This is a genomic window from Oceanobacillus alkalisoli (genome assembly GCF_021556485.1).
GTDB lineage: Bacteria > Bacillota > Bacilli > Bacillales > Amphibacillaceae > Oceanobacillus > Oceanobacillus alkalisoli.
The window spans coordinates 284,075-325,231 of the sequence record NZ_JAKGBW010000002.1 but is presented as its reverse complement, the minus strand read 5'-3'; the positions used below and the strand labels follow the sequence as shown (position 1 = coordinate 325,231).

Genomic DNA, 41,157 nt, shown 5'->3' with positions numbered 1-41,157 from the left:
GAACCAAGACAGCATCAGAATGAAGTACAGACGTGCTTTGTTTCAAGAAACAGGTGTTGAATCTTAATTGGGGAAACCTGTTGAGTGTTAATTGTGAAAAACTGCTTAATTCTACTTGACGGTTACATCTAGCAATATAGCTTGATAAACTTTAAACATATGGTGTACCAATTCCTATTGGATTCAAATTGTATAAGACACTTCTTGTAGTTAGAAATTTATTATGCTCTGTCCTGTTATTTTGTAAACTTTGAATACTACTCTCCATTTTTTATACCCCCAAAAAAATAAAAATTGAGTATGAAATTCCTCTCAATTTTTACAGTTCTATTGAATATGTCGCATTGGTAATTCTGTGCCAACACTATCTCTCTCAGGTTTTCTTTTACCTGGAGTTTTATTAATCTTTCTTTCTCTCACTACTTGTTCCTCATTTTTATTTATTCCTAATAGTTCTTTAAGTTTTTCTTTATCTTTATCGCTATCTTTAAATGCTAATTCTCCTTCAATTGCCTCTTTCCCTAATGTTAATAGTTTTCTTGTCTGCAATGCATTTCTTTTTAAATTATCATAAGTTATTGTTTTCTCATCATGTTTAATTGCATCTGAAAGGCATCTTTGCAACCAGTTCTTTAATATACCTGCGCAACCGATAGATCCCTCATATAGATACTCTGAATGTTTATATAAGTTTGGTTCTACTTCGACTGGTAATAGCTTTTGAAATGTAAACAAAAGGGATTTAAACGTTTTTCTATCTTCTTCCTTAGCATAATCGTATCTTGGAAAGTGAATTTCTTTAACTCGCCTAGACAACTGTCCATCTAAATTAAAAACAGCATTTAAATCATAAGTTCCAAATAGAACAATTTTTGTATTACTCATATTAGCAAGTGACTTAATTGAATTAAATTGCCTCTGATTTTTTTCACTGTTCCCTCTACTTTCGGAGTCAATCTTAAAAAAATGTTGGGCTTCATCAATTAAGAGTGCTTTTGTTTTTCTGTAATAAAAGGCATTTTCAATAGATCTACGCAACTCGGCTGCAGTCCCAACATTTCCTGGTCTACTATTTTTTTGATTATTTTTATATTTGTACACATCGATCTTATTATCAATTAAAGGTTCATTTAATGATGAAAGCGCCCTATAATAAAAATCTTTCCAGTTAAACTTTCCCAGATCTGGATTTGGAAGCTCTATGCCAGAAATCGGAATAATGCTTTTATCTTCTTCAAGTTCTTTCTTCATTTCTTTAAACACAGATAACATCGTTGCTATAAAGAGTCTAGATTTCCCTACTCCAGATGGCCCAACTACCATAATAATATTTTGTGACCCGTTATATATCTCATTCTTTAATTCATCTAAAACTTGTTGCATTTTAGGATGACTTACTGTGAAATCATTAAAGTAATCTTCACGTTCCTTTTTAGATTTGGATAATAAATTTTCATCAAATAATCTTTGTTTTTTTGTCATTTATATCAACTCCCCAAAAACCTCAAGCTCATCATCATCTTTATAAATATCCTCTGCATCATTTAAATTCTCATCATCCACATTTTCTGTAATCGGATGAGTACGCTTGTCAACTACCTTCAAATTTGCTTTTGTTGAGGACAATTCTTTTTCGTTAATAAGTTCCTTTTCAATTTCCTCCGATTCAAGTATATAGCTAGCTATCATTCTATCTGTTATTGTATTGTTCTTAGAATATATTTTATTGTTTTGTCTAATCCCTTCCGCAATAAGTTTGATTTGATTTTCCGTCTTACCATCTAGATATTTATATTGTGCCGATTTACACTTAATCCATTGACCCTCAATATGCGCATAAGCTATTGCAATATTGAATGGATCATATTTAACTTGAATATTTGTACTTTCTACTTTGGGATCACGAAACTGTTCACACCAATAATAAGAATAATTTAGTTTTATGCCTTGACCCGGAAAAACTTTCCTTGTATTCACTTTAGGAGAAGGTAATGTCGTTAAAATGAATGTTTCATTATAAGGTATATAGGTATGAAGGCGACTTCCAGAAATTGCGATGGATTCCTCAAATGCTTCCCTAGGCGTTTGATGTAGTGACGGATTTTCAATATGATCATATACAGAGCTAAACCAGTTATCGAGTCGCTCAGTTAATGTTTCCAGTGTCCAAACTGCATGATTTTTTGGATTAACTGATTTAGTTACCTGTCTAACATTCTTCATAATTTGCGTATTACCTTTTAAGTTATGGACAAACAATTTATTAGTTATACCAAATAATCTTTCGACTACGTTACCAAATCTAGCTTTGGCCGGTGGTCTTTCTTTTTTATGAACACCGTAAAGAGCAAGTAATGATTCAAAATAAACACTATTAAATTCTTTTCCTCCATCTACAACTATATAATTTGGTAATCGATTATAATTCTTTACACATTCTCTAATAACCATCATAGCTGATCGGTAGGAGGGGGCTTCAAAAGTTAAATAAAATGCAAGAATTCTCCTTGAATAAGCGTCGATCATTAAAGAAAGCCAAGGTCGGATCGAACCATTACCAATATCCAGTTCAATATCTAACTCCGTATGATCAATATGTGCATATTCAAAAACTCGTTCCCCATGTTTAGGTGTTGTAAATTCTAATTCAGTATAAAATTCTTCGTATTTATAAGAAGCTCTTCTACCTTTTCTTGCCCTTTCAACTTCATATTTCGAACGGTGTTTAATCGCTTTACAAAATGTTGCATATGATGGTGCATAAAGATTTAATTCTTCACACTTTACAAGGAATTCACGATAAACAGCTTTTGCAGTTTTCAATTTAATAGTTTCGTAACTTTCAGATATCATACTATCCATTAAGTTTTTTGTTTCATTAGACAACCTTGACCCTCTATTCCCTCTTTGTTTTGTTTTCGGGAGTAACCCTAAATATCCGCTTCCATAAATTTTCTCTGCATCTTTATACTTTTTAATCCAATTACGTAGCGTTCTCTCTGTTACATTCAATTCAGGTTCTAGCCCATTTAAATACTTAAGGACAATTTCATATTTTTGGTTTGCAACTTTCAAATCCTTTTCTGAAGCCTCTGAAATCATCTTTTTTAATTTGTTATTTTTATCTATTTTCTCGTTATCAATGCCATGTATATACCCTTCGGAGATATACGATTCAAATATTTCAATAGGTAGTTCTACCGTCTTATTATCATTAATAGACAGTAAAAAAACTTTTTTATTACTCTGATCATAATTTAATATTATCCAAGAAGTATCTCCCCATAGAATTCTATTCCCACTTTTTAGTTCAATTTTATTTGTTTTTGTTCTTTTTCTAATTGATTTCTCTATGATTGAAAATCCTTGACACTGTTCTTTATTTAAATAAAGTTTTACATTTTCAGGTTCTGTGATTACGTCATTGTATAAATCAATATAAATTCTGTTTTGGGCAATAAGAGCATATACATTATCCGCGGAAAAATGCGTATCTGCTTGTTGAATTAATTCTAGTAATGTTAAGCCGGGATTTGCTAAGATTAATTCTTCTATTCTTAAAATTCTAGGCCTCGATGGTATATACTCTTTTATAATATAATCTTCTAGAAACTCAAGATTACGCTGAAGTTTCCAATTAATTTCCGCAGATGAGCGTAAAAGAAAATCTAAATTAAATTCTTTCGCATAATTCTTTCCGGGCGAAAACACCCACTGACTATTTTCCTTAAAAAATCTCTCTGGATTTTCTTGTGACTTTCTAATAAGTTCTTCTTCTGTTTTCCACTCAACCCAATATGCTCTATCTTTCTCTATTACAAAATAATCTGCTGTTTTCAAATAAGCCATTTTCTTATTGTTCATTTTACTATGATAGTAATAAATCTTTATTCGTGGTGGTTGATCATAATATTCCAAAACATTATCATTAAATTCCATCATGTAAATGGCAGGTAATTCTACTTTATGACTTTCGAATTGAATAGTAACCCCCATCTTTTTACTGCTATATCTCCCGCTTACGTTATGTCTACCACCTCCAAACCTTCTTGCAGGCGGAGACTTTCTTACTCGTTGTATCTCATTTTTTGCCTCATCTGTCAGATTTAATTTCCTTGCCCATTGTTCAAATTCTTTTTCACTCATCATGAAATAAACTCCCCCTTACTGAATTATCCCCAAATCCATTTTTAATCAATAGCATTTTCCAATAATCTTGTAGTGCCCTCTCTCTTAATAATCCGTTTTTATTTACAAATGTTTCAATTTTCCTACGACTCGGATATATGTTTTCTTTTTTTAAAGAGTTAAATGCATAGTCAATTTCTACTTTTAATGATTTAATTCTTTGTTGAGATTTAGTTTTTAAATAATCGCTATAATTTCGAGAAATATTTTTGCACTGCTGAGGATATTTTTTATACAAAACTCGTCTGTCATGTCCAATTTCTCTTGCAACTTGATACATTGATGTTGGAGGTTGCCTGTTCAAAAGTTCTTCTAACTTTCCCACTATTACTTCATTATTTAACGGATTGCGAATTGTTTTCTTATAGCTCCTTTCAATATGGTGATCGACTTTAAATATATTAGTATCGGTACTAAAACAACTTAATTGCAAATCAGAAATATTTTTGTTTAATTTAAAGCAAATTATTAATAAATTAACTAATGAAGGAAAATTATCCCCATTTATCCAGGAATGTACTGTGCTTTTGCTGAATCCTAGATAATTAGAGAATTTAGAAATACTTCCCTCAAATAATTCTTCCTTACTTAAATTTAATTGACCTCTTATACGTTTTCTAAAATCTATTGGTAATTTATTTATTAATAAATCCTCTAGATTCTTTGTGACATATGTTTGCCATTTTAATTCTTGAGCATTTGGTGTCTTCCTATTAAAATCTACTTCTAATGAATTTAAGCAATATGGACAGTACCCCACTATCATTTTTCTCCTTAGTATATCTATCTTTGATCCACAAGTATGACATTTATCAGTTAAAAAATACTTGTGCTCAATACAAACTGTTACTACTTTTAAATACCACAAAAGAGGAAAGTATACTCTTTGTTCATTATTATTCATATACCTCAAACATTCTGGACACCAAGAAAGGGATTCTTTAAATAACTTTCGTAAGGGAATATAGTCTTTCCATTTTAATAAAGTAATACTTGATAAGTCATTCCTAGTGGTTAGTTCTTCCATCACATTCACCAGATTAATAGAATTATCCATGTAGCCATTTATTGTTTTTGCTCCTTCATAAAAACGATTACCCCCGAACTTACTGCTCCGTATTAAATATTTTATCCCTATTGAAGGGACTACCAATTTACTTATCAAATCTCCAACATTCAAATTATGCTCATATGACACTCTCATTATATAGCTTGTTAGACTTTCTACATTTTTTGTTCCAATGCCTACAGGTTCTATGTTGTATAAGACGCTTCTCTTAACCTTGTTTATCAATCTCTATAACCCCTTATAAATGACTTATTGTTATTATCCGCATTTTTTAACTTTTTATGCCTCTTTTTTATTTATTATTAAAAACGAGTAATATGAACTAGTTAAAAAGAACTGCTTTGTACAATTTAAAGTTAAAATTCAAAGAATAAGTAATCAAATATTGATATCCTGGAATGGAATGAATAAACTAATTATGACTCTTATAATTAATTTAAAATCAGCAACAAATGTTTAATCAGCTTATCTCTAATTTACAACTGATGTATCTTGTGTACATAATGATAGATACTATAGATATAAAAGACGAAGCATTAAAAATTATTAGGGGTTAGTAGAATTAAGTAATTTTACAATTTTCGATTTTGAGAATGACAATTAGATGAAATTATTATTGATACAGCACAGAAAGGATAGTGGGTATGATAAACAAAGTATTAATTTATCTCGATTTTGATGGCGTGTTAACAACTAAATTTTCAAATCCATCTAAATTTCATTTAGGATTAGAATTTGATCCGGTTTGTATTGAAAATTTAAAGAAATTATTAAAAGAATTAAAGGACAAATATGATAAAATTATCATCGTTATTATAAGTAATTGGCGTTATGATTTATCTGAAGATCAGTTGGTACAATTATTATGTAAAGTGTATGGATTAGAGCCTTATTTTAGTGAAATTGAATTCGCTGATAAAAAAGGAAATCGGGAGGAAGAAATAAAAGAACATCTTGCTATGAATACGGAAGTAGAAGCGTTTTTTATTTTAGATGATATGAACTATAGGGACGAAATCTTACGCAGGCACTTGATAAGAACTAGATCGGAAGATGGAATACGAGCATTCGAGGACATTAAAGCATATGCTCTGGAGATAATAGACTATTAGTCAATTTGCTTGGAATTATGAAACACATTTTTCAATGTAATGCCATAATCGAGGAGAATTAATTTATGAACAAAAAAACAATCTATGCGATAGTTGGAATTATCATCATAGGAGTAATAGTACTTTCATTCTTGGGAAATGATGATGGGATGGTGGTACTCCCCAAGTAAACGAGAATCAAGATATAAAGGAATTAGTTCAAGATTACAGTTTACGTAATATAGAAAATGAAACAGCTTCGATTAACATCCCATGAGCTCATTGTTACCGACAGTGAAGAGAATAAGTTAACCTATGAATTACCTGAAGATGAATTCTTTGTTTCCATCGCTCCATTCATCAATCAAACACACTCTTGTGATATTCATAGCTTAACTGGCTGTCAAGGTGAGATGGTGAATGAAGAATTTGATGTCTATATAGAAGACTCGAAGGGTAACGTAATCATTGATCAAACAATGTCTACATACGGAAATGGATTTATTGACTTGTGGGTTCCTCGCGAGGAAACTTATCAAGTAACTATTAGTCAAGACGGTAAAATAGCAGAATCAGAGTTCTCCACCTTCAAAAAGGATAAAACTTGCATTACAACCATGCAACTGATGGATAATAATGAAGCTTAATTTATTATAGAATGTGATAGTATACTCCAAAATAGGGCATCCAAGGTTATTATTGGATGCTCTATTTGTATTAAAAACTATGCTGATGATATTTAAACAGATCTAATTTATTGGAGAGCATTTTTATAAACTCTAGCTATTTCATCATTCTAATAATATTTTTAGTTCTCTTCACTACCCCAAGTAAACCAAGTCCTTTTACAGCATCTTTTGTTAACTTCTTCTCCGAAATTTTTATGATTTTTTCACTGGTCTTAGAGTAATCCCCTGAGTCATATAAGGGTTGGGGATCATATTCAATTGTGAGTTGAATCGCTTTCGTTTCATCTTCGCCCACAAGTTTGTTTGCTAAGTATAAAGACATATCAATACCCGCAGATACCCCGGCAGCTGTAATATACTTCCCTTGTTCAACGATTCTTTCACGAGTTGGAATAATTCCATACTTACGTAACAAAGTTATTGCCTTCCAATGGGATGTTGCTTTTAATCCTTCAAGTAAGCCGGCTGAAGCTAGTAAAATGGATCCTGTGCAAACCGAGGTCGTCCACTTTGTCGTTTCATCAACTCCCCTAATCCACTCCAACACATTTTCCTTCTCCATTTCTTTCAAAAAGGCTATCGTTGAACCTGGTATTAGTAATATGTCTGCATCTTTTATTTCATTAATACTATATTTCACATCAATATCGATTAAACCGGAATCCGTTGTTATTTTCCCCTTCTTTTCAGCAACAAAATACAGTTCTGCTCCGGACATATTTCTTAAAACCTCATAAGGACCGACAGCATCAAGCATCGTTATTCCATTATACAAGTAAATTATTATTTTCATTTCTCTCTCCTTCATTGTAGAGACCCTTGGAAAGGTTATTAAAATATGAGTTAATCCTAAAAAAGCTGGTCTCCACCAGGAAACCAGCTTCTGTCATGTATTTTTATGCTACGTCATAGCCTTGATCTTCAACTGCTTCTTTCATGTTGTCCAAGGATACTTTAGATTCGTCGTAGGAAACTTCTACTTTTCCAGTGTTTAGATCTACCTCTACAGTAGATACGCCATCTAATTTTTCAAGTGCGCCTTCTACCGACATTTTGCAGTGGCCGCAAGTCATTCCTTTAACATTTAGCGTTTTCGTTTGCATCGTTTCTCACCTCCTTTAAAGGAAAAATATAAATTATATCTTAACTCTCTTTAAACGAAGGGAGTTCGAAACAACACTCACAGAACTGAGCGCCATAGCAGCACCTGCAACCCATGGTGCAAGGAGTCCGATTGCCGCAATTGGAATTCCTGCCGTATTATAGCCAAATGCCCAGAAGAGGTTTTGCCTGATATTTTTAATCGTTGCACGGCTGATTTTGATTGCTTTCGGAATGAGTAATAACTCTCCTCCAAGAATCGTGACGTCAGCTGCTTCGATTGCTACTTCTGTCCCTGTACCAATCGCAATTCCAATATCAGCGATAGCTAAGGCAGGAGCATCATTCACTCCATCTCCAACCATACCGACCTTTTGACCTTTTAACTGAATTTCTTTTACTTTGTCCGCTTTTTCTTCAGGTAAAACTTCAGCAATCACTTCCGTAATTCCTACTTGTTTCGCAATGGCCTGTGCGGTTCGTTCGTTATCTCCTGTTAGCATAATCACATCTAATCCTTGATCTTTTAACTCTTGGATTGCTTGTGGAGCTGTATCTTTGATTGTATCTGCGACCGCAACAATTCCTTTATATTCTCCGTCGACAGCGATTAGCATCGCCGTTTTCCCGTCTAATTCATAATCAACTAATGCTTGCTCTGCATTGCCAACTTCAATTTGGTGATCCTGCATGAGTTTTCGATTACCGACGAGAATATTTTTTTCAGAAATGGTAGCTTCAATACCATGTCCGGGTATAGCACTGAAATCATCAACTTCTACCAAGTTCATATCCAGCTCTGTTGCATAAGCGACAATCGCTTCTGCAAGTGGATGCTCGGATCCTTTTTCAGCACTTGCGAGTAGCTTTAATGTTTCCGCGTCACCAGTAAAATCGGTCACTTCTGGTTTACCCTTTGTAATCGTACCTGTCTTATCAAGGATAATCGTGTTTAGCTCATGGGTACGCTCAAGATGTTCGCCACCTTTGAAAAGAATGCCAGTTTCGGCAGCTTTTCCTGTACCAACCATAATCGAGGTTGGTGTCGCAAGTCCCAATGCACACGGACAAGCAATAACAAGTACGGCAACAGATGCAAGCATGGCATTTTCCATTTGCCCTGGCTGCACAAAGGCAATCCACACAATAAATGTCAGGATCGCAATCCCTACAACAATCGGTACGAAATAGCTGGAAATCACGTCAGCTAATCGTTGAATCGGTGCCTTCGATCCTTGAGCTTCCTCCACAACTTTGACAATGGATGCAAGGGCAGTATCTTTACCAACCTTGGTCGCTTCCATTTCAATAACACCATTTTTATTAATCGTCGAACCGATGACGGTTGCATCGATGTCTTTTTCAATCGGTATCGACTCACCCGTAAGCATGGATTCATCGACAGAGGTGCGTCCTTTCACGACAATACCGTCTACAGGGATTTTCTCTCCTGGTTTCACAACTAAAATGTCTCCAACGGCTACTTCTTCGACTGGAATCATCGTTTCTTCGCCGTTTCTGATTACCCGTGCTTCTTTCGCTTGTAAATTAAGTAAAGAAGATAGCGCACTTGACGTCTGACTTTTCGCTCTTACTTCTAAATACTTACCAACTAGAATTAATGTAATGATTACGGCACTTGTTTCAAAATATAAGTGCGGTTCGTATGCAGGATTTCCAATCGTCATAAATGCTTCATATAAACTGTAGAAATACGCAGCACTCGTACCTAAGGCGACAAGGACGTCCATGTTCGCCCCGCCATTCCGAAGACTCTTATAGGCACCGGTATAGAATTGCCAGCCGATAATAAATTGTACTGGTGTTGCTAGAGCAAACTGGAACCATGGATTCATGAAAATAGCCGGGATGGTCATATTAAATAAATGAACAAGCATGGTTACTAACAATGGAGCAGTTAATATAGCTGAAATAAGAATTTTCGTCTTCATACTTTTTAATTCTTTTTCTTTATGAGTTTGCTTTTCTCCATTTTCTGCTTTTGATTTGGCATCGTAACCCATGTTTTGAATTTTGTCTATCATGGCATCGATATCGATTAATCCAGGATTGTATTCAACGGATGCACTTTCAGTTGCAAGGTTAACGGTTGCTAATGTAACTCCATCCTGCTTATTCAGTATCTTTTCAATCCGAGTTGAACATGCAGAACAGGTCATGCCGAAAACATCCAGATTGGCTTGCTCTGTAACCACACCATACCCGACATGTTCAATTTTTTCCGTAATATCATCTAGGGAAACGACTTCCGAATCATAATCAATCGTTGCTTTTTCCGTTGTCAGATTGACTTGTGCTTTTACGCCGTCCATCTTATTTAACGTTTTCTCCACACGACTGGAGCATGAAGCACAAGTCATTCCAGTAATACCTAACGTTGCATGATTTGTTTCGCTCATGACAGGTTCCTCCTTATTTAGAAATTTGCTTTAAAACATCCATCAATTCATCAATTACCGGTTCGCCTTCACCAGACTTCACTGCATCACTTACACAGTGTTTGATATGTCTCTCGGTGACCTCATGACCGACTTTCTTCAGCGCAGCATTTATTGCACTAATTTGTACCAATATATCTACACAATAGCGGTCTTCTTCCACCATTTTTTGAATGCCGCGAACCTGTCCTTCAATTCGCTTTAATCTATTCGTTATTGCGGTTTTCTCTGTATCCGTTCTTGGAGTTACTGGTTGATCACGTAAGAATTTTTCCAAGACAATCACTTTCCTTTCTTGTTCTCTCTATATATACTATACCCCCCTAATGTATTTTTGTCAAGAGGAAAATGGGGCAAAACATTTATAGCCTTGCCCTTTCCCCTATTTAGTTAATCAATCTTCAATAATTGAGCATTAATTGCAACAATTATCGTACTTAATGACATGACAGCAGCTCCAATTGCTGGTGTCACAAGGATACCAAAATTGATTAATACACCCGCTGCTAATGGAATTGCTAGTATGTTATATCCCGATGCCCATCCTAGATTCTGGATCATTTTTCTGTAGCTTGCTTTGGAGAGCTTTACAATATTCAGGATATCAACCGGGTTACTGTTTACTAAAACAACATCTGCCGTTTCGATGGCAACGTCTGTACCCGCTCCTATTGCAATGCCCAAATCTGCTTCGGCCAAAGCGGGTGCATCGTTTATTCCATCACCAATCATCGCAACTTTATTATTATCTTCTTTTAATTGTTTCACATTACTGGCCTTCTCATGTGGAAGTACTTCTGCAATAATCGTTGACATGCCGAGTTGTTTACCGACATAGTTTGCGACACGGCTGTTATCTCCAGTCATCATAACCGTTTCAATGCCACGGTTATTCAGTTCTTTGATGACGTCATAAGAGGATTCTCGAATAATATCTGCTAATGCAATCATGCCTTGTAATTCATTATCTTTTAATATAAAAATTACTGTTTTGCCTTGTTGTGCTAACTTATCATATATTTCTTCATCAAAGTCAATTTGATTCTCCCGCATTGCTCCTGGGCTGATCGCTGCAATTTCCGAACCATTCACGTCAGCAGTCAATCCTTTACCAGTTAAGTTTTTATAATTTGTAACGTCGTATAACTCTAAATTGCGCTCTTTCCCTTCCTTTACAATCCCTTTGGCAATTGGATGGTCGGACTGCGTCTCAACCGAATAGGCCAATTTCAATAATTCCTCTTCACTTACATTATTGCTTGGGTGAATATCCGTAACACCGAAGTTTCCTTCTGTAAGTGTACCTGTCTTGTCAAAAACAACACGATCCAATTTCCAAGCACTCTCAAATGGAATACGGTTACGAATTAACAAACCTTTCTGAGCAGCAATCGATGTTGAGCGTGAAGTAACTAGTGGCATTGCCAGACCAAGTGCGTGTGGACAAGCAATGATCAGAACGGTAACCATTCGTTCTAATGCAAATTCAAAATCACCTGTTGTGGCCCAATATGCAAGCGTAATAATTCCCGACACTACAGCTACATAGAACAACCATTTTGCCGCAGTATCTGCAAATCCTTGTGCTCTTGACTTCGTACTTTCTGCATCACTTACTAATTGGATGACTTGAGCTAAATACGTATCGTTGCCCGTTTTATTTACTTTAATTTTTAATACACCTGAACCATTAACGGCTCCACCGATTGCCTCCATTCCAGGTCCTTTTTCAACTGGAACAGACTCACCTGTTAACATGGACTCGTCGACAGTTGATTCTCCTTCAAAGATTTCTCCATCAAGCGGGATTTTTTCGCCAGATTTCACAAGAATCTCATCTCCAGGGTGTAACTCCTCAACAGATACCTCGACAATGTTTCCGGACTCATCAATCTTATGTGCTTCTTTTGGCATCAGTTTAATCAATTCCTCCAGTGCCTTGGAAGCACCCATAACTGATCTCATTTCTACCCAGTGACCTAACAGCATAATAACGATTAGCGTAGCGACCTCAAAGTAAAAGTCGCTTCCTGCAATAAAGAATGCTGTTAACGTACTATAAACGTAGGCAGTTACAATCGCTAGGGAGATTAACAGCATCATTCCAGGTGTTTTTGCTTTTATTTCATCCCAGGCTCCAACTAAAAACGGTTTACCTCCATAGAAGAAGACGATCGTTGAAAGGAGGAATAATAATACCATGTTCCCAGTAAAGGTTACTTCGTAGTTGAGTAGCATTTGAATCATCGGTGATAGATAGGTTATCGGTATTGCTAAAACTAAGGATACCCAGAATCTTTTCTTAAAATCCTCAATCATGTGTTCATGGTGATCCGCATGACCACCATGTCCGCCGTGACCGTGGCCATGGTGTCCGTGATCATTGTGTGCAGTGTGGCCGTGGTTCTCATGTTCTTCATGCGAACGATGTTCATGATGGTGTTTGTTTATTCCATTACCTTGCTTTTCCATTGTTTTCACTCCTTATGTATCGTAGTATTTGGAGACTTTATGCAACTTATTCCATCTCCTTTATCTCAATCATAACATACGATACCCCCCTTTGGTATATAGTAAACTAAAATAAATATTACAAAACTGTGCAGAATGTGTGCATTTTTGTTTTGTAGAAAAAATACCGCTTATGAAAATTAGTTATGAACCCACTTATAACCAATGCCCCAAACAGTTATAAAATAGTCATCGATTGGAAAACCTGCCCGGCGGATTTTTTCCCTTACATTCCTTACATGCGAATCAATCGTCCTTCCTTCTGTTTCAGACTCATAGCCCCAAATTAAGTCTATTAATTGGTCCCTAGCAAAAACACGATTCGGATTTTTCATTAAGTGTCCAATCATCAAAAATTCCTTCGGCGTTAATTTTATAGGATTGTTATGATAAGACAGTTCAAACCGTTCTTCATTCCATAAGAGACCGTGAACGTAAATTTGGCTAGATGGTTTTATTCTACGTAGGAGCGCATCCATTCTTGCTAATAATTCCTCTTCATTAATAGGTTTTGTAATATAATCATCTGCACCGAGTTTCAGCCCCTTCACGATATCTTCCTTCTGTTCACGTGCAGTAACCATTATAATTGGCACCTCAGAGAAACGTCTTATTTCCTTACAAAGCTCCCATCCATTCATTTCTGGCATCATGATATCAAGCAGAATAATGTCAAAAGTTTCTTCTTTTATATACGATAAGGCTTCTTTAGCCCCCAACGCCTTAGTAGGTAAATAATTATGCGGCTTCAAGTACAATGCTAATAAGTCTAACATCCTTTTTTCATCATCAACTAATAAGACTTTATTCAATATGTTCACCTCTCTGCAGTATTATTTCAAAGCTAGTCCCTTCTCCTATCTTACTATTAACCTCAATGCTGCCACCATGAGACTCCACAATTTCTTTCGCGATGGCCAACCCTAATCCCGTTCCGCCACTTAGTCTAGATCTAGACTTTTCCACGCGGTACAAACGTTCAAATATATAAGGCAGATCTTCTTCTGGAATACCTTCACCTTCGTCTGAGATTATCGTTTTAATGTTATGTTTATTTTGATAGACTTCTACTGAGATACGTTTCCCTTCAGAAGTATGTTTTTTTGCATTGTCCAATATATTCAATAGCACTTGCTGCATTCTATCCGGATCAATATTTGCGATAATATTACTTGGACAAGAGACTAAAAATATAATATTTTTTTCTTCCAGAGCAGGTCGAATACGCTCCGTAATCGTATAAATTAATTTCCCAAATTCTATATTCTGTCTATTTATACCGAATGTATTCTGATCCATTTTTGCCAGATTAAATAGATTTCTCACTAATACTGTCAATTGTTCCGTTTCTTCCCGAATGATTTCGAGGTATTCACTTTTCTCATCATCCGTAATGTCATCTCGGCTAATTATATCTGCATATCCTTTTATATAGGTTAAAGGTGTTCGCAGTTCATGAGAGATACTAGCTAAAAATTCATTTCTTTCCTTTTTCATGTGTTCTAAATCATTCGATAATGTTGTAATTGAATTCGCCAATTCACCGAGTTCATCACTTCGATCCGTTTGTAGTTCTACCCTATTCCTGCCTTTGCTTAACTGTTCTGTTGCTTTCGTTATTTCAATTAAAGGTTTTGTAATTAATCTAGAAAGGATAAAAACTGTAATAATTGTCAGTATGATAGTTATAAATCCAATGATTAAAAATTGATCGCTTAAATGATCCACAATTCGTTTGATATTATCCGTATCAGCGAACATAAATACATGTCCCTGATGTTCTTCATTTATTGTAATCGGACTGTCGGTTGCAATATAATCTTTCTCCATCCAGCGTTCTTCTATCACTTTTCCATCTGTTGGTATTTGGTGGGTATCCGTATGTTTAATAACTTCTAGCATCTCTTCATCAATTGGATCTGAATGAACAATTACAAATCCTGATGCATCTGTAATTACTACAGCAAAATCTGATTCAGACTCCATGATAGCAACGTGTTCTAATGTAGTTTGATTAAAATGTTCCTCTAACACATCGCTATGTGTGTTTCCGCGAGCCAATAGGTTATCCATCACTTCTTCAATCCGTTCATTTGCCAGATTAGTATACAGAATGGAATAAAGGAAAGTTTCAATGATCAAAATAAAAACAAAAAACAACATTCCAATTTTTAAGGACAGTTTATTAAACATGATCGTCTCCTATACTACCAATAGGTTAATGTGTCTAGTATGCCAATGAGAAGAAGTAAAACTCCTGCAACCTTTTGAGTTATTGCACCTATCTTCCTGCTCTTCTTTAAGATTACTCCACTTGCTCCAAAATACCAAATCAAAAAGATAACGATCAGTAAAGGAAGAGATGTCCCTATCCCAAATACAGAAGGCAGAATAAATCCATTCGAAGTCTCCAAAACGATTGGCATCAATGTGACGATAAATAGGATAAACATGGTTGGACAAAAAGCTAATGTAAAGCTTACTCCCATTAAAAAACTACCCAAATAACTATCTTTTAACTTATTGAAAGGAAATTCTAAAATCGCCCACGTTTTACCCCAGCGAAATACTCCCATCATATATAATCCGATGAATATAAGTACCGGTCCGATAACTTTTCGTAAAAGAGGAAACATTTGTGTTAATGTACTATGCACTTCTTTTCCTAACAGCCAGATTACAATGCCAATTATTGAAAAGACAACAATTTTACCTAAAACAAACATAAACACATATAACCAAGGCACCTTGTCAACTAATGACCTGTTCCCATATATAGTTATTGCACTTATATTACTAGTGAGCTGGCATGGAGCCACAGCTCCGACTAATCCTAGGAAGAATGCAAATAATATTGGGAGATGTTGAAAACCAAATGCCAATTGTTGCAGTTGTCCAAGTAATGTACTACTGATTTGATAAAATACATCAACCATATTTTCGTTCAACTCACTATCTTTATCAACTATTTTTCTTAACCTTAGTAGATGGGTTCAATAAATCACCCATTCATATTAGTTTATTAAAAAAGTATCCATTTATTGTGCAGATGTTTTCGTAGTAATCTCAATCCTTTTGAACTGATTTTATACGTTCGAATTCTTCTTTATCTATTTCACCTTTTGCAAATCTTTCCTTTAAGATTTTATAGGTGTTAGGTTTCCCCTTGGTGAAATTTCTAATTAAAAGAACCCCTATAAATATTAAACCCAACCAAGCTATTATCATACAGATCATCGGCCATATTGAACCATAACCATACATGAAGTGCATTTTATCACCTTCTTATTATTATAAGGATAATTATATAGAGAATTAGTCAAGAAAATTTGCAGAAAAAGGTCATCTAATGACTTGTAAAAGAATCTGCACATAAAATGCAAATTTACGGGGTAGATTAATCAAGACTAAAAAAATGGAGGGATAAAAGTGAGCAGAAATATAATAATGGTACTTTTTTCTATCTCTACAGTGTTTCTATTAGCTGCTTGTACTGGTGGAACAGAAGAAACGGATCCGGAAGAAAATACGGGTAACGAGACAGAATCAAACACAGAAGAAGACACGGAATCGGAAGCTGACTCACATGAAGGTATGGATCATTCTGAAATGGATATGTCTAGCTCTGGAGAAGTCCCCGAGAATTTGAAAGAAGCTGAAAATCCAACATATGAAGTTGGTAGTCAAGCAATCATAGAGACAGATCATATGGAAGGAATGAATGGTGCCGAAGCGACAATTGCAGGAGCCTATGAGACAACGGTCTATACTGTTTCCTACACTCCTACAACTGGCGGTGAGGAAGTAACGAACCATAAATGGATCATCCATGAGGAATTGGAAAATCCGGGAGCAGCTCCTCTAGAACCAGGTACTGAAGTAACAATGAATGCAGACCATATGAATGGTATGGATGGGGCTGTAGCTGAAATTGATTCCGCTGAAGAAACAACGGTCTACATGGTTGATTTCATTCCAACTACAGGTGGAGAAGAAGTAACAAACCATAAATGGGTAACGGAAAATGAATTATCCCCTGCCGAGTAAATATTTATAGATAGTTGGACATAAATATCTAAGTATAATTTTAAAATGGTTCCTATCATTGATTTGATGATAGGAACCATTTTTCGCTGGATTAATTTAATGAACACGAACAGCCCAGTGCTTAATACTGCAAATATAGATATCCCAAATTCTTACATATCTAACATGCATCTTAGAAAAACTTCTTTACTGAGCATTGACTTCAATTGCACCATCGTAAAGTTCTTTAAAAACTTCTGAAAACGCATCAATCGTATTACTTAATTCATCTTTATCGTTATCTATTCCACCTACTTCTACTAAAATTGATTTACTGGAAATATCCTGATTATATACTCCATTACCTTCCGCCCTCGTTTTTAAGTAAATCCCTTTACTCAAACCATGATATTTCTCTTCAAGCTTTTCATGAATCTCCTTTGCAAACATTAAATTCTCTTGATAATTCTCATGTTCTTGTCCCACCACAAAGTATAGCCTTGCGTAATTCTTACCATTTATCGTTGTAGTAGTACTTTCTTTTCTAGCTGAATCCCTATGAATGTCAATATAGTAAGAGATACTTTTACTTTGTGATGATACAGTCTGAACAAGTTCACGCGAGAGGGTATACGAATTGTTATAATCCCATCCCTTGTCGTGTAATGCTTGTGCCATATTCGTTTCTTCATGCTGGGCTGTTATTCCGTATTCTTTCAATTTATTACTTAACATTGTTCCAACCAGAACTACATTTTCCTCGTTATTTATACTGGAAGCTTCACTTGGCTTAACATCCTTATTAATTAGAGGCAAGTATCCTTCCCAACTATGGGAATGATAAATAAAAACAGAGGGATCATTTATTTTTTTGATACTACTCTCTTCATTACTTTTATTTTCACTGTTCTGAGCTTGTTCCTTGTTTGAATCTTCCTTTTTAAGCAATTCATCAAAATTAGGTGGGGGAGATTCATTAGGCAGATTGGAGTAGTCAGATCCCTCTCCCGCAATATAAATTTTAGTTGTAGCACGGTTAAACCCTGGTATTTCATGCAAAAGTAATGTTGATATATTATCGGTTTTAATACCCGTAATCGACTCAAATGCTACCTCCGTTATAGAAGGTATTTCCACTTCTTTCTCAAGAAAGTCTTTGAACTGTGGAACTCCTTCCCCTATCATTAGAAGAAGTGCATTGGTAATAGTTTCTGAGTTGATAATTTCTATATAGTCTTGATTTTTGAAGATATTGATTTTTAAATTTGATGGACTACTAACTAATAGTATGATAGAAAATATAAATAAAAGGAATGGAAGTACTAAAACCGTTGCATTTTTTTCTTTCATTTGCCTTTTTGCCATTAATAATCACCTCTAGTAATACTATGAGGCTGATAAGTAATTTAGAAGTTTCATATTTTAAATGATATTGTGCCAAAATTAAAGACATGGCATTGAAATAAAACGCATTTCATGCCATGTCTTTATCTAGGTTTAAATGAATTTTCTTCATATCTCCATAATAATACTAACGATTTTTATCCGAGTACCACATCTAAAATCATCATTATTGTAAAACCTATCATTAAACTCATAGAAGCAAGAAATTGCAGAATAAATTTTCATGACACGATTTCAATAACCCCAGTCATTCCTAACTCTTCATGACCTGGTATGGTACAGACATAACGGTAGGTACCTGTGGTGATAACAGTGAATGTTATTTCCTGTTTCTCTCCTGGAAAGCTGTGCAGATGTAATTGATCATTACCCTGCCCATGATCGTGCGATGAGGCTTGTTCCTCTATTTCCGCTTCCATTCCTATTATTTCGATATCATGTTCCACTTCACCGATATTGTCTAAAGTAATTGTCACCATTTCACCAGCTTTTATCTCTGTATGGCTTGGAGTGAAAGAATAATCGTCAGCTTGTATAACCACGCTATTTATCCCGATACTGTGATGATGGTTACTATTATTTGATGAATGTGAAGGTGTAATCAATGGACCCACCTGATTATATCCAACAGTAAAAAGAACAAATAACACAATCATGGTGACAGGATGATTGACAATTGCTTTGCTTTTTATGAATTCCTGCTGCATCATTTGATACAAAATTACAATAATTCCTATGAATAACAAAAACATGACCCTTATTATGGTTTCCTGGTACTCAGGAGCAATCATTTCACCTAACATCGCTCCCATCATACCGCCCATAATACCCGCTAACGTTCCGTCTATAACTGGCATTAAACCTATAGGAAGACCCGCTAGGAACCCGGCTAATACTCCAATCAACATTGCTAAAATAGTAGAGGAAAACAAATCTCCTAAGAGTAAAATACCTAGTATGACACCAACTGTGAGCCCACCTATCATTCCAAGGGACATAGAGATCATCATTCCAGCCATGTTCGTTATTTTTCCCCTGTAACGAATCGTTTCCCATATAATAAAGAGCTTTAGTATAAATATGAACGCCAAAGTTACACTTAAAGCAAATGTCATTTTTCATTCCCCCTTTTCAATACTTGTCCTTCACGCCTATTATATGAACGTTGTATTGATTCATTCTTATGAGTGATTATTATTAAAATTAAAGATATACTTTTTCACAAGTTAGACATAATTTCTACACAGAAACTCCATTAATTCCAGATAAATTTATAAAGAAAGAATAAATTTATCATGATATTGCGATGAAGAATTCCTTTTCAATCTATTTTAAGCGGATATAATAACTTAAACGAGGAGAATTATGTATGAAAAAAAGCCTAATCTTTACAATAGTTGGGATAGTCATATTAGGAATAGTAGTACTTTCATTCTTGGGAAATGATGCTGGTACTGCCCCAAAAGCGAATGAAACTCAGGATATAAAGGAATTAGTTCTAGATTACAGTGTAGGTAATATTGAAAATGAAACAGCCTCGATTTCCTCGCATGAACTTATTGTTACTGATGCTGAGGAAAATCAATTGATTTATGACTTACCTGAAGATGAATTCTTTGTTTCTATCGCTCCGTTCATCAACCAGACACACCCTTGTGATATTCATAGCTTGACTGGCTGTCAAGGTGAGATGGTGAATGAAGAGTTTGATGTATATATTGAGGATTCGAACGGTAACGTAATCATTGATCAAACAATGAAATCAGAAGCAAATGGATTTATTGACTTATGGGTTCCGAGGGAAGAAACTTATCAGGTTACTATTACACAGGAAGGTAAAATAGCTGAATCAGAGTTCTCTACCTTCAAAAATGATAATACGTGCATTACAACTATGCAGTTGATGTAAAATAATGAAGCTTAATTTACTTTAATAATGGCAAACAAATAACAGAGCATCCGATAATATTATTGGACGCTCTGTTATTCAGAATAAGAACAAGATGGAATCTTTTAAAGGGTTTAAAGGTAATTCATCTTTACGCATTTCAAAAAAAGCTGGTCCCAATTCCAGAAACCAGCTTTTATCATCTATTTTTATGCTACGTCATAACCTTGATTCCCAACAGTTTCTTTCATGTTTTCCAAGGAATCTTGCAGAGGTTAACAAATAATATTTACTACAGTAGCTCCTTTGGATAGGGTGTTTTTGGAGATTGGTGCAGTTACAATTTATTGGTATGACATTATTATTGCTACAGCGGCTGCATTAGGTTTTTGGCTTACAGTAAAAGAAGCAGAGCGGCTTGGTTTAGAAAAAGATTTACTTGTAGATTTAACATTAAAAGGCACTGTAGAAGTAGACATAAACTCCGGTAAAGTGAAAGTTACCTATGATGAATCATTCTATGATTTTCATGTAATTTTGAATTACCGAATATGCAATAAATTAAATTAAAACAGAACTACCAATGTATGATAGTTCTGTTTTATATATAATTAGACTAGATATGGGGGATTAGTCTAACACACACTACTTATATTTTGGTGCCCATCAGTGCCTTGTCATCACTCGAACCGTGACACTTTTGATACATCTCCTTCATTTTCTGTTTATCCATCTCTGGATGCATTTCCTTCATGAAAGGGAGCATTTCTTGAAAATTCCATCCACTGTCTGAACCACCGTGGGCATATACTACATTACCTATACCCAAAGCCAGAACAATAACAAGACCTCCTGATATTAACTTCTTTTTCATTTAAAAACCTCCTTTAAATTAGTTGGTATAAGGTTTAAAAACGTCTTTCACAATTTAACTTTATATAAAAACTTTCAAGAATTTATCCAGAAAAGGTTAACATTTTGCGTCACGTCAGTAAACTCCCATCTAACTGTCCCAAATTCGCCACGTTTTCTGCATCAAATGTGGACATGTAAGGATTACTATTATTTTGGAGTAGTTACAACACAGCTACCAATAAATTAAATCAAGTGGGAGGAAACTATATTGAAAAGAAGCATATTAGTAACTTTAATCCTGAGTCTCATTTTAGTGCTGGCAGCCTGTGGTGGGGATGATAACAGCAGTACGACGGATAACGATGGTGACAATTCAACGGAGGAGACAGAGAGCACCAGCTCTTCAGAAGAAACCACTTTTAACGAAATTGAAATCCAAGCATCTAACTTTGAGTTAGATCTATCCGAAACTACGGTAACTGCTGGAGAAGAAGTAAAGCTAAGCCTGACAAACGTTGAAGGAATGCATGGAATCTCTATCGATGAGCTAGATGTAAGCGTTGAAGGAGATGGGGAGGCAGTATTTACACCGGAGGAGCCGGGTGAATATACTATCTATTGCAATATCCCTTGCGGTCAAGGCCATAGCGATATGGTCGCTAAATTGATTGTACAGTAAGTTCGATTAAATATATAACCAACTGATTTTTTCACTTAATTTCACATTTAATAAATCTATTTTTAGGCGCCTAATTCCTTGCGTAATCGGATTTAGGTGCCATTTTAGTTTTCCTTTTAAGCAGTACTTTAGAAATACTGCTTTATAAATATAAAGGATCAAATAAGACGTATATTCTAAGCCTTATATTTCAACACAAAATTTGCATATTTTCTTCATAATCTCTTGTTACACTAAATAGGAAATAATCTAAAAAGAGAAAGGAAACATAAGATGGGAACAAAACTTAAGATTCTAGTATTGATAATTAGTATATGGGTTATCAGTGCTTGCAGTAATGATAACACGCAGCCTGAAGAAGAAATGGATGACATGGACCATTCAACCATGGATCACGACACCATGGACGAGCATATGAGCCACGATGAGGTAGTAAGTTTAAACAACTCTACCGGGGAAAATGAATTGAACGTCCCTCCTATATTAGAGCCTGATAATGATGATGACAATCAAGTTAAATACACCGTTCGGGCACAAACCGGAGAAACTGAAATTTTCGATGGTACTAAAACGAAAACGTACGGGTATAATGGTTCCTTTTTAGGACCAATGCTTCGGCTTGAAGAAGGTAAAGCAGTAAAAATTAGAACGATTAATGAGTTAGATGAGGAAACAACCTTTCATTGGCATGGATTGGAAGTAACCGGGGATGCTGATGGTGGACCACATGAATTCCTGGAACCCGGAGAAGAAGAAATAATTGAATTTGATGTGACTCAAGAAGCTTCAACACTATGGTTTCACCCCCATCCTGAAGGGAAAACTGCTGAACAAGTATACAATGGACTCGCAGGCCTGATTTATATCGAAGATGATCATTCAAAAAGTCTTGGATTGCCAAATACGTATGGAGAGAATGACATCCCACTGATTTTTCAAGATAAAACATTCGATGATAAAGGTCAATTAAATTTTAGCGCTGCAATGAATGATGACGGAACAATCGGTGAGACGTTGCTAATTAATGGGACATTGAATCCAAAGTTAACTGTTAATAAAGAGAAAGTACGTCTCCGCTTATTGAACGGATCAAATGCAAGAAATTACACATTTAAATTGAATACTGGGGATTCATTCGAGCAAATCGCAACGGATGGAGGATTTTTAAACAAACCGGTGACACTGGATGAAATTACACTAACACCATCCGAACGGGCGGAAATCATTATTGATTTCTCACAGCTCGACACGGAGAATGACTTGACGTTAGTAAATGAAGATGGCTCTATCCTTCTTCCCTTTAATGTTTCTGAAGAAGGTGGAGAAGAAAGCAGTATTCCTGAGAAGATGAATGATGTTTCAGTATCAGAAGAAGAGCTAAGCATGCCAGTTACAAAGCAAGTGGAACTCTTCGGAATGATGGATCAGGTTACGATTAATGGGAAGAAATTTGATCCAGAACGAATTGATTTCACGCAAGAACAAGGTGTTACTGAAGTATGGGAAATTTACAATAAGCCAGACGAGATGGGTGGGATGATCCATCCATTCCACATACACGGGGCCCAATTTAAAATACTATCCAGAGATGGAGAAGAACCCCCGGAGAATGAGCGAGGATGGAAAGACAGTATTTCTGTTCAACCAGATGAAACGGTAAAAATAGCAATACAATTTAAGCACAAGGGTATATATATGTTCCATTGTCACATTCTTGAACATGAGGACAACGGCATGATGGGACAGGTAAAGGTAGAATAGGATCAGTAAAATAAAAAAATGGTTCCAACCCCCTATTTCAGATGGTTGGAACCATTTTTATGTCTAGTTGTCTAAGCCCTCTAAATTGATATCTAGCATATAATCTCGACAATAAACATCATTTAATTTAGGTAGTCCATCGGATTCTGCAAAGCACCATTCTTATATACTTCAAAATGTAAATGGATCCCTGTATAATTTCCAGTATTATCCATTATCCCGATTACCGTGCCTGTACTAACTTCTTGTCCAACCGTTACATTAATTGACGATAAATGCGCATAAAGCGTTTTTAAGCCATTACTATGTTCAATCTCTATTCTGTTCCCAAAGCCACCAGTATGACCCGCTTTCGTCACTACTCCATCTGCAGCAGCTAAAATATTATAATTGCTTGAGCGCGCGATATCAATTCCGTTATGCTGTCTTCCCCAGCGTGGTCCAACATAACTGGAATTATACCCACCTACCGCTGGCTAGGCAAGATAGCCACCGCTTGATTGGTTACTTAGCGTTGAAAGATCGCCATTTGAGCCAGCACTAGCGGATGCAATTTGAGTAGCCCGGGCTGGCTGAGTTAACGCTGTCATATTACCCTTAACTTTCTTCTCAAGTGCCGCCAGTTTACTGTCTTCAAGTTTTAACCCTTCCACCTTAGCAACAAGCTTTTCTTCTTTTTCCTTTAAACTAGCTTACTTTATCTTCGTTTCTTTTTTTGATCCTCGATTAATGCTTGCATTCCTTCTAGTTCTAGTCTCAAATCTTTTAATTCCGCAAGTTTAATAACGACCTCTTCCTGCTTCTCTTCCACTTTTACTTTATCTGCTTCAATTTGTTCCATCAAATCGCCATTATTTACCAGCTTAAAATCGATTTCTTAACTTTTTCCTTACCAAAAAAAAGATAGACCTTTTAGTAAATTGTCTATATTTCATTAGTATTATAAATTAACTTTATGTAGAAATTGTGAAGTTTGAATACGTCAAATAAAGCAAAAAATACTAGATTTCTTATTTCATCTTCTAAAAAATCCCAAGAGCTAGATGTAACGTTAGCTCTTGGGGAGTTTGGTAAAATCCATTATTCTTTTACTCTCATGAGTCGCAAACTATTCAATGCTACGAGAATAGTAGCTCCCATATCTGAAAGAATAGCAATCCAAAGGGTTAGCCAACCCGGAATAACTAATAGTAAGGCAATCAACTTAATTCCAATCGCAAAAGTAATATTCGCTTTAATAATATTCAATGTTTTTCGACTCAACCTCACTGCAAATGGCAGCTTTGTTAAGTCACCTCCCATTAAAGCAATATCTGCTGTTTCGATGGCCGTATCCGTCCCAGCCCCACCCATTGCTACTCCAACAGTAGATGCAGCTAAAGCCGGGGCATCATTGACGCCATCGCCGATCATGGCTACCTTGCCATAATCTGATTTCATTTTTTTGATGTATTCCAACTTATCCTGGGGCATTAACTCGGCTTGAATATCGGTTACGCCTACATGTGTACCTATGGCACTTGCAGTACCTTTATTATCACCTGTCAGCATCGTTGTTTGCTTAATCCCTAACTGGTGAATTTTTTGAACCACGTCTTTACTTGTTTCACGGACTTCATCCGCAACAGCTATCACGCCAAGGATCGTTTGTTCCGTCCCAATGATCATGGCCGTTTTACCTTCATTTTGTAAGGCTTTTACCTCGTTTTCAAACTCCAGACTCAAGTCGGATACATTCAATTCCTTGAAAAGCCTTGGGCTGCCAATATAATAGGTCGTTCCGTTTACAATCCCTTTAATCCCACGCCCCGTAATGGAAGTGAAATCCTCCACTTGAATATCTTTAAAAGCGATATTTTCTTGTTCTGCCTTCTTCGTAATTGCTGAAGCAAGTGGATGTTGTGAACGGTATTCTAATGCTGTAATGATGGAAAGTAGCTCTTTTTCTTTAATCTGTTCATTTCGTACTTTATAATCCGTTACTACCGGTACACCTTTTGTTAGTGTTCCGGTCTTATCAAAGGCAATTGCCTTGATCGTACCCAATTCTTCTAAATAAACACCACCTTTGATTAAGACACCTTTTTTGGCAGCATTTCCGATTGCGGAAACAATCGAGATTGGTGTGGAAATAACTAATGCACAAGGACAACCGACCACAAGTACCGCTAATCCCTGGTATACCCATGTTCCCCAGTTTCCTCCAAAGAATAGTGGTGGAACAATGGCAACTAGGGCTGCAATAATCATAATAATGGGCGTATAATATTTTGCGAATTTATCTACAAACGCTTGAGCTGGAGCACGTTCCCCTTGCGCTTCTTCAACTAAGTGAATAATCTTAGCAATTGTTGTATCTTCTACATATTTAGTGATTTTTACTTCAAGTAATCCCTCTTCGTTAAGTGTACCTGCAAATACTTCATCATTTACCGTTTTGGCAACAGGGACAGATTCTCCTGTTATAGCTGCCTGGTTGACAGCTGAGAAGCCATTCACAACTAGCCCATCCATGGCGATTTTTTCTCCTGGTTTGACAATCATAATATCACCTACAGCGATATCATCCACATGGATCATTATTTCCTGACCATTCCGTCTAACAAGGGCTTCTTTTGGAGCAATATCCATCAATGAACGAATGGATTGTCTTGCTCTATCCATAGAGAAACGTTCAAGTGCTTCACTGATTGCAAAGAGAATGACAACAATAGACGCCTCTGCCCATTCACCGATGATGGCGGCTCCAATAACGGCAACTGTCATCAGGGTTTTCATGTCGAAATCGAAGCGTATCAAATTTTGAAAACCAACTTTAAATAGTGAATATCCTCCAATTACAATTGAACCTATAAATAACATTGAAGTTACCAGGTTATCTTCTCCATTTACAAAGTGAGAAAGGTAACCAAAGGCAATTAGTAATGAGGCAAATAGTAATGTACTGTGTTTTTTATAAAATGGCATTTTCTCTTCTTTATAAGCCTTATTATCTTCTTTAACTTCTCGTATCGATTGATTCGCTAGTTTTTCAGGAAATACTTTAAGATTCTCGAAGGCACCTGCTTTTTCAAGTTCATCGATTGTTGTGCTTCCATACACATTAATTTTAGAAGCTCCAAAATTTACTTTTGCATCTTGAATTCCCGGTATTTCTTTTACATTCTTTTCAAATTTCCCGGCACAGTTTGCACAGGAAAAGCCTTCAACACGGTATACATTTTTTTCTTCAATTACGACCGGCTCGACCCGTCTTCTTGTTTTCTCTGGTGCCACTTTAAGATTCTCGAAAGCACCAGCCTTTTCTAGCTCTTCAAGGCTTGCATTACCGATTACATCAATTTTAGAAGCTCCAAAATTGACCTTAGCATCCTGTACTCCTGGTAGTTGTTTTACATTTTTTTCGAACTTCCCTGCACAACTTGCACATGAGAAACCCTCAACACGATAAACATTTTTATCTTCTGTTAAGGTTTTTGCTGTATTATCCAACTTTCATAGCCTCCCTCTGATGCACGAAGGCTTTTTCCACGAGCTGTTTAACATGCTCATCATCTAGTGAATAATAGACTAACTTTCCTTCTTTGCGATATGTTGCTATCCCTAAATTTTTCAATAATCTTAAATGATGGGATGCTGTAGCAGTTGAAGATTCAATAATGTTCGCCACATCACAAACACACAACTCCCCCTCTAGGGACAAAACATAAGCAATTTTAATTCTTGTATCATCTGACAGAGCCTTAAAAACCTTAGCTACTTCCATAGGATTTTGTTTAGCAAGGTCATTTTTAGCTCTGTTTACTTTATCCTCGTGAATACAGGTAACTTCACAAATATCTTTTGTCATAATATTCCCCCCACATTCAAATAGTTGTTTGGATATTAAATATACTTTTATTATATTCAATTATAAACTAATAGTCAAATGAACATTTGAATATATATCATTTTTAAAAAATGAGATTTTCCTTCTCAACTATTCAGTAATATGAATGGGCTGCCTTCCCATTTGGCAAACCGATCAGGACTGAACACATAGCGATAGCCACAATAGGTCTCAAGATATTGATCACTTCCACAGCAGCAGTCTTGGAATCCAGAAGATTCCCTTCCAAATCGCGATGCCAGGCAAATCTATGTAAGGTTGTATCTTCTTGAGGATTTATTCCCCCATTACGCACCTTATCAACCAACTCACCAATCCAATTTTCTACTTTATTCCGTGCATTTCTCCCTAGCCAATCGTTTGGACCAACTGCAGCTGGAGACTCGAACATCGCTGCCAAGTCTTTTGTCAATTCCTTAACATCGTCTTCTTCCAACGGGACGCCTGCCCACTGGCAGGCTGTTCTACACAGGACTTCTTTTACTTCTTCATAAAGAACAACTTCATCCATCTGTTCCCATTTATTTAGCGCTGTTTTCCACTGTTTTTTTGTAATATCTGTTAGTTTTTGAAGCCCTTGGGAGACATGATGGACATAAACATTTCCTTCCGATGTTTGTGATCTTGTCCATCCAACGCCTGAACACCATTCTTCCCGAACAATGTTTGAACCGCCCGGTTCGGTGCTGCATCTTTCCTTTTGAATTTCTCAGTGTTATAAAAAACTTCGGCAGCTTCCTTTCCTACCATGCAGATCGCTTTCTTCCCAAGCAATCTGGTCTCAAATATATTAGAATTAAAACTGTGACGTCTGTTCAAAATGTACATATAACCTTCTCTCATAAGACTCAAGCCATGATCTATTCCTTCTTCCCGAGGCATTTGATTTGTATCTGACATATCATTCACCTCCATTTTCATTAGTGATAATTTTATGTTACTTTTCCCTATTTCCTCTTCCTTTAGTCATTGTTATGACGTTTGTCTAAAAGAAGTATAAGAAGAAATTGAATTTAAAATACATTTTTCTTTGACTTAGGTAAATAATAGGACGGATTAGGTTATTCTAATAGATACCTTTCGGCCTTGATGTTTTAAGTATCGATAAATTGCTAAAGCAATCATTAAGTTTCTTGCTGAGACTTGTCTTCAATGTGCTACTGACTGAATGTCAAAATAGCAAGTTAATTATTTAAAGGTATATACGGATAAACAGGAGCCCGTTCAGGAAAACTCCAGTTTTCATTGATTATTTAATTCCATAACTTAAAAATATTCGTTATTGGCATAAACGGGTATATTGGGAAACAAAAATAAAAAAACTATGAAGTAAGAGGTAAAATGAATGATGAATTATATGATGACGGATAATATGATGAATGGTTCAATGATAATAATGTGCATCATTATGGTGATTGGGTTAATTATCTTTGTAATGATTATAGGAGCTACGATTTACGTTGTTGCACGGTTACTAATGAGGAAAAGCAAAATTGAAGATCGACCGTTAATGATGTTAAAAGAACGTTATGTTAAAGGCGAAATTAATGATGATGAATATAAGCAAAAGAGAAAATTAATCAATGAATTGATATAGGGGTAGTGACACAGGAAACCTGCTACTACCCTATAAATTGGCTTTCAAAAATATCGGGAAGCCAAAAGTTTATTTGCTCGTTGTTACTTTTGCAGTCTATGACACGAACCCTATCACTAGGTCCACTAGAATGAAAAAACGTAAATATTGTTTAATTTCCAAATGCGTGGTCTAACTCCACCGTCTTTAGACGGTATCCGCTTTTAGCCTTATCTTTTGATTTGCATACTAAAGACAAGAGGTGAAAAGTATGGACGGATATAAGAAGAATAGCCATGCAGTATATGATATCAAGTACCATGTAACCTGGGTAACAAAATATCGATATAAAGTATTACATGGTTGTTTTGATGATTAGATGCAACATTTTCACCTCACCGTAATTATTTTTCTTTACCCTGCACAACAAGATAATTTCGAAACATCTTTATCAAATGTAAGAGCAGCTAACCTTAGACCTTCAGCCATTGTTAAATATGGTGCAAGGCTATCTTTTAAATCGTCCACGGTTAAGTCATGCTTTACTACTAGCGAAGCTGCATAAATTACATCTCCTGCATTTTCAGATACAATATGAACCCCAAGAACTTTTAATGTTTTAGCATCAGCAACAATCTTAAATACACCAATCGTTTCATGATTTACTAATGCCCTTGGAACGGCGTCTAAAGATAATACCGATGTTTTTACTTCATAGCCTTTTTCATTTGCTTGTTCTTCAGTTAACCCAACTGTTGCAATCGATGGATTTATAAACGTGACAGCTGGTATAACCGATAAATTTAATCTTTTATTTAACCCACCTATCGCATTATCACCAACAATTCCACCTTCATAGGCTGCTACATAGACAATTTGAGGTCCCAAAGTTACATCTCCTGCTGCATAAATCTTCTCATTACTTGTTCTAGCATAATCATCTATCAGGATTTCGTTTCGTTTTCCAACTTCAACCCCTGCTGCACTTAAATTTAAAGAATCCGTATTTGGCTTTCTTCCTGTTGCAACAAGTAAATGCTCTGATTCCACGACTTTTTTCTTACCTTCTACCGTTATATAAACCTTTTTTAGCTCTCCAATTTGTTCTACACGCTCATAAGTTGCCTCTTTAATAAGGTTTATACCCTGTTCGATTAAGACTCTTTCTACAGCTTCTGAAATTTCTAGGTCATACTCTTTTAAAAGGCGATCACTTCTTTGAATGAGCGTGACTTCTGCACCTAAATTATGAAACAGTTGCCCCAGTTCCAATCCGATATAGCCTGTACCAATAACTGTTAATCGTCTAGGCACCTTTTTTAATGCAAGTAGTGTTGTACTTGTTAGATAATCCACTTCTTCAAGTCCTGAAATCGTTGGTATAGATGGCGAAGCACCTGTTGCAATTAAAAATCGTTTTGCAGAAAGTTTCTCCCCATTTACTTCAACTGTATTTTCATCAACAAACTTAGCTTTACCCTTTATTAAATCAATGCCATATTCATCTATTAAATCTATATATTTTTGGTTTCGAAGTTCGCTAACTAATTCATCCTTTTGATTCACCAAAGAGGCTAAATCGACTACCCCAGTGGATGTTTGTAAACCTGTGAACGGATTTGCTTTTGCTAAATGATTGATTTCTCCTGCTCTAAGAAGTGTTTTCGATGGAACACAGCCAATATTTACACAAGTGCCTCCCACTATCCCACGTTCAATCATTCCAACTTTTGCACCGTATTCAATTGATTTAATAGCTGCAGAAAAAGCTGCCCCTCCTGAACCAATGATGAGTAAATCGTAATCACTTTTATTATCTATTTCGATATTTTTCAGCTTCTGTACTGAAATTTCTTCTATGTCTTCTATTTGATAATTAGCTTGTTTAATTGCCTGCCCTAAATTTTCAGCATTAACATCCTCTGGTATTTCAAATACCGATTCACCACGTTGAAAACTGGTTTCGATATTTGTAGCACCTATACGAGTTAATGCAGCATCAATATGTTGTTCACACCCCGTACAGGTCATTCCGTTGATTTTAACACGATATTTTCTCATCATTTAATTCTCCTTCATTTGAAATGGATAATATATTTAATCAATTACTAACCATTCAATAATTGGACATTGATTTATTGCTTTTTGATCAGGACATCGTTTTTTTAAATCTTGTAGCATGGACTCTGTCCTTATTAAATCTGCAATTTGCTTCTGAATCTCTTTTTGCTTATTAGATACAAATTCATACATACCTTGGCAACGCACATTATCATTATCAACAACACCAAGTAATTTATAAATTTCACTCAATGAAAATCCCAGATCTTGCAATCTTTTTATAAATTTTACACGTTTAACATCATCATCCGAATATATCCTATAACCTGCATCCGTTCGATTAGGCTCTTTTAATAATGTTTTCTTTTCGTAGAACCTTATTGTTTCTTTATTTACACCACATTTTTCAGCAAATACGCTAATTTGATAGCTCAAATTAATTCACCTCTATAAACATAATAAACCATGTACCAAGGTACATGGTCAAGTATAATATTTAATACACAATAAAGTTTGAAGTCCTCTAACAATAAAAATGGTTCCAAGCATCGTATTTCTGATGTTCAAAACCATTTTTGATTTATTATGACCGATTATTTCAAGCCCTTTATATTCTAATTGATAATAAGTATACAATCGATAATAAATAATCTATTTAATTCAGATAGTACATAGGATCTTGTAAAGCTCCATTCTTATATACCTCAAAATGTAAATGGATCCCTGTAGAATTTCCAGTATTCCCCATTATCCCGATTACCGTGCCTGTACTAACTTCTTGTCCAACCGTTACATTAATTGACGATAAATGCGCATAAAGCGTTTTTAAGCCATTACTATGTTCAATCTCTATTCTGTTCCCAAAGCCACCAGTATGACCCGCTTTCGTCACTACTCCATCTGCAGCAGCTAAAATATTATAATTGCTTGGGCGCGCGATATCAATTCCGTTATGCTGTCTTCCCCAGCGTGGTCCAACATAACTGGAAATATACCCACCTACCGCTGGCCAGGCAAGATAGCCACCGCTTGATTGGTTACTTAGCGTTGAAAGATCGCCATTTGAGCCAGCACTAGCGGATGCAATTTGAGTAGCCGGGGCTGGCTGAGTTAACGCTGTCATATTACCCTTCACTTTCTTCTCAAGTGCCGCCAGTTTACTGTCTTCAAGTTTTAACTCTTCCACCTTAGCAACAAGCTTTTCTTCTTTTTCCTTTAAACTAGCTTGCTTTATCTTCGTTTCTTTTTTTTGATCCTCGATTAATGCTTGCATTCCTTCTAGTTCTAGTCTCAAATCTTTTAATTCCGCAAGTTTAATAACGACATCTTCCTGCTTCTCTTCCACTTTTACTTTATCTGCTTCAATTTGTTCCATCAATGCAGCATCAGAGTTTGTAATCTTATTTATTACACTAACACGGCTGATGAAATCCCCGAAGCTTTGAGATCCAAATAATACTTCTATGTAAGAGATATTTCCGCCACTTTTCTGATAAGCAACTGCTCGTTCTTTTAAGATTTCAAAGCGTTTTTCAATTGCTTCTTCAAGCTCAACAATTTCATCTTCTAGTAAGTCTATCTCCATTTGTCTATGAGATATATCTTCCTCATTCTTCTTCAACGATGCTTTGTTTTCTTCAAGTGCTTTCGTAATTCGGCTAATTTCAACATTAATTTCTTCTAACTCAATCAGAATATCAGCAATCTCTGACTCTGCATTAGAAAGGTTTGCCTTTACGTCTTTTCTATCCTGTTGAATTTGAGTCTCTTCGCTTTTTAGGTCCTCTAATGAATCTGCAGATGCTGGAGTATTGAACAATACGCTACCTAAACCAACCACTGCTACCATGGTAATTGTTATTATTTTTTTCCTCAATTTCTCGTTCCTCATTTCCATCACAATTATTGCTGCACAAACTATGTATTAAAATCCCTCTATGTAAAATGCAATATCGTGAAAATTTATATGTTTACTTTTTATAATACATGGGTATAATAGCACCCTTAATTTTCATCCACGTTATCGTAATATTACAGTAGTGTATCGAATTTCGACATTATATTTCTTTGTTTGTGAAAAACTTATCAGCCTCCTTTAAGAAAACCCTGTGTTAAGCTTTATCTTCCCAATTCAAGATATATTACTTAAGTAATTTTGTAATATTTCATTGAAAAAGATCACATTTTAAAAATTGACGATAAAGTGCCTGTTCCACTAGCATTGAATAATTATATCAACGGTTAAAAAGTTTTAAACGGTTATTTAGGCTTCAGAAGAAGGATTTTTCACCATATACTCCTAATGTTTCCGTAATTTCTTGCGATAAACGATTTTCGATAATTGAAGGCTAATCTCATATATGAGAAGAAGTGGAACTACTACGACGAGTTGTAAAATAAAGTCTGGTGGTGTAGTTAAGACCCCAACTATAACAAGACCAAAATACGCATATTTTCTATTTTTAATCATAAAACCAGGTGTAAGTACGCCGAGACTTGTTAAAAACATGACAATAATCGGCAATTCAAAAAGAAAAGCAATTGGTATGGTCACACGAAATAGAAATTTAAAATAATGGTCAACGGTAAACATAATATTAAACATGCCATCGTTTAAGGATAAAATAAATGGCATAATCAGTTTAACAAAAAGAAAATAGCCAAATACTAACCCTGCAATAAAAAGCAGAAAAACGCTAGGTATATATCCGATTGTTGCTCTTCTTTCATGTGGCAATAAACCAGGCTTTACAAAAGCCCATATTTGATAAGCTAGAATTGGAATAGTTCCGACTATCGCAACTAAGCCTGCCATCGAAAAATATATCCAAATAATTTCAGCAGGACTAATAGCCGTTAACTCAATAGCGATATCGTTAACGAAAAACCAATAAATATCTTTGATATACATAAAACCAACAATGAAGAAACCAATAAAGAAAAGAACAGTCACAACCAAACGGTTTCGTAGCTCAGTTAGATGGTCAACAAGATTCATCTTTTTTCTTTCACTTTGATTCTTTTCACTCATAAATGACGCTCCTCAACGTTAAAAACAAAAGAAGGAGATGTAAATTAAAAATAAAACTTACATCTCTTTCCACTCAAATTGTTTCAATGTTCATACATCAATTTTAAGCGTAAGAATGTAGTCCAGCAATAACTAAGTTAACCACGATTAGATTAAACAAAATAATACCAAAGCCAATGACGGCGAGCCAGCCAGACTTTTCCCCATGCCAGCCTCTTGATAAGCGTAAATGTAAGAAGGCAGCATAGAAGAACCAAGTAATCAGCGCCCATACTTCTTTCGGATCCCATCCCCAGAATCTACCCCAGGCTATTTGGGCCCAGATAGATGCGAATATCAATCCGCCTAGCGTAAAAATTGGGAAGCCGATCGTAACTGCCCGATACATAATTTCGTCTAAAAGTTCGGCTTTAACTCCGCGTAATAAGGGCTGTAAGGCTGCTCCCACTCGTTTTCGTAAAATGAGCACGGTTAGTCCATAAAGAATCGTGCCTGTGATCACAGACCATATTACTGTATTAAACTTTCTACCAGCATCGGCCCCCTGCATCCATCCTGGCGCTTCAAACCAAGGCTCCATTACATTCTCCGTAAGTAACACCCCATTATTCGGAGCTGCAATTGCAGGCAAACGATATTCCGTTTCAATAATTTGAGTTCCATCCTGATATTCAAAGGTTGCATCGTAATCCATGATACTGAATGTTGTGGTACTCACGATAAAACCAACGAACAGAAAAATCATGTACAGAATCAATTCAAGTCCAATATTCTTCTTCGTTCGCTTTTTTTGATCAATTTTCTTAATGAGATACATGAGCCCTGCAACAAAACTAATAAATAAAATCCCTTGTCCTACCGCTACGGTGGAAACATGGATATACAGCCAACTTGTATTTAATGTTGGAACAAGCGGTGCTAATTGAGTAGGGAACATACTTGCATAAGCGATGATTATCATGGCTAACGGTAAGGCAAATAGTCCTAAAAAACCGATTCGATACATAAAATAAATAATAATGAATCCTAGCACCATTGCCATTCCCAGGAATGTTACAAATTCAAACATATTTCCGAGTGGTGCATGTCCACTAGCCATCCATCTTGTAATGAAATAACCTAATTGTGCTAAAAATCCGAGTATTGTTATCGTAATTGCGATATTTCCTGAAATTCCTTTTTTACTCTTTGTACTGCGCTTGTCGCGAATCGTCGCTCCAAAAAAAAGCGTCGCAATTAAATATAAAATAAAAGCAGCATAGAGCAAATTACCGCTAAGATTAACTAAATCCAATCAAAACACCCTCCTAAGAAGTTAGTAGGCTAGACAATTAAAAGTCTACTTGTCTAGCTCTTGCCTAGCTTCCACCATCTTTATATTTGTTTTTTCAATCGCTTTCTCTATATCTCTTGCAAGGCCAAACCAGTTCTTATTTGTATGTGCTGCAAGCAACAATCCATTATTCTTCGGATGAATCCAGACTCTTCGGTGCTGCCAATACATTCCTTGGATGACACCGATCATAAAGATTGCTGCACCAAGTCCGAAGAAAATTAGTGTACGATCCACTCGTAACGTCATCCCACTGACAAAATGGGTTTCAAAGTCCTGGATTGCAACTTTATATTCATTTTCTCCTGTAGCATCAATATTTCTCCCAATTCCTATGAAACTAACTTCGGGTAAGGACGTTTCCGGTGGGTACACCGCGAGAACAAAGGCTGGGTTTCTTGGATAATTCGTTTCCGAAGCAGGAATACCATCATCATCCAAGTAATAATCAGGATAATACTGATCAATCACTGCCCGAAAACCGTTATCCAATATGTACTCTGATTCCGGTTCAAATAAATTAATCGTAAAAGAATCTATTGCCGTTGCATCTTCATCATCCGTTTCATGAATTTTAAAGGTCATGCTACTAAACTCATTCGGCTGATAACCAGATTGGTATAATGTATATCCGTTGAATTTAGCAGGTTTATTCATTTGAATCGACTCGGTTAAGATTGGCTCAAGTTCTGGTTTAGCACCTGGAACATCGTTATTCGTTGCTTTATAAATGACAACATCTGTTTGAAAATTACTCGCAACCGCTCCCGAAATTTCAAGTGCATCTTTAAATCGTTCATCTTCTGGATCATGTGTATCTAATATAAATTGCTTATTTTCAACATAATAATCTCCTTTTGTACCAGGAATGACGGTTGTTTCCCCATCTCTAACCCATACATATTCATCGGTAAACATAATTGGTGTTGATCGCAAAATCGCTGCTAAGAGGATAATAATCAGACCAATATGGTTAACGTATGGACCCCATCTGGAAAATCTTCCTTTTTCAGCAAGAATATGACCGTTTTGCTCTGTAACTTTATAGCGTTGTTTTCTTAATTTCTCTTTTACTTGTCCAATATCCGCTTTGGATACTTCTTCTGTTTCACTGAAGAAGCGCTGTCTGTTAAGAAATGTTTCATGTCTTCTAGGCTTTTGAATTTTTAACGCCTTATATAATGGGACAAAGCGATCAAGACTACAAATAACCAAGGAAACACCGATTAAGCCTAATAAGATTAAATACCACCAGGAGCTATACATTTCATGAAATCCAAGTTGATAGTAAATTTTCCCGACCATACCAAATTGGGCTTCATAATAAACTGCCGGATCCCTTGATTCAGCGTTCGGGGGTATAAATTGCTGTTGTGGGAAAAGTGTACCAATCATGGAAGCAACAAGCGCTAATACGATAAGCCAAACTCCTACCTTAACAGAAGAGAAAAAGCTCCAAACTTTGTCCACAAATGATTTCCGGTAGGTTTGCGAACGTCGCGCAGATCCTTCATATCGCATATTCAATAATAGTTTCTTATCATTTCCATCGATGTGCTGATTACCCTCAATCGGTTTCCCGCACGCCTCACAAAGGACTGTACCCTCCGGATTAATATGACCACATTCACATTTAATTTTATTCATACCATTACCTCACGATCAGACAAATTCTATTTCATTTCTGCGGCAAAATATCCCGCAAATATCCTTCAAGTCTTTCGAGTGACAATTCCCCACTCACATACTCCACAATCTCACCCTCAGGGCTTATAAAAAACGTGCTTGGAATAGGTCCAACTTTATATAAATCTCTCACCTCTCCCGATTTGTCGTGAGGTGTTGGAAATGTCAAATCATATTTATCTATAAAACGATCCACAACTAATTCCGTACTATCCAGACTAACTGCAACTATTTCTATACCTCTCTCTTTATACACGGGATATAATTCTTGCATATACGGCATCTCCCTTTCACATGGTTTACACCAAGTAGCCCAGAAGTTAAGCATAACTCCCTTTCCTCTCAAGTCACTTAGCTGTATCGTTTCGGATTCATTATTTTTATTAATCTGCGGTAACTGGAAATCAGGAGCCTGATCTCCTACCCTATAAACCGTATTATCCGCTTGTAAGTTTGTAACAATTGCGAATATAATTGCCCCCAACAGTACTAGCAAAACAGCTGTTCTGTAGATCAAACGATTTCTTTTTTTATTTCTTTTCTTCTGTTTTTTTTGTTCTAAACTCACGTATTACACCTCTCCATTTCCAGAAAAAAATTGACACCTAAAACCCAGTAAATCCACCAAACACAGGAATTAATAATTCAATAATCACGGTCATCCAGTCAAGATATAAAACAATACCCATGACAATCATTAAAACTCCACCAATTACCATGAATCGGTTTGCATACTTCTTAATAAAAGTCATCCTATCAAGGAACAATGTCATAACCAAAAACGGAATGGAAAAGCCCAAGATATAAAATGACATATATAGTAGACCCATCCCAGGATTTGCCACTCCCATTGCGATCACCCCTGCAAGAATTGGCCCAGTACAGGGAGTCCAACCAGCAGCAAAACCTAATCCAATTAAAACCGAACCTAGATACCCAGCAGGTCTTTTTCGAAATTGAACTTTTCTATCCTTCAGCAAAAAGTTAAATTTAAAAACACCTGTGAGAACTAAGCCGAAGAACACCAATATAATTGCGCCAAGCTGTCTTAACAAATCCTGATAGGCTAGAAAGAATTCACCTATAAAAGAGGTGGATAACCCAATCGCTAAAAAGATAATTGAAAAACCCAATAAAAAAAGAACGGTATGTATTAAAGCTTTCTTTCTCAATATTCCTCGCTCGTTTTTTAATTCGTCTACTGTCATTCCTGTAATATAGGAAAGAAATGCAGGATAAAGAGGTAGCGAACAAGGGGATATGAAAGAAAGTAATCCAGCCCCAAACGCTAGAAATAACGTTACTTCTCCCAATAATTTCACCTACTACTTATTTTTATATTTTGTCGTTATTATAGGAAAAATTTATGTAGAATGTGTCGAGATTTGGCTGACAAGTAAAACAGTAACAAAAGTGTCAAATTTACTTTAAAGCTAGAAGGTAACTGAAATTCTATAATCTTTTTGATTGAACCTTAGAAGCCTTTTATAAGATCTTACAACTTCATAAATTCTCCACAATTTCGTTTTACAATGGAAATAAATTTGTTAAAGATAGACAAGGAATACAAATATAATGATTTACTTATGGAGGATCAGTGATGAGAAAAAACTATTCTCTGAGAGGAACTTGTACTTTATCGAATGGATATACAATTACTATACCTAAATTAATTCGAGAATCATTAAATTTAACAAGTGGTGATGAAGTTACAATTAGCTTAAAATCTAAAGATTTAATTATACAAAAACTGTACAAAGATACGCTGGAAAATAACATGATTTTAAACGATAGAGGATCGGTGAAGATACCTCAAGAATTTATCAAGCTTCTATCTTTGGAAAGTGGCGATGTATTTAATCTTTACTTGACTAATAGTAATATTATTATCTTGAGGATAAACGCAAAGTTTTAAATGAGTTACCTATATAAACATCACAATCAACAGTCGATTTTGTCCATTTTAAAAAGGCGACCGATTTCAATGATCACCTTTTTAAATATTACCCTAGTTAGTATGCTTTAATTTCTGATTTTCCACTTACTTCTAAGTAAGTTCCTAATAGTTAGAATATGGTCTTAACTATTGAAACAAGCGTACTATTCTTTTACACTCATCAGTCGCAAACTATTCAACGCTACCAAAATAGTTGCTCCCATATCTGAAAGAATCGCAATCCAAAGGGTTAGCCAATCTATCCCTTGTTACCTTTTCTTCGTTAATACAGGTAACTTCACATGTATCTTTAGCCATCGTGGCCCTCCTTATATTCAAACAAATAATCAAAGGATTGTTTGATTATACGGCAAAGTTTTTTTAATGTATTTGTAGAATTCCTCATTAAGCGACTTTGAACAAATCAGACGAATTATATTGATAGCTAATCATTTACAGAAAGCTAAAATAATTTTCCGCCATCTCCGGTATACGCTATATTTGACTGACGATGAATTCCGCGTCATAGCCTACCCCCTGAAGTAAGGCTGAACCACGGCGGTACTGCCAGGGTAAACCAATAAATGATAGTCCCTGAATATTGGATACACCTCGTTCATGTATTACTTTGCCTTCTCTATTGAACACCCCATCTATCTTTAACCAGGGAAAGTCCATTTTAAAACCCGTCGCCCATATGATATTGTTAGCCTCTAGAGTTGATGTATCCTTAAATATTACTTGACTTTCATTGGCTCCAGTAACTCTTTCTCTAGTAATCACTTTGTTATTATGTATTGCTTTTTTTAACTCATGACCAAAAATAGGATCTCCTCTTTGTTGAAGCAATTTTCCAAACAGCGATTTCTCATTTGCCTTTAAAATTCCTAATTTATCAAACCACCAAAAGATACTTTTACTTCCAACCGTCATAGGCAAAAATTTTAGTTTACCACTACAAGCCAAGTATGTATCTCTTTCTTCTGATACTTCGACAGCTATTTGAGCACCACTATTTCCACCGCCAATTACAAGTACATTGCCTTTTATCAACTGTTCAGGATTCTTATATTGTGATGAGTGAAGTTGTAGGATATTATCCGATAACCCCTGAGAGAATGAGGGAATGCTTGGTGTTTGAAAAGAACCCGTTGCAATCACAACATTTTTTGACTGGTATTCTTGTTTATTTGTTTCTATTAAAAAATAATCATTCACTTTTGTAACACTTACAACTGTTGTATTGAATTGTATAGGGATTTTAAATTTATTTACATATTTTTTTAGATAAGAAGCAATTTCATCTTTAACAGGAAAGCCTTGTTCCTCTCCCTCAAGAACCATACCAGGTAAAGAACTATAAATTCGAGGGGTAAATAAAACTAGAGAGTCATATCTTTCCTTCCAGCTTTCTCCTACCTCGCTGCATTTATCTAAAAGAATGAAACTTTGCTTAGTCTGTTTCAGATAGTATCCCGTTGCAAGACCCGCTTGGCCAGCACCTATAACAATTGTGTCGTACATTATTATCCCCCTCAAATTAAAAACTTCTTTTTCAAATGATTATAAATCTCTAAACTGATTGATGTACAAGTTGGTGTTTAATAAGCCCAAAGTCTTTTCAATTTCAAATAAAAATTTTGAAAGGCATGTTTTCATCTGTTCCACACCCGATTGTTTGATTAGTAAATGAACGGTGCCTTCTAAAATTAGCAAGTTTTATCAGCTTGCAACCGGTTATAAAAAGGCTCACTTAATTCGTATGGCATCATTGCATCGATTTCAGGATGGATGAGCAAAACGGACAAACATCGAAATATTCGGGTTCTATTACCGGTTTCATATTTAAAAGTGTCCTCAAAAATGAAATGAAACCTTAGTTCTGCCCGCACCAGGAATAAAAGTAACTTTAGCTTTCGAATCT

The 41,157-nt window shown here is 35.7% G+C and carries 39 protein-coding genes and 1 pseudogene; 9 read left to right on the top strand and 31 right to left on the bottom strand.

Annotated features, from left to right (window positions below; genetic code table 11):
* Window positions 1-327: 327 nt before the first annotated feature.
* The 3 genes from LZD48_RS03930 to LZD48_RS03920 are packed head-to-tail and all read right to left on the bottom strand — an operon-like array spanning window position 328 to window position 5,482.
* Window positions 328-1,482: a TniB family NTP-binding protein gene (locus LZD48_RS03930; RefSeq protein WP_235761428.1), complete on the bottom strand. Its 1,155-nt coding sequence runs from the start codon at window positions 1,480-1,482 to the stop codon at window positions 328-330.
* The gene (locus LZD48_RS03925) at window positions 1,483-4,149 is read right to left on the bottom strand and encodes a TnsB C-terminal domain-containing protein (RefSeq protein WP_235761427.1); all 2,667 of its coding nucleotides are present in this window, start codon (window positions 4,147-4,149) and stop codon (window positions 1,483-1,485) included.
* The gene (locus LZD48_RS03920) at window positions 4,139-5,482 is read right to left on the bottom strand and encodes a helix-turn-helix domain-containing protein (RefSeq protein ID WP_235761426.1); all 1,344 of its coding nucleotides are present in this window, start codon (window positions 5,480-5,482) and stop codon (window positions 4,139-4,141) included. The genes LZD48_RS03925 and LZD48_RS03920 overlap by 11 nt, the downstream gene beginning before the upstream one ends.
* A gap of 419 nt (window positions 5,483-5,901) precedes the next feature.
* Here LZD48_RS03920 and LZD48_RS03915 point away from each other — a divergent pair, with 419 nt between their 5' ends.
* Window positions 5,902-6,369, top strand: coding sequence for an HAD domain-containing protein (locus tag LZD48_RS03915; protein ID WP_235761425.1), 468 nt, complete (start codon window positions 5,902-5,904; stop codon window positions 6,367-6,369).
* 65 nt (window positions 6,370-6,434) lie between these two features.
* Window positions 6,435-6,995 (top strand): annotated as a pseudogene (locus LZD48_RS03910) (CueP family metal-binding protein).
* Between the two features lie 136 nt (window positions 6,996-7,131).
* Here LZD48_RS03910 and LZD48_RS03905 read toward each other — a convergent pair.
* The 9 genes from LZD48_RS03905 to LZD48_RS03865 all read right to left on the bottom strand — a co-directional run bounded on the left by LZD48_RS03905 (window position 7,132) and on the right by LZD48_RS03865 (window position 16,336).
* On the bottom strand, window positions 7,132-7,830 hold the full coding sequence (locus LZD48_RS03905; protein WP_235761423.1) for a DJ-1/PfpI family protein: 699 nt from the start codon (window positions 7,828-7,830) through the stop codon (window positions 7,132-7,134).
* A gap of 103 nt (window positions 7,831-7,933) precedes the next feature.
* Window positions 7,934-8,140: a copper chaperone CopZ gene (copZ, locus tag LZD48_RS03900; RefSeq protein WP_235761422.1), complete on the bottom strand. Its 207-nt coding sequence runs from the start codon at window positions 8,138-8,140 to the stop codon at window positions 7,934-7,936.
* Window positions 8,141-8,173: 33 nt separating this feature from the next.
* A complete protein-coding gene (locus tag LZD48_RS03895; protein ID WP_235761421.1) occupies window positions 8,174-10,558 on the bottom strand; it encodes a heavy metal translocating P-type ATPase in 2,385 nt (794 codons plus the stop codon).
* Between the two features lie 13 nt (window positions 10,559-10,571).
* A complete protein-coding gene (locus LZD48_RS03890; protein WP_235761420.1) occupies window positions 10,572-10,874 on the bottom strand; it encodes a metal-sensing transcriptional repressor in 303 nt (100 codons plus the stop codon).
* 113 nt (window positions 10,875-10,987) lie between these two features.
* Window positions 10,988-13,069, bottom strand: coding sequence for a copper-translocating P-type ATPase (locus LZD48_RS03885; protein WP_235761419.1), 2,082 nt, complete (start codon window positions 13,067-13,069; stop codon window positions 10,988-10,990).
* A gap of 179 nt (window positions 13,070-13,248) precedes the next feature.
* Window positions 13,249-13,920 carry a response regulator transcription factor gene (locus LZD48_RS03880; RefSeq protein ID WP_235761418.1) on the bottom strand — a complete coding sequence of 224 codons (672 nt, stop codon included), beginning with the start codon at window positions 13,918-13,920 and terminating at the stop codon, window positions 13,249-13,251.
* Entirely contained in the window at window positions 13,913-15,301 is a 1,389-nt protein-coding gene (locus tag LZD48_RS03875; RefSeq protein WP_235761417.1) for a sensor histidine kinase, read from the bottom strand. Before LZD48_RS03875 ends, LZD48_RS03880 begins: the two co-directional genes overlap by 8 nt.
* A 14-nt stretch (window positions 15,302-15,315) precedes the next feature.
* A complete protein-coding gene (locus LZD48_RS03870) occupies window positions 15,316-16,044 on the bottom strand; it encodes a cytochrome c biogenesis CcdA family protein (RefSeq protein WP_235761416.1) in 729 nt (242 codons plus the stop codon).
* Between the two features lie 130 nt (window positions 16,045-16,174).
* Complete coding sequence (locus LZD48_RS03865) at window positions 16,175-16,336, bottom strand: SHOCT domain-containing protein (protein WP_235761437.1); 162 nt, start codon at window positions 16,334-16,336, stop codon at window positions 16,175-16,177.
* Window positions 16,337-16,537: 201 nt separating this feature from the next.
* On the opposite strand from LZD48_RS03865, the gene LZD48_RS03860 reads away from it, so the two are divergent.
* Window positions 16,538-17,155: a YdhK family protein gene (locus tag LZD48_RS03860; protein ID WP_235761415.1), complete on the top strand. Its 618-nt coding sequence runs from the start codon at window positions 16,538-16,540 to the stop codon at window positions 17,153-17,155.
* Window positions 17,156-17,341: 186 nt separating this feature from the next.
* On the opposite strand, the gene spoIIP is transcribed toward LZD48_RS03860, so the two are convergent.
* Entirely contained in the window at window positions 17,342-18,499 is a 1,158-nt protein-coding gene (spoIIP, locus tag LZD48_RS03855) for a stage II sporulation protein P (RefSeq protein ID WP_235761414.1), read from the bottom strand.
* A 260-nt stretch (window positions 18,500-18,759) separates the two neighbouring features.
* Window positions 18,760-19,653, bottom strand: a complete 894-nt coding sequence (locus tag LZD48_RS03850; RefSeq protein ID WP_235761413.1) for a plastocyanin/azurin family copper-binding protein — start codon at window positions 19,651-19,653, stop codon at window positions 18,760-18,762.
* 254 nt (window positions 19,654-19,907) lie between these two features.
* On the opposite strand from LZD48_RS03850, the gene LZD48_RS03845 reads away from it, so the two are divergent.
* Window positions 19,908-20,447 (top strand): CueP family metal-binding protein, encoded by a 540-nt coding sequence (locus tag LZD48_RS03845; RefSeq protein WP_235761412.1) that lies wholly within the window; start codon window positions 19,908-19,910, stop codon window positions 20,445-20,447.
* Between the two features lie 300 nt (window positions 20,448-20,747).
* A complete protein-coding gene (locus tag LZD48_RS03840; RefSeq protein WP_235761411.1) occupies window positions 20,748-20,996 on the top strand; it encodes a hypothetical protein in 249 nt (82 codons plus the stop codon).
* Between the two features lie 79 nt (window positions 20,997-21,075).
* Here the strand turns inward: LZD48_RS03840 and LZD48_RS03835 are convergent, their stop codons facing one another.
* The gene (locus LZD48_RS03835) at window positions 21,076-21,300 is read right to left on the bottom strand and encodes a hypothetical protein (RefSeq protein ID WP_235761410.1); all 225 of its coding nucleotides are present in this window, start codon (window positions 21,298-21,300) and stop codon (window positions 21,076-21,078) included.
* 249 nt (window positions 21,301-21,549) lie between these two features.
* Here LZD48_RS03835 and LZD48_RS03830 point away from each other — a divergent pair, with 249 nt between their 5' ends.
* Both LZD48_RS03830 and LZD48_RS03825 read left to right on the top strand, forming a co-directional pair.
* Window positions 21,550-21,960, top strand: coding sequence for a cupredoxin domain-containing protein (locus LZD48_RS03830; RefSeq protein ID WP_235761409.1), 411 nt, complete (start codon window positions 21,550-21,552; stop codon window positions 21,958-21,960).
* Between the two features lie 273 nt (window positions 21,961-22,233).
* A complete protein-coding gene (locus LZD48_RS03825) occupies window positions 22,234-23,721 on the top strand; it encodes a multicopper oxidase family protein (RefSeq protein ID WP_235761408.1) in 1,488 nt (495 codons plus the stop codon).
* A 122-nt stretch (window positions 23,722-23,843) separates the two neighbouring features.
* Here the strand turns inward: LZD48_RS03825 and LZD48_RS03820 are convergent, their stop codons facing one another.
* The 6 genes from LZD48_RS03820 to LZD48_RS03795 all read right to left on the bottom strand — a co-directional run bounded on the left by LZD48_RS03820 (window position 23,844) and on the right by LZD48_RS03795 (window position 28,510).
* On the bottom strand, window positions 23,844-24,134 hold the full coding sequence (locus tag LZD48_RS03820; RefSeq protein ID WP_310739773.1) for a M23 family metallopeptidase: 291 nt from the start codon (window positions 24,132-24,134) through the stop codon (window positions 23,844-23,846).
* Between the two features lie 284 nt (window positions 24,135-24,418).
* Window positions 24,419-24,562 carry a hypothetical protein gene (locus tag LZD48_RS03815; protein ID WP_235761407.1) on the bottom strand — a complete coding sequence of 48 codons (144 nt, stop codon included), beginning with the start codon at window positions 24,560-24,562 and terminating at the stop codon, window positions 24,419-24,421.
* A 239-nt stretch (window positions 24,563-24,801) separates the two neighbouring features.
* Complete coding sequence (locus tag LZD48_RS03810) at window positions 24,802-27,213, bottom strand: heavy metal translocating P-type ATPase (protein WP_235761406.1); 2,412 nt, start codon at window positions 27,211-27,213, stop codon at window positions 24,802-24,804.
* Window positions 27,206-27,571, bottom strand: a complete 366-nt coding sequence (locus LZD48_RS03805) for an ArsR/SmtB family transcription factor (protein WP_235761405.1) — start codon at window positions 27,569-27,571, stop codon at window positions 27,206-27,208. The genes LZD48_RS03810 and LZD48_RS03805 overlap by 8 nt, the downstream gene beginning before the upstream one ends.
* A gap of 133 nt (window positions 27,572-27,704) precedes the next feature.
* Window positions 27,705-28,121: a cytochrome P450 family protein gene (locus LZD48_RS03800; RefSeq protein WP_235761404.1), complete on the bottom strand. Its 417-nt coding sequence runs from the start codon at window positions 28,119-28,121 to the stop codon at window positions 27,705-27,707.
* Window positions 28,122-28,171: 50 nt separating this feature from the next.
* Window positions 28,172-28,510: a cytochrome P450 family protein gene (locus LZD48_RS03795; RefSeq protein WP_235761403.1), complete on the bottom strand. Its 339-nt coding sequence runs from the start codon at window positions 28,508-28,510 to the stop codon at window positions 28,172-28,174.
* A 445-nt stretch (window positions 28,511-28,955) separates the two neighbouring features.
* Here LZD48_RS03795 and LZD48_RS03790 point away from each other — a divergent pair, with 445 nt between their 5' ends.
* Entirely contained in the window at window positions 28,956-29,207 is a 252-nt protein-coding gene (locus LZD48_RS03790) for an SHOCT domain-containing protein (RefSeq protein ID WP_235761402.1), read from the top strand.
* A gap of 393 nt (window positions 29,208-29,600) precedes the next feature.
* Here LZD48_RS03790 and merA read toward each other — a convergent pair whose 3' ends face one another.
* From merA to LZD48_RS03745, 8 genes are all read right to left on the bottom strand, one after another.
* Entirely contained in the window at window positions 29,601-31,247 is a 1,647-nt protein-coding gene (gene merA / locus LZD48_RS03780) for a mercury(II) reductase (RefSeq protein ID WP_235761401.1), read from the bottom strand.
* Between the two features lie 36 nt (window positions 31,248-31,283).
* On the bottom strand, window positions 31,284-31,682 hold the full coding sequence (merR, locus tag LZD48_RS03775) for a mercury resistance transcriptional regulator MerR (protein WP_235761400.1): 399 nt from the start codon (window positions 31,680-31,682) through the stop codon (window positions 31,284-31,286).
* Window positions 31,683-31,902: 220 nt separating this feature from the next.
* Complete coding sequence (locus LZD48_RS03770; protein WP_235761399.1) at window positions 31,903-33,123, bottom strand: murein hydrolase activator EnvC family protein; 1,221 nt, start codon at window positions 33,121-33,123, stop codon at window positions 31,903-31,905.
* Between the two features lie 423 nt (window positions 33,124-33,546).
* Window positions 33,547-34,278, bottom strand: coding sequence for a twin-arginine translocase subunit TatC (gene tatC / locus LZD48_RS03765; protein WP_235761398.1), 732 nt, complete (start codon window positions 34,276-34,278; stop codon window positions 33,547-33,549).
* Window positions 34,279-34,381: 103 nt separating this feature from the next.
* The gene (gene ccsB / locus LZD48_RS03760) at window positions 34,382-35,572 is read right to left on the bottom strand and encodes a c-type cytochrome biogenesis protein CcsB (protein WP_235761397.1); all 1,191 of its coding nucleotides are present in this window, start codon (window positions 35,570-35,572) and stop codon (window positions 34,382-34,384) included.
* Window positions 35,573-35,617: 45 nt separating this feature from the next.
* Complete coding sequence (gene resB, locus LZD48_RS03755) at window positions 35,618-37,258, bottom strand: cytochrome c biogenesis protein ResB (RefSeq protein WP_235761396.1); 1,641 nt, start codon at window positions 37,256-37,258, stop codon at window positions 35,618-35,620.
* Between the two features lie 31 nt (window positions 37,259-37,289).
* Window positions 37,290-37,865: a thiol-disulfide oxidoreductase ResA gene (gene resA, locus LZD48_RS03750; protein WP_235761395.1), complete on the bottom strand. Its 576-nt coding sequence runs from the start codon at window positions 37,863-37,865 to the stop codon at window positions 37,290-37,292.
* Window positions 37,866-37,902: 37 nt separating this feature from the next.
* Window positions 37,903-38,610, bottom strand: a complete 708-nt coding sequence (locus LZD48_RS03745) for a cytochrome c biogenesis CcdA family protein (RefSeq protein ID WP_235761394.1) — start codon at window positions 38,608-38,610, stop codon at window positions 37,903-37,905.
* Between the two features lie 287 nt (window positions 38,611-38,897).
* Between LZD48_RS03745 and LZD48_RS03740 the strand changes: the two genes are divergently transcribed.
* On the top strand, window positions 38,898-39,212 hold the full coding sequence (locus LZD48_RS03740) for an AbrB/MazE/SpoVT family DNA-binding domain-containing protein (RefSeq protein ID WP_235761393.1): 315 nt from the start codon (window positions 38,898-38,900) through the stop codon (window positions 39,210-39,212).
* 213 nt (window positions 39,213-39,425) lie between these two features.
* Here LZD48_RS03740 and LZD48_RS18715 read toward each other — a convergent pair whose 3' ends face one another.
* Both LZD48_RS18715 and LZD48_RS03735 read right to left on the bottom strand, forming a co-directional pair.
* Window positions 39,426-39,551 (bottom strand): hypothetical protein, encoded by a 126-nt coding sequence (locus LZD48_RS18715; protein ID WP_255770462.1) that lies wholly within the window; start codon window positions 39,549-39,551, stop codon window positions 39,426-39,428.
* A gap of 177 nt (window positions 39,552-39,728) precedes the next feature.
* The gene (locus LZD48_RS03735; protein WP_235761392.1) at window positions 39,729-40,757 is read right to left on the bottom strand and encodes a flavin-containing monooxygenase; all 1,029 of its coding nucleotides are present in this window, start codon (window positions 40,755-40,757) and stop codon (window positions 39,729-39,731) included.
* Window positions 40,758-41,157: the final 400 nt, after the last annotated feature.

Coding starts and splice junctions, on each gene's coding strand:
- LZD48_RS03865 (WP_235761437.1), bottom strand. CDS start 16,336: ATGATAATAGCTTGGTTGGGTTTAATATTTATAGGGGTTCTTTTAATT.
- LZD48_RS03850 (WP_235761413.1), bottom strand. CDS start 19,653: ATGACATTTGCTTTAAGTGTAACTTTGGCGTTCATATTTATACTAAAG.
- LZD48_RS03875 (WP_235761417.1), bottom strand. CDS start 15,301: ATGTTTAATAAACTGTCCTTAAAAATTGGAATGTTGTTTTTTGTTTTT.
- LZD48_RS03815 (WP_235761407.1), bottom strand. CDS start 24,562: ATGGAACAAATTGAAGCAGATAAAGTAAAAGTGGAAGAGAAGCAGGAA.
- LZD48_RS03885 (WP_235761419.1), bottom strand. CDS start 13,069: ATGGAAAAGCAAGGTAATGGAATAAACAAACACCATCATGAACATCGT.
- LZD48_RS03930 (WP_235761428.1), bottom strand. CDS start 1,482: ATGACAAAAAAACAAAGATTATTTGATGAAAATTTATTATCCAAATCT.
- resB (WP_235761396.1), bottom strand. CDS start 37,258: ATGAATAAAATTAAATGTGAATGTGGTCATATTAATCCGGAGGGTACA.
- merA (WP_235761401.1), bottom strand. CDS start 31,247: ATGAGAAAATATCGTGTTAAAATCAACGGAATGACCTGTACGGGGTGT.
- LZD48_RS03735 (WP_235761392.1), bottom strand. CDS start 40,757: ATGTACGACACAATTGTTATAGGTGCTGGCCAAGCGGGTCTTGCAACG.
- spoIIP (WP_235761414.1), bottom strand. CDS start 18,499: ATGGCAAAAAGGCAAATGAAAGAAAAAAATGCAACGGTTTTAGTACTT.
- LZD48_RS03740 (WP_235761393.1), top strand. CDS start 38,898: ATGAGAAAAAACTATTCTCTGAGAGGAACTTGTACTTTATCGAATGGA.
- LZD48_RS03905 (WP_235761423.1), bottom strand. CDS start 7,830: ATGAAAATAATAATTTACTTGTATAATGGAATAACGATGCTTGATGCT.
- LZD48_RS03925 (WP_235761427.1), bottom strand. CDS start 4,149: ATGATGAGTGAAAAAGAATTTGAACAATGGGCAAGGAAATTAAATCTG.
- LZD48_RS03790 (WP_235761402.1), top strand. CDS start 28,956: ATGATGAATTATATGATGACGGATAATATGATGAATGGTTCAATGATA.
- LZD48_RS03895 (WP_235761421.1), bottom strand. CDS start 10,558: ATGAGCGAAACAAATCATGCAACGTTAGGTATTACTGGAATGACTTGT.
- LZD48_RS18715 (WP_255770462.1), bottom strand. CDS start 39,551: ATGGCTAAAGATACATGTGAAGTTACCTGTATTAACGAAGAAAAGGTA.
- LZD48_RS03800 (WP_235761404.1), bottom strand. CDS start 28,121: ATGGATGAAGTTGTTCTTTATGAAGAAGTAAAAGAAGTCCTGTGTAGA.
- LZD48_RS03835 (WP_235761410.1), bottom strand. CDS start 21,300: ATGAAAAAGAAGTTAATATCAGGAGGTCTTGTTATTGTTCTGGCTTTG.
- LZD48_RS03805 (WP_235761405.1), bottom strand. CDS start 27,571: ATGACAAAAGATATTTGTGAAGTTACCTGTATTCACGAGGATAAAGTA.
- tatC (WP_235761398.1), bottom strand. CDS start 34,278: ATGAGTGAAAAGAATCAAAGTGAAAGAAAAAAGATGAATCTTGTTGAC.
- LZD48_RS03870 (WP_235761416.1), bottom strand. CDS start 16,044: ATGGTTGATGTATTTTATCAAATCAGTAGTACATTACTTGGACAACTG.
- LZD48_RS03825 (WP_235761408.1), top strand. CDS start 22,234: ATGGGAACAAAACTTAAGATTCTAGTATTGATAATTAGTATATGGGTT.
- LZD48_RS03915 (WP_235761425.1), top strand. CDS start 5,902: ATGATAAACAAAGTATTAATTTATCTCGATTTTGATGGCGTGTTAACA.
- copZ (WP_235761422.1), bottom strand. CDS start 8,140: ATGCAAACGAAAACGCTAAATGTTAAAGGAATGACTTGCGGCCACTGC.
- LZD48_RS03795 (WP_235761403.1), bottom strand. CDS start 28,510: ATGTCAGATACAAATCAAATGCCTCGGGAAGAAGGAATAGATCATGGC.
- LZD48_RS03845 (WP_235761412.1), top strand. CDS start 19,908: ATGAAAAAAAGCCTAATCTTTACAATAGTTGGGATAGTCATATTAGGA.